The 55,956-nt window shown below is 62.1% G+C and carries 52 protein-coding genes and 1 riboswitch (2 of these 53 cut by a window edge); of the genes, 22 read left to right on the forward strand and 30 right to left on the reverse strand.

Annotated features, from left to right (window positions below; genetic code table 11):
- The 6 genes from OS035_RS23630 to OS035_RS23655 all read left to right on the forward strand — a co-directional run.
- Positions 1-611 carry the 3' portion of a sugar phosphate isomerase/epimerase family protein gene (locus OS035_RS23630; protein ID WP_131711321.1) on the forward strand. 292 nt of this gene lie to the left of the window's left edge, so 611 of the gene's 903 nt are visible here — the last part of the coding sequence; its start codon lies beyond the left edge, outside the window; it ends in the stop codon at positions 609-611.
- 62 nt (positions 612-673) lie between these two features.
- Positions 674-1,906: an ABC transporter substrate-binding protein gene (locus OS035_RS23635; protein ID WP_097627904.1), complete on the forward strand. Its 1,233-nt coding sequence runs from the start codon at positions 674-676 to the stop codon at positions 1,904-1,906.
- A 284-nt stretch (positions 1,907-2,190) separates the two neighbouring features.
- On the forward strand, positions 2,191-3,093 hold the full coding sequence (locus OS035_RS23640; RefSeq protein ID WP_003595640.1) for a carbohydrate ABC transporter permease: 903 nt from the start codon (positions 2,191-2,193) through the stop codon (positions 3,091-3,093).
- Positions 3,090-3,920: a carbohydrate ABC transporter permease gene (locus tag OS035_RS23645; RefSeq protein WP_331814114.1), complete on the forward strand. Its 831-nt coding sequence runs from the start codon at positions 3,090-3,092 to the stop codon at positions 3,918-3,920. The genes OS035_RS23640 and OS035_RS23645 overlap by 4 nt, the downstream gene beginning before the upstream one ends.
- Positions 3,917-4,987, forward strand: coding sequence for an ABC transporter ATP-binding protein (locus OS035_RS23650; protein WP_331814115.1), 1,071 nt, complete (start codon positions 3,917-3,919; stop codon positions 4,985-4,987). The genes OS035_RS23645 and OS035_RS23650 overlap by 4 nt, the downstream gene beginning before the upstream one ends.
- A 111-nt stretch (positions 4,988-5,098) precedes the next feature.
- A complete protein-coding gene (locus OS035_RS23655) occupies positions 5,099-5,932 on the forward strand; it encodes an inositol monophosphatase family protein (RefSeq protein ID WP_183781266.1) in 834 nt (277 codons plus the stop codon).
- Positions 5,933-5,937: 5 nt separating this feature from the next.
- On the opposite strand, the gene OS035_RS23660 is transcribed toward OS035_RS23655, so the two are convergent.
- The 4 genes from OS035_RS23660 to OS035_RS23675 are packed head-to-tail and all read right to left on the reverse strand — an operon-like array spanning position 5,938 to position 9,906.
- Positions 5,938-7,017 carry an ABC transporter ATP-binding protein gene (locus tag OS035_RS23660; RefSeq protein WP_097627907.1) on the reverse strand — a complete coding sequence of 360 codons (1,080 nt, stop codon included), beginning with the start codon at positions 7,015-7,017 and terminating at the stop codon, positions 5,938-5,940.
- Between the two features lie 29 nt (positions 7,018-7,046).
- Complete coding sequence (locus OS035_RS23665) at positions 7,047-7,874, reverse strand: ABC transporter permease (protein WP_097627908.1); 828 nt, start codon at positions 7,872-7,874, stop codon at positions 7,047-7,049.
- Positions 7,871-8,761, reverse strand: coding sequence for an ABC transporter permease (locus tag OS035_RS23670; RefSeq protein ID WP_097627909.1), 891 nt, complete (start codon positions 8,759-8,761; stop codon positions 7,871-7,873). Before OS035_RS23670 ends, OS035_RS23665 begins: the two co-directional genes overlap by 4 nt.
- Positions 8,761-9,906: an extracellular solute-binding protein gene (locus OS035_RS23675; protein WP_097627910.1), complete on the reverse strand. Its 1,146-nt coding sequence runs from the start codon at positions 9,904-9,906 to the stop codon at positions 8,761-8,763. Before OS035_RS23675 ends, OS035_RS23670 begins: the two co-directional genes overlap by 1 nt.
- A gap of 189 nt (positions 9,907-10,095) precedes the next feature.
- Here OS035_RS23675 and msrA point away from each other — a divergent pair, with 189 nt between their 5' ends.
- Together msrA and OS035_RS23685 are read left to right on the forward strand one after the other, a co-directional pair.
- On the forward strand, positions 10,096-10,605 hold the full coding sequence (msrA, locus tag OS035_RS23680) for a peptide-methionine (S)-S-oxide reductase MsrA (protein WP_097627911.1): 510 nt from the start codon (positions 10,096-10,098) through the stop codon (positions 10,603-10,605).
- Between the two features lie 243 nt (positions 10,606-10,848).
- The gene (locus OS035_RS23685) at positions 10,849-11,628 is read left to right on the forward strand and encodes a class I SAM-dependent methyltransferase (RefSeq protein WP_097627912.1); all 780 of its coding nucleotides are present in this window, start codon (positions 10,849-10,851) and stop codon (positions 11,626-11,628) included.
- A gap of 51 nt (positions 11,629-11,679) precedes the next feature.
- Here OS035_RS23685 and OS035_RS23690 read toward each other — a convergent pair whose 3' ends face one another.
- From OS035_RS23690 to OS035_RS23715, 6 genes are read right to left on the reverse strand one after another with little or no spacing between them, the layout of a single operon-like run.
- A complete protein-coding gene (locus OS035_RS23690; RefSeq protein ID WP_097627913.1) occupies positions 11,680-12,969 on the reverse strand; it encodes an amidohydrolase family protein in 1,290 nt (429 codons plus the stop codon).
- 26 nt (positions 12,970-12,995) lie between these two features.
- On the reverse strand, positions 12,996-13,940 hold the full coding sequence (locus OS035_RS23695) for an ABC transporter permease (RefSeq protein WP_097627914.1): 945 nt from the start codon (positions 13,938-13,940) through the stop codon (positions 12,996-12,998).
- Positions 13,937-14,986 (reverse strand): ABC transporter permease, encoded by a 1,050-nt coding sequence (locus OS035_RS23700; protein WP_097627915.1) that lies wholly within the window; start codon positions 14,984-14,986, stop codon positions 13,937-13,939. Before OS035_RS23700 ends, OS035_RS23695 begins: the two co-directional genes overlap by 4 nt.
- Positions 14,976-16,508 carry an ABC transporter ATP-binding protein gene (locus OS035_RS23705; RefSeq protein WP_097627916.1) on the reverse strand — a complete coding sequence of 511 codons (1,533 nt, stop codon included), beginning with the start codon at positions 16,506-16,508 and terminating at the stop codon, positions 14,976-14,978. The genes OS035_RS23700 and OS035_RS23705 overlap by 11 nt, the downstream gene beginning before the upstream one ends.
- Positions 16,505-17,917, reverse strand: coding sequence for an amidase (locus tag OS035_RS23710; protein WP_183781271.1), 1,413 nt, complete (start codon positions 17,915-17,917; stop codon positions 16,505-16,507). The genes OS035_RS23705 and OS035_RS23710 overlap by 4 nt, the downstream gene beginning before the upstream one ends.
- 7 nt (positions 17,918-17,924) lie before the next feature.
- Positions 17,925-18,911, reverse strand: coding sequence for a BMP family protein (locus tag OS035_RS23715; RefSeq protein WP_097627918.1), 987 nt, complete (start codon positions 18,909-18,911; stop codon positions 17,925-17,927).
- Positions 18,912-19,180: 269 nt separating this feature from the next.
- On the opposite strand from OS035_RS23715, the gene OS035_RS23720 reads away from it, so the two are divergent.
- Genes OS035_RS23720 through OS035_RS23730 form a run of 3 tightly spaced genes read left to right on the forward strand, consistent with a single transcriptional unit; the run spans position 19,181 to position 21,353 of the window.
- The gene (locus OS035_RS23720) at positions 19,181-19,810 is read left to right on the forward strand and encodes a CDP-alcohol phosphatidyltransferase family protein (protein ID WP_097627919.1); all 630 of its coding nucleotides are present in this window, start codon (positions 19,181-19,183) and stop codon (positions 19,808-19,810) included.
- A complete protein-coding gene (locus tag OS035_RS23725) occupies positions 19,807-20,427 on the forward strand; it encodes a lysophospholipid acyltransferase family protein (protein WP_097627920.1) in 621 nt (206 codons plus the stop codon). The genes OS035_RS23720 and OS035_RS23725 overlap by 4 nt, the downstream gene beginning before the upstream one ends.
- The gene (locus tag OS035_RS23730) at positions 20,424-21,353 is read left to right on the forward strand and encodes a phosphatidate cytidylyltransferase (protein ID WP_097627921.1); all 930 of its coding nucleotides are present in this window, start codon (positions 20,424-20,426) and stop codon (positions 21,351-21,353) included. The genes OS035_RS23725 and OS035_RS23730 overlap by 4 nt, the downstream gene beginning before the upstream one ends.
- 13 nt (positions 21,354-21,366) lie before the next feature.
- Here the strand turns inward: OS035_RS23730 and OS035_RS23735 are convergent, their stop codons facing one another.
- From OS035_RS23735 to OS035_RS23745, 3 genes are all read right to left on the reverse strand, one after another.
- Positions 21,367-21,690 (reverse strand): chaperone modulator CbpM, encoded by a 324-nt coding sequence (locus OS035_RS23735; protein ID WP_097627922.1) that lies wholly within the window; start codon positions 21,688-21,690, stop codon positions 21,367-21,369.
- Positions 21,691-21,692: 2 nt separating this feature from the next.
- Positions 21,693-22,607 carry a DnaJ C-terminal domain-containing protein gene (locus tag OS035_RS23740; protein WP_097627923.1) on the reverse strand — a complete coding sequence of 305 codons (915 nt, stop codon included), beginning with the start codon at positions 22,605-22,607 and terminating at the stop codon, positions 21,693-21,695.
- Positions 22,608-22,727: 120 nt separating this feature from the next.
- Positions 22,728-23,195, reverse strand: coding sequence for a universal stress protein (locus tag OS035_RS23745; RefSeq protein ID WP_097627924.1), 468 nt, complete (start codon positions 23,193-23,195; stop codon positions 22,728-22,730).
- 211 nt (positions 23,196-23,406) lie between these two features.
- Here OS035_RS23745 and OS035_RS23750 point away from each other — a divergent pair, with 211 nt between their 5' ends.
- Positions 23,407-24,258 (forward strand): NAD(P)-dependent oxidoreductase, encoded by an 852-nt coding sequence (locus tag OS035_RS23750; RefSeq protein ID WP_183781277.1) that lies wholly within the window; start codon positions 23,407-23,409, stop codon positions 24,256-24,258.
- 192 nt (positions 24,259-24,450) lie between these two features.
- Complete coding sequence (yghU, locus tag OS035_RS23755; RefSeq protein ID WP_097627926.1) at positions 24,451-25,326, forward strand: glutathione-dependent disulfide-bond oxidoreductase; 876 nt, start codon at positions 24,451-24,453, stop codon at positions 25,324-25,326.
- Between the two features lie 84 nt (positions 25,327-25,410).
- Here the strand turns inward: yghU and OS035_RS23760 are convergent, their stop codons facing one another.
- From OS035_RS23760 to OS035_RS23780, 5 genes are read right to left on the reverse strand one after another with little or no spacing between them, the layout of a single operon-like run.
- Positions 25,411-26,925: an ABC transporter substrate-binding protein gene (locus tag OS035_RS23760; protein WP_097627927.1), complete on the reverse strand. Its 1,515-nt coding sequence runs from the start codon at positions 26,923-26,925 to the stop codon at positions 25,411-25,413.
- A 19-nt stretch (positions 26,926-26,944) separates the two neighbouring features.
- Positions 26,945-28,654 carry a dipeptide ABC transporter ATP-binding protein gene (locus tag OS035_RS23765; protein WP_097627928.1) on the reverse strand — a complete coding sequence of 570 codons (1,710 nt, stop codon included), beginning with the start codon at positions 28,652-28,654 and terminating at the stop codon, positions 26,945-26,947.
- Positions 28,651-29,502 (reverse strand): ABC transporter permease, encoded by an 852-nt coding sequence (locus OS035_RS23770; protein WP_097627929.1) that lies wholly within the window; start codon positions 29,500-29,502, stop codon positions 28,651-28,653. Before OS035_RS23770 ends, OS035_RS23765 begins: the two co-directional genes overlap by 4 nt.
- Complete coding sequence (locus tag OS035_RS23775; RefSeq protein ID WP_097627930.1) at positions 29,499-30,437, reverse strand: ABC transporter permease; 939 nt, start codon at positions 30,435-30,437, stop codon at positions 29,499-29,501. The genes OS035_RS23770 and OS035_RS23775 overlap by 4 nt, the downstream gene beginning before the upstream one ends.
- A 51-nt stretch (positions 30,438-30,488) precedes the next feature.
- Positions 30,489-31,379, reverse strand: a complete 891-nt coding sequence (locus OS035_RS23780) for a proline iminopeptidase-family hydrolase (protein WP_097627931.1) — start codon at positions 31,377-31,379, stop codon at positions 30,489-30,491.
- A gap of 142 nt (positions 31,380-31,521) precedes the next feature.
- On the opposite strand from OS035_RS23780, the gene OS035_RS23785 reads away from it, so the two are divergent.
- Both OS035_RS23785 and OS035_RS23790 read left to right on the forward strand, forming a co-directional pair.
- Positions 31,522-32,298, forward strand: a complete 777-nt coding sequence (locus OS035_RS23785; RefSeq protein WP_097627966.1) for a helix-turn-helix transcriptional regulator — start codon at positions 31,522-31,524, stop codon at positions 32,296-32,298.
- Between the two features lie 83 nt (positions 32,299-32,381).
- Positions 32,382-33,284, forward strand: a complete 903-nt coding sequence (locus tag OS035_RS23790; RefSeq protein ID WP_097627932.1) for a proline iminopeptidase-family hydrolase — start codon at positions 32,382-32,384, stop codon at positions 33,282-33,284.
- A gap of 43 nt (positions 33,285-33,327) precedes the next feature.
- Here OS035_RS23790 and OS035_RS23795 read toward each other — a convergent pair whose 3' ends face one another.
- The 3 genes from OS035_RS23795 to OS035_RS23805 form a co-directional block, all read right to left on the reverse strand.
- Complete coding sequence (locus OS035_RS23795) at positions 33,328-34,239, reverse strand: acetamidase/formamidase family protein (RefSeq protein ID WP_097627967.1); 912 nt, start codon at positions 34,237-34,239, stop codon at positions 33,328-33,330.
- A 300-nt stretch (positions 34,240-34,539) separates the two neighbouring features.
- Complete coding sequence (locus OS035_RS23800; RefSeq protein WP_331814116.1) at positions 34,540-38,013, reverse strand: ATP-binding protein; 3,474 nt, start codon at positions 38,011-38,013, stop codon at positions 34,540-34,542.
- Complete coding sequence (locus OS035_RS23805) at positions 38,013-39,281, reverse strand: metallophosphoesterase family protein (RefSeq protein WP_097627934.1); 1,269 nt, start codon at positions 39,279-39,281, stop codon at positions 38,013-38,015. The genes OS035_RS23800 and OS035_RS23805 overlap by 1 nt, the downstream gene beginning before the upstream one ends.
- A 405-nt stretch (positions 39,282-39,686) precedes the next feature.
- On the opposite strand from OS035_RS23805, the gene OS035_RS23810 reads away from it, so the two are divergent.
- On the forward strand, positions 39,687-40,391 hold the full coding sequence (locus OS035_RS23810) for a GntR family transcriptional regulator (RefSeq protein WP_097627935.1): 705 nt from the start codon (positions 39,687-39,689) through the stop codon (positions 40,389-40,391).
- A gap of 112 nt (positions 40,392-40,503) precedes the next feature.
- Positions 40,504-41,472 (forward strand): dihydrodipicolinate synthase family protein, encoded by a 969-nt coding sequence (locus tag OS035_RS23815; protein ID WP_097627968.1) that lies wholly within the window; start codon positions 40,504-40,506, stop codon positions 41,470-41,472.
- A 122-nt stretch (positions 41,473-41,594) separates the two neighbouring features.
- Here the strand turns inward: OS035_RS23815 and OS035_RS23820 are convergent, their stop codons facing one another.
- The 7 genes from OS035_RS23820 to OS035_RS23850 form a co-directional block, all read right to left on the reverse strand.
- Positions 41,595-42,629: an Ldh family oxidoreductase gene (locus OS035_RS23820; RefSeq protein WP_097627936.1), complete on the reverse strand. Its 1,035-nt coding sequence runs from the start codon at positions 42,627-42,629 to the stop codon at positions 41,595-41,597.
- Between the two features lie 150 nt (positions 42,630-42,779).
- On the reverse strand, positions 42,780-43,709 hold the full coding sequence (gene rbsK, locus OS035_RS23825) for a ribokinase (RefSeq protein WP_097627937.1): 930 nt from the start codon (positions 43,707-43,709) through the stop codon (positions 42,780-42,782).
- Positions 43,706-44,167 carry an RbsD/FucU family protein gene (locus OS035_RS23830; protein ID WP_097627938.1) on the reverse strand — a complete coding sequence of 154 codons (462 nt, stop codon included), beginning with the start codon at positions 44,165-44,167 and terminating at the stop codon, positions 43,706-43,708. The genes rbsK and OS035_RS23830 overlap by 4 nt, the downstream gene beginning before the upstream one ends.
- A gap of 39 nt (positions 44,168-44,206) precedes the next feature.
- Positions 44,207-45,235 carry a LacI family DNA-binding transcriptional regulator gene (locus OS035_RS23835; protein WP_097627939.1) on the reverse strand — a complete coding sequence of 343 codons (1,029 nt, stop codon included), beginning with the start codon at positions 45,233-45,235 and terminating at the stop codon, positions 44,207-44,209.
- A gap of 16 nt (positions 45,236-45,251) precedes the next feature.
- Positions 45,252-46,163, reverse strand: a complete 912-nt coding sequence (locus OS035_RS23840; protein ID WP_088936811.1) for a carbohydrate ABC transporter permease — start codon at positions 46,161-46,163, stop codon at positions 45,252-45,254.
- Complete coding sequence (locus OS035_RS23845) at positions 46,163-47,281, reverse strand: carbohydrate ABC transporter permease (protein ID WP_183781280.1); 1,119 nt, start codon at positions 47,279-47,281, stop codon at positions 46,163-46,165. The genes OS035_RS23840 and OS035_RS23845 overlap by 1 nt, the downstream gene beginning before the upstream one ends.
- Before the next feature lie 72 nt (positions 47,282-47,353).
- Positions 47,354-48,997 (reverse strand): extracellular solute-binding protein, encoded by a 1,644-nt coding sequence (locus OS035_RS23850; protein WP_183781283.1) that lies wholly within the window; start codon positions 48,995-48,997, stop codon positions 47,354-47,356.
- 336 nt (positions 48,998-49,333) lie between these two features.
- Between OS035_RS23850 and OS035_RS23855 the strand changes: the two genes are divergently transcribed.
- Positions 49,334-50,401: an ABC transporter ATP-binding protein gene (locus OS035_RS23855; protein WP_097627942.1), complete on the forward strand. Its 1,068-nt coding sequence runs from the start codon at positions 49,334-49,336 to the stop codon at positions 50,399-50,401.
- 111 nt (positions 50,402-50,512) lie between these two features.
- Here the strand turns inward: OS035_RS23855 and OS035_RS23860 are convergent, their stop codons facing one another.
- A complete protein-coding gene (locus tag OS035_RS23860; RefSeq protein ID WP_097627943.1) occupies positions 50,513-50,959 on the reverse strand; it encodes a GNAT family N-acetyltransferase in 447 nt (148 codons plus the stop codon).
- Positions 50,960-51,094: 135 nt separating this feature from the next.
- Positions 51,095-51,225: riboswitch (TPP riboswitch) on the forward strand.
- 93 nt (positions 51,226-51,318) lie between these two features.
- Between OS035_RS23860 and thiC the strand changes: the two genes are divergently transcribed.
- Genes thiC through OS035_RS23880 form a run of 4 tightly spaced genes read left to right on the forward strand, consistent with a single transcriptional unit; the run spans position 51,319 to position 55,091 of the window.
- Positions 51,319-53,145: a phosphomethylpyrimidine synthase ThiC gene (gene thiC, locus OS035_RS23865; RefSeq protein WP_183781286.1), complete on the forward strand. Its 1,827-nt coding sequence runs from the start codon at positions 51,319-51,321 to the stop codon at positions 53,143-53,145.
- A gap of 1 nt (position 53,146) precedes the next feature.
- Positions 53,147-54,127 carry a glycine oxidase ThiO gene (gene thiO, locus OS035_RS23870; RefSeq protein ID WP_183781289.1) on the forward strand — a complete coding sequence of 327 codons (981 nt, stop codon included), beginning with the start codon at positions 53,147-53,149 and terminating at the stop codon, positions 54,125-54,127.
- Complete coding sequence (gene thiS, locus OS035_RS23875) at positions 54,118-54,315, forward strand: sulfur carrier protein ThiS (RefSeq protein ID WP_183781291.1); 198 nt, start codon at positions 54,118-54,120, stop codon at positions 54,313-54,315. Before thiO ends, thiS begins: the two co-directional genes overlap by 10 nt.
- A 2-nt stretch (positions 54,316-54,317) precedes the next feature.
- Complete coding sequence (locus OS035_RS23880; protein WP_183781294.1) at positions 54,318-55,091, forward strand: thiazole synthase; 774 nt, start codon at positions 54,318-54,320, stop codon at positions 55,089-55,091.
- Between the two features lie 124 nt (positions 55,092-55,215).
- On the opposite strand, the gene OS035_RS23885 is transcribed toward OS035_RS23880, so the two are convergent.
- Positions 55,216-55,956, reverse strand: the 3' portion of a protein-coding gene (locus tag OS035_RS23885; RefSeq protein WP_183781297.1) for a GGDEF domain-containing protein. Its footprint extends 156 nt past the window's final position; only the last 741 of its 897 coding nucleotides appear in the window; its start codon lies beyond the right edge, outside the window — the gene reads right to left on this strand; the stop codon is at positions 55,216-55,218.

The raw sequence follows: 55,956 nt of genomic DNA on the forward strand, positions 1-55,956 counted from the left end.
ATCACTTCGGCGCATCTTGCGTCGCCGGCTTCACTGGCCGCGTCCGCGGCAAACCGCTGACCGACAGTTTACCCCGCTACAAGCAGATCTGGAGCGAGCTCGCCAAGCGCGCCGCCGATAAGGGCATCAAGATCGCCTTCGAGAACTGCGCCATGGACGGCAACTGGGCGACCGGCGACTGGAACATCGCCCATAATCCGGATGCCTGGGAGCTAATCTTCAACGAGACGCCGGACGACCATATCGGGCTGGAATGGGAACCGTGCCATCAGATGGTCTATCTGATCGACCCCATGCCGCAGATCCGCAAATGGGCGCACAAGTTCTTTCACGTCCACGGCAAGGACGCGACCATCCGCTGGGAGATCATCAAGGAACACGGCATCTTCGGCAAGGAGAAATTCGTCTTCATGCGTACGCCGGGCTTCGGCGACAGCAACTGGACCGACATCATTTCCGAGCTGCGCCTTGCCGGCTGGTCCGGCTCGATCGACATCGAAGGCTGGCACGACCCGGTCTATCGCGACGAACTCGAAATGACCGGCCAGGTCTATGCGCTCAACCACCTCAAGCATGCCCGGGGCGGCGAATTCGTCGTCGATCCGGTCTGATGATATCGTTTCCGGCAAGGAGGAATTGCCGGACACGGGGATAACCACAAAGGAGGAGAACCATGGCTATCCGCAAATATGCAATTCTCGGCGCTCTGGCGCTTGCAGGCGTTTCACTCTTCGGCCTTTCGGCCAAGGCCGAGGACGTCACGCTGACGCTCTGGTCGCTGGATAAGGACACCCAGCCGGCGCCGAACCTCGTCAAGGAGTTCAACGCCCAGAACAACGGCATCAAGATCGAATATCGGCTGATCCAGTTCGACGACGTCGTCACCGAGGCCATGCGCGCCTACGCCACCGGCCAGGCGCCCGATATCATTGCCGTCGACAATCCGGAGCATGCGATGTTCTCGTCGCGCGGCGCCTTCCTCGACCTCACCGACATGATCGCCAAGTCGAGCGTAATCAAGCCGGATAATTATTTCCCCGGGCCGCTGAAATCGGTCGAATGGGACGGCAAATATTACGGCGTGCCGAAAGCGACGAACACGATCGCGCTCTACTACAACAAGGACATGTTCAAGGCCAAGGGCCTCGATCCGGCGAAGCCGCCGCAGACCTGGGATGAGCTGGTCGAGGATGCGCGCAAGCTGACCGACCCTGCCAAGAACGTCTACGGCCTCGCTTTCTCGGCCAAGGCCAATGAGGAGGGCACCTTCCAGTTCCTTCCCTGGGCGCAGATGGGCGGCGGCAGCTATGAGCATGTCAATGCCGACGGCGCGGTGAAGGCACTCGGGATCTGGAAGACGATCATGGACGAGAAGCTCGCGTCTCCGGATACGCTGACGCGCGGCCAGTGGGATTCCACCGGCACATTCAACTCCGGCAATGCGGCCATGGCGATTTCCGGTCCCTGGGAGCTCGACCGCATGACCCAGGAAGCGAAGTTCGACTGGGGCGTCACCCTGCTTCCGGTTCCCAAGGAAGGGGCCGAACGCTCGTCGGCCATGGGCGACTTCAACTGGGCGATTTTCGCCAGCAGCAAACATCCGGCCGAAGCCTTCAAGGCGCTCGAATATTTCGCCTCGCAGGACGACAAGATGTTCAAGAATTTCGGCCAGCTTCCGGCCCGTTCCGATATCACCATTCCCGAGACCGGCCAGCCGCTGAAGGACGCCGCCCTCAAAGTCTTCCTCGAACAGCTGAAATACGCCAAGCCGCGTGGGCCCCATCCGCAATGGCCGAAGATCTCCAAGGCGATCCAGGACGCCATCCAGGCGGCGCTGACCGGCCAGATGAGCCCGAAGGACGCACTCGACCAGGCCGCGGATAAGATTAAGGCTGTTTTAGGCTAGCCAGCGTCGAGCCGGCCGTTCGCTCCCTCTTCTCCCCAACGGGGAGAAGATGCCCGAAGGGCAGATGAGGGGGGTGAGGAGCGCAAGCGACGAGCATTCTGAACGCAAGTGAAGAATAGCAAGCGCCGAACTCGGCGCCCCCTCATCCGGCTGCCGCCACCTTCTCCCCGCGGGGGAGAAGGGGACTACCCACCGATGGCGAAGGCCATCAACCATTTCCTCCCGGCAGGGGCCGTCTTCCGCATCATGCGCCAGGCGGCCCCGATCGGAGCATCGGAGGACGCATGAAGAGGATCCTGATGAGCGTCAGGGACGGCCGTGGTTTCGATATCGTGCTCGTCGCTTTCCCGCTCGGCTTTCTGTTCCTGATGGCGGGTCTGCCGCTCATCTACAATGTGGTGATGAGTTTCCAGGAGGTCGACATGTTCAGCCTCGGAACCTTCTCGCGTCCTTTCGTCGGCTTCAAGAATTATACCGACCTCTTCGCGCAGCCGGAAACGCTGCCGATCCTCTACAATACCGTCATCTTCGTCACCGGCTCGATCGCCGGCCAGTTCCTGATCGGCTTCGGGCTGGCGCTGTTCTTCTGGGTCAATTTTCCCGGCGCCTCATGGATGCGCGGCCTGTTCCTCGTCTCCTGGGTGATGCCCGGCCTTGTCGTCGGCGCCATCTGGAACTGGATTCTCTCGGGCGATTTCGGCGTCCTGAATTTCATCCTCAGGGAAAGCGGCATCATCTCCGGCAATATCTTCTGGCGCTCCGATCCGCATTATTCGCTCTATGCCGTGATCATCGCCAATATCTGGCTCGGCACCTCGTTCAACATGATCCTGCTGTCCGTTGGCCTTGCCGGCATTCCCGCCGATCTCTATGAAGCCGCCGAACTCGACGGCGCCAATGTCTGGCAGCGCTTCTGGACGATCACGCTGCCGATGATGCGCTCGACCATCGGCGCCATCATCGCGCTCGGCCTGATCTTCACCCTGCAGCAGTTCGATCTTTTCGCCGCGATCACCTCGGGCGGGCCGAACAATTCGTCGAACGTCACCCAATATTGGGCCTGGGATCTTTCCTTCCGGCAGTATGATTTCGCCAAGGGCGCGACGATCTCCGTCATCATGATCGTCTTCGTCATGTTCGCCTCCGTCGTCTATGTCCGGTCCACACGCCATGAGGTGCGCGGATGAGCACGACGACCAATCGCGACCGCTTGATGCTGGCAATCTCGATCGTCATGGCGGCGATCTATCTCTTCCCACTCTACTGGATGTACATCACCGCGCTGAAAAGCGGCTCGGAGATGTTCGCCACGCCGCCGAGCTTCTGGCCGGCAGCACCCCAATGGGGCACCTACACCTATGTCTGGGAAAGCCGCGACATGGGCCGCTACCTCTGGAATTCGCTGGTTATCGCTCTCGGCTCCATGGCGCTGATCACCGTGCTCGGCGTCGGCTGCGCCTATGTGCTCGCCAGATACCGCAACGTCTGGGTGGATATCGGCCTGTTCCTGATCCTGATGCTGCAGGTCCTGCCGGCATCGCTGATGATCACGCCAATCTTCGTCGGCTTCTCGCAGATCGGCATGCTCTCCACGCCGCGGCTCGCCGTCATCATTGCGGTCGCCGCCAAGAGCATGCCCTTCTTCGTCATCCTGGTGCGCGCCACCTTCATGAGCGTGCCCCAGGAGCTGGAGGAGGCGGCCCTCGTCGACGGCAATTCGCGCGTCGGCGCCTTCTTCAACATCGTGCTGCCGCTCGCCCGCAACGGCATCCTCGTCAGCGCCATCCTGATCTTCATGCAGGCCTTCGGCGAATTCGTCTATTCGAAATCGATGATCCACGCGGTCGACCTTCAGCCGGCAAGCGTCGGTCTCAACTCCTTCATGGGACCGAACACCAACGAGTGGAACAACATCATGGCCTACGCCACGATGTATGTGACACCCATCCTTGCCATCTTCGTTCTCTTGCAGCGCCGCATCGTATCCGGCCTCACCTCTGGAGCCCTCAAATGACCACACAGATCGAGCTCAGAGGCGTCAATAAATATTACGGCGCCTTCCACGCCCTGAAGAACATCGACCTGTCGATCGCCAAGGGTACTTTCGTCGCGCTCGTCGGCCCGTCTGGCTGCGGCAAGTCCACGCTGCTGCGCTCGCTTGCCGGCCTCGAAAGCATCTCGACCGGCGATCTGCGGATCGCCGGCGAGCTGATGAACGGCGTGCCTCCGCGCAAGCGCGACGTCGCCATGGTGTTTCAGTCCTATGCGCTCTATCCGCATATGACGGTCGAGGAGAACCTGACCTACAGCCTGCGCATTCGCGGCATCGCCAAGGCGGAAGCCAAGAAGGCGGCCGAAGAGGTGGCGGCGACGACCGGTCTTTCGCATCTCCTCAAGCGCTACCCGCGCGAACTGTCCGGCGGCCAGCGCCAGCGCGTCGCCATGAGCCGCGCCATCATCCGCCATCCCAAGGCCTTCCTGTTCGACGAGCCGCTGTCCAACCTCGACGCGGCGCTGCGCGTCCATATGCGCAAGGAAATCCGGTCGCTGCACGACCGGCTGAACGCAACCTTCGTCTACGTCACCCACGATCAGGTCGAAGCGATGACGATGGCCGACCATGTGGTGGTGATGCGCGACGGCGTCATCGAACAGCAGGGGGCGCCACTCGATCTTTACGACCGGCCGGCAAACCGCTTCGTCGCCGGTTTCATCGGCTCGCCGGCGATGAATTTCATTCCCGCGATTGCCGCCGAAGACGGCAGGAGCCTGATCCTGGATTTCGGCGCGGTGAAACAGTCGCTTGCGCTCACCCGCACCGTCGAGCCAGGGCGCAAGCTCGTCGCCGGCATCCGGCCGGAACATATCGGCGTCGTCGAGCCCGGGCATGGCAGTTTCGACGTCCCGATCGCATTCGTCGAATCGACCGGCTCGTCGACCTTCATCGTCGCGGAGACCCAACCGGAATTGACGATCGTCGAGACGCGCCGCGACAGGGTCAAGACGGGAGACAGGATCGGACTTTCGGTCGATCCGGGGCAGATCCATCTGTTCGACGCATCGACGGACCGTGTGATATAACATCGCCGGCGCAGAGACGCTGACGGTTTCATAAAACCATCATCAGCCTCTGCGAAGGGATTGCTCCCGCACGAGTCACTCCGTCACATCTGCAGCATCCGGATCTTCATCATGACATCCTCCCTGATTTCAGCGCGCCTTTCCCCCACGGCGTCGTCCCGCCTCCTCGTGCTTGCCGAAGCGGTGGTGAAGGCGGGCGAAATCGCCCGCCGCTCGCTGCGGCGGCGAACCTCTCAGGAAATGCTCGCCAAGGCGCCGCGAGACTATCAGACCGAGATCGATGTCGCCGTCGAGCGGATCATCGTCGACGAAATGACCAAGGCCTTCCCGGACTACGCCATCCAGGGCGAGGAAGCCGTCGGCAACCGCACGGCGGGGCCGGAAACGCCGATCATCTACATCGACCCGATCGACGGCACCACCAATTACGCCTGGGGCCTCCCGCATTTCGGCATGACGATCGCGATCGCCGAGGGTGGTCGGCTGGTCGCCGGCGTCGTCTATGACGCCATGCAGGACGAGCTGTTCAGTGCCGAGCGCGGCGGCGGCGCCTATCTTAACGGCGAGCGCATCCGCTGCGCCGATGTCGGCGATATCGAGAACGTGCTCGTCGGCGCCGGCCTGCCGATTCCGGGCCAGGTCAAGGCGGTTACGGAAGAGGTCTATTTCGACGCCATCAAACGGCTGATGGCCAATACGGCAGGCGTGCGCCGCCTCGGTTCGGCGGCGTTGTCGATCGCCTATGTCGCCTGCGGCCGGCTGGACGGTTTCTTCGAGGACGGGCTCGCGATCCATGATTTCGGCGCCTCGGCGCTGCTGGTCGAAGAGGCAGGCGGCATCGTCACCCGTTTTTCCGGCGCCGCCGTCGACGGGAAGGGTGATATCCTTGCCGCCAGCAAGGTGCTGCACCCCTGGCTTAGGGAAGGCTTCCTGGCGAAGGCGTAATTGCTTCAGACCGGCAGCAACCGTCCGAGCTGCGCACCGGTCGTTGCCGGGGCTCCCTGGTGAACGAGTGTATTGTCGCGGAAGACGAAGAAACTCGTAAAATTCGGCTCGACCTTCATCCCGGCCTCCATCCGATCGTCGGGCGCCACCATTGCCTTCAGGCGGCTGCCGTCCGCAAGATCGATATCGACGATCTTGTGCGTGCCGAAATCGACGATGCGATGGACGCTGGCCGCGTCTGCTCGATACGAAGGACGGATCGTCAGCGCTTCCGGGCGGGTGGCCAGCGTCACCGGCCCGTCCTCGACGGGAACGGCAAGCGGGAAGAGCGGATGGTCGCAGACGCCGTTTCGGGTGCGGCTCTGGACGAAGTTCATCGAGCCGATGAAACCGGCGACGAAGGCCGTCTGCGGCTGCCGATAGATGGTGCTCGGTGGCGCGATCTGCTCGGTGCGCCCATCACGCATGACGACGATGCGGTCGGCAAGCGCCAAGGCCTCGTCCTGGCCATGGGTAACAAAGAGCGTGGTAATGCCGAGGCGCTGCTGGATATCGCGCACTTCCTCCCGCAGCCTCTCGCGCAGATGCTGGTCGAGGCTGGCGAAGGGTTCGTCGAGCAACAGGATCTTGGGCTCGAGCACCAGCGAACGCGCAAGCGCGACGCGCTGCTGCTGTCCGCCCGACAGTTGCGTCGTCATCCGCCGCCCGTAATCGGCAAGGCCGACCATATCGAGCGCGTTCTCGACGCGCTCACGGATTTCGGATTTCGGCAGGCGCCGCAGCTTCAGGCCGAATGCGATATTGTTGAAGACATCCATATGCGTCCAGAGCGCGTGGCTCTGAAACACCATGCCGGTCGGGCGCCGCTCGGGTGGCAGGTTCGTCACATCACTGGCATCGATGCGGATCGTGCCGCCGCTCGGCCGCTCGAAGCCGCCGATCATTCTGAGAAGCGTCGACTTACCGGAGCCGGAGGGGCCGAGCAGACAGACAAGCTCGCCGTCGCCGACTTCGAGCGAAAAGTCGTTGACGGCAAAGGTGGTTCCGAACAGTTTCGAAACGCTCTCGATTGCCAGATGTGCCATTCTCAAACCCTTTCCTCGATTGAGGCTTCTCAGGCGCCAAAACCTCTGGCAAAGGCGCCGGTGCCGATAACGCGGCGGGCAAACATCAGCGCGATGAAGGACGGCACCCACAGCATGACGGAAAGCACGGCGCCGTATTGCACGACGATTTGATTGTTGATGAAGCTGATCATCAGCACCGGCATAGTGCGGATCCCAGGCGCCCCGATCAGCCAGGCGCCTTCGGTCTCGTAGAAGGTGCCGACGAAGGTCAAGAGCAGGGCGGCTGATATCGTCGGTGCGGCCTGCGGCAGGGTGATCGACCAGAAGACGCGCAGCGGCGCAGCACCGGCATCGCGGGCCGCCTCTTCCATGCGCCGGTCGACATTCTGGAAGGCTGCGACCGGAATCCAGATCATCAGCATCAGCGTGCCGACGAGCTGGATCAGCACCACGCCCCAGAAGGTACTGATCAGGCCGAGCTGCAGGAAGATGCCGGCAATGGCGACCAGCAGGCCGAATTTCGGAAAGGCATGCGATGCGAGAAACGACAGGAACAGGATGTTTCTTCCGGGAAAACGCAGGCGCGCGAAGGCGTAGGCCGCGGGAAGGCAGATGACGGCGGATAGGAACGTTACGGTCGTCGTCAACCGCAGGCTGAGAAACAGGGCATCCCAGACATCCGGCCGCGCCAGCGTCTGGCCCCAGAAACGCAGGCCGAACTGCTGCGGGATCACCGATGGATAACGCCAGATCTCGGTGAAGGCCCAGGTGCCGACGACGATCAGCGGCAGGGCGATCAACAGCGTCAGCAGACAGGCGAAGACGAGGCCGACCCAGTCGAAGCGAAGGGTGATGCGCGATCCGCCGGCACTCATGGCCGGGCCTCACGGTTGCGGGCGATCGACCGGATGTAGAAGATGCCGAAGACCAGGCAGAAGCCGAATGTGATGACGGCCTGGGTCATGGCATCAAGCGGATCGTTCATGTCGGCGAAGGTGCGCTGCATGAACGGCCCCATCATTTCAGGCGATGCCGGGCCGAGCACATAGGGAAGGGTGAAGGCGGAGAAGATGCCGAGCACGGCAAAGGATGCAGTAACCAGCATGGAATTGCCCATGCGCGGCAGGATGATCGAGACGAAGACCCGAAGCGGCCTTGCGCCGACGTCGCGGGCCGCCTCGACGGCGCTGTTCGAAACGGAGGAGAGGCCGGCCGTCAGCATCAGTACCGTCAGCGGAAGATTGTCCCAGACGAGGCCGATGACCGGTCCCCATGGCGTCAGATAGGGCGTGCGCAGCTTGGGCAGGCCGACGGCGTTCAGCAGCAGGTCGACGGTGCCGTTCGGCCCGACGGTCCTGATCAGCGCATAGGCGAGGATAATCGACGGCACGAACATCGGGAAGATCGCCAGCGCCTGCACATAGGCGGCAAGGCGCCCTTGCGAGAAGCGAAGATAAAGCGCGATCGGAAAGCCGATCGCCAGCAGCAGGGTGCCGCAGACGGCAGTGGTCCAGAGCGTCATCCACAGGTTGGCGAGGCTGTAGCCGTCGGTGAAGAAGAAGCGGTAGGAGGCGAACGTCAGGTCCGTCGCGCCATCGGGGCCTCGAACGAAGATGGTGCCGACGACCGCCGAAAAGATCGGATAGACGATCAGCCATGCCAGCAGCAAAACCGGCAGGGCGACGAGGAGGAGCCCGATCGAGCTCCCCCTGTCAATGGGTTGGTGGCGGCGCGGTGCCGCCAGCGCGGTATCGGCGGACATCAGGTGCGGCTGATACCGGGAGCGACGCTGCGGTACCAGCCGTCGTTGATCGCCTTTTCCCAATCGCCGCTCGGGAAGGTCGGAATGGTCGACGGAATGACGTCGGCGTATTTCTTGCGCAGATCGTCGGAGATGTGATCCCAGGAGATGGCGGGGAAGCCGCCGATCTGGGTGATGATCGCTTCCTGCATCTCCTTCGTCAGCATGAAGGCGGCAAGCTTCAGCGCCGCATCCTTGTTGGCGCCGTTCGAGAAGACGGTAATGCTGGAGAAGCCGCCGCAAAGGGCGAGATCGCCAAGCTGCACTAGGCCGGTCGTCTCCGGCAGCACGCCCTGCGCGATCGCCTGCAGCACCTGGTCCGACCAGACCGGCACCATGGTGACGACACCCTGGGCAAGCAGCTGGATCGACTGGGTGTTGCCTGATGTATAGGCGCCCTTATCGTAGAGCGAAGGGGCGAGATCGTTAAGGATCTTCCAGGCCGGCGTCAGTGCCTCGGTACCGTAGTCCGCCGTGTAATTGTCGACCTTGAATTTCTTCGGATCGCGGCCGTTCACCTCATGAATGGCGCGGCGGACGAAATTGCTGCCCGAACCGCCCTTGTCGGGTCTGTTATAGATGAACTGGCCCGGATTGGCCTTGATCCAGGTGGTGAGCTGCTCCCAGCTCTTCGGCGCGTCCTTCGGGTCGAGCTTGGTCGTGTCGTAGGCCAGCAGGACCTGCGAGCCGCGATAGGGAAGGGAGTAGGGAGTATCGAGGGCGAGCGGATTGATATGGTCATAGCCTTCGACGTTTTCGGCTGACAGTTTCAGCCAGAGGCCGGCATCGATGCCGCCCGCCGGCAGGCGCGGATCGAATTGCTCGAAAAGATCGGCCTGCGGATCGGTTTTGGTCTTCAGCGCTGCGAGCGCGCGATCAGCGATGGCGCGCAGGCCGTTATTGTCGCCGGCATCGGTCACCTTCAGGGCGACTTCAGGATGGGCTTTTTGAAAGGCGGGGCGGATGATGTTGTTCCAGAGGTCGATGATATTGGCATCCGAACCGCTGTAGAGGTCGATCGTGCCGGCCGCGGCCGATGCGAAACGCGGAAGAGCCAGAAGACCGGCCGCAGCCGACGATGTGATCAGAAATTCACGCCTGTTCATAACCCATCTCCATCAGGTATCGAGGCTCCGCCTCCGCAGGATTGTTCAGGACTTTGCTAGCGCCGGCGCGTAACATCGACATGACAGGAACGGCGCTATTCGGAGAGAATTGCACAGCTGTGCTTATTTCCGCCCATATGGAAATCGGCGGCTGCAGACACTATCTCTGGGCAAACAAGGAGACACCCAATGACCGAAGAACGTGCAGTGCTCGCCGGTGGCTGCTTCTGGGGCATGCAGGACCTCATCCGCCGCTACAAAGGCGTGATCTCGACCCGCGTCGGCTATACCGGCGGCGACGTGCCGAACGCCACCTACCGCAACCACGGAACCCATGCAGAGGCAATCGAGATCATCTTCGATCCAGCCAAGATCAGCTATCGCGAAATCCTCGAATTCTTCTTCCAGATCCATGACCCGAGCACGCGCAACCGCCAGGGCAATGACGTCGGCGCGAGCTACCGCTCGGCGATCTTCTACACCAGCCCCGAGCAGGAGAGCGTTGCAAAGGATACGATCGCCGATGTCGACGCATCCGGCCTCTGGCCCGGCAAGGTCGTCACCGAAGTCGTGCCGGTGAGCGATTTCTGGGAAGCAGAACCCGAGCACCAGGACTATCTGGAGCGGATCCCGAACGGCTATACCTGCCACTTCGTCCGGCCCGGCTGGAAGCTGCCGGCCCGCCAGAAGATCGCCTGACGCAACCATGCGTGCATGCCGGAAGCGACGCCGGCATGCACGGCACGTCCCGCCGGGTCAGAACCCAGTATGATCGGCCAATGACGCACCAACTGGTCGATGTCGTGAGCGTGAATTTCATGCCCCTCCGCCGGCAATCGCAGATTGCGGTCGGTCTTCATCTTGCCAAACTGATCCTAATATGCAACCTGTTTGCGTGACGGCTCCTCGGACTGCCCTATCGAACAACGCAGAGTGAGTGTTATGGCGTTGGATCGTGCCGACTTTTACGATGCGGAATTGGCAAGACACAATCGGCACCTGCGGAATGCCGCCGGCGTGCGCTCGGATGATCGGGTGCTCGATATCGGCTGCGGCGCTGGGCAAACGACGCGTGAGGCCGCCCGCGCCGCAGCGCAAGGAGAAGCGGTCGGTGTGGACGTTTCGGCTGAAATGCTCGAGGTCGCAAGGCGGCGGAGTGCTTCGGAGGGTTTGCGAAATGTGGCTTTCGAGCAGGCAGACGCGCAGTCCCACATGTTCCCGCCGGCCAGTTTTGACCTCTGCATCAGCCGGTTCGGGGTGATGTTTTTTGCCAATCCGGCGGCGGCCTTTGCCAATATCGGCCGAGCGATGCGGCCGGGCGCGCGCCTTGTGTGGATGGTGTGGCAGAGCCGGGAGCGCAACGCATGGTCCGGCGCCATCCGGCAGGCCCTCGGGACCGAAACTGCCGTTTCCGCAGGTGCTCCCGATCCGTATTCGCTCGGCGATCCCGGCGTTGCCACGGAGCTACTGAGCACGGCCGGCTTTACCTCGATCGACTTTATCGACGTTCGGGAGCCGGTTTTCTATGGACCGGACGCCGATGCCGCATCCAATGCACTTGCCGGCCTCTATCTTGTGACGGACGCGCTCGCCCGCACGAACGAACAGCCTGACAGGCCATTGCAGCGGCTGCGCGATTTAATGGAGGCGCATATGACCCCGGAGGGCGTGCTGTTCGACTCGCGGGCGTGGATCATCACCGCTCGCCGGGCGCCGGAGTAATGGAGAGGCGGACAGCGCGCGAATCTCACCGACGGCCAGCGCCATCCCCTCTCAATAGCGGGGGATATAGTCCAGGCCGCCATCGATCCGGGCGGGGCGCCCGTCCAGGAAAAGCTCGCCGATGCGCGGCGCCGAGCGGGCGACGACCTTGCCGCGCCGGATCACCGCCAGCCGGTTCGGCTTCAGCCGCAGCGCCTCCAGCGTATCGTTCGCCTGGAGGATGACGAGGTCGGCATTGCATCCCTTCTTCAGGCCGTAGCCTGCAATCCCCATCGTCCTCGCCGAATTGACGGTCAGCGCGTCGAAGATCCTCTTCTTGTCGTCGATGCCGGCCATCTGGGCGACATGGATCGCCATATGGCCGACCTCCAGCATGTCGCCCGATCCCATCGAATACCAGGGGTCCATGACGCAGTCGTGCCCGAAGGAAACATTGAGCCCAGCATCCATCAGCTCCCGCACGCGAGTCATGCCGCGGCGTTTCGGATAGGTGTCGTGCCGGCCCTGCAGCATGATGTTGATCAGCGGATTGGGGATGACGTTGATCTCGGCCTCCGCCATCAGCGGAATGAGCTTGGAGACATAATAATTGTCCATCGAATGCATCGAGGTCAGATGCGACCCGGCGACCCGCCCTTTCAGCCCGAAACGAATGGTTTCAGCAGCCAGCGTCTCGATATGGCGCGAGTGGGGATCATCGGTTTCGTCGCAATGCATGTCGACCGGCAGGCCGCGATCGGCAGCGATGCGGCAGAGCGCCTCGACCGACGCCGTGCCTTCGCCCATCGTTCGTTCGAAGTGGGGAATGCCGCCAACGATGTCGACGCCCATGTCGAGAGCGCGGTTTAGGGTGTCGATCGCGCCGGGCGAGCGGTAATAGCCATCCTGAGGAAAAGCGACCAATTGCAGGTCGATATAGGGAGCGATCTTTTCGCGAACCTCGATCATCGCCTCGACGGTCACCAGCCTGGGATCGCTGGTGTCGACGTGGCTGCGAATGAAGAGCAGCCCGTGGGTGACAGCCAAGTCGCAATAGCGCAACGCACGATCGACCAGCTCTTCTTTTGTCACGATCGGGCGCAGCTCGCCCCAGAGCGCGATCCCTTCAAGCAGCGTGCCCGAGATATTCATGCGCGGTAAGCCGAGGGACAGGGTGGCATCCATATGGAAATGCGGATCGACGAAGGGCGGACTGACCAGCCGACCGGTCGCGTCGATCTCTTCACCCGCCTGCGCCTGGAGATTGCGCTCAAGAGCGATGATCTTGCCGCCCTGGATGCCGATATCGATACTCTCTGAGCCATCGGGGAGATTTGCATTTTTGACGATCAGATCGAACATCGGAACCTCGTTGGATGTGAGCGGTTTCAGCGTTCGCCGCGTCGATAGGGCCGCATCAGCGCCTGCGGAACGCGGGCGCGGCGGGCCATGACGGCAAGGGCGGCGATGGACAGGATATAGGGGGTCATCAGAAAGAGCTGATAGGGTACAAGCCCGCTCAGCGCGGTTTGCAGACGAAGTTGAAAGGCGTCGAAAAAGGCAAAGAGCAGGGCGCCGAAAAGCGCGCGGCCGGGGCGCCAGGAGGCGAACACGACGAGTGCGATGCAGATCCAGCCGCGTCCCTGCACCATGGTCGGGAAGAAACTGTTGAACGCCGACAATGTCAGGAATGACCCGCCCATTCCCATCAACGCGCTTCCAGCGATCACCGTGCAGTAGCGCACCTTCATCGGATCGACGCCCTGGGCTTCCGCCGCGTGCGGATTTTCGCCGGTCATGCGGATCGCAAGCCCCACTGGTGTGCGGAAGATAATGTAGGCCATCAGCAGCGCGATGGCGATCGCAAGATAGGTCGGCGCCGTCTGGGTGAAGAAGGCCGGCCCGATGAAAGGCAAGGTCGAAAGACCGGGAAGGGCGATCGGCTGGAAGGGCACAATGGTGGGTGGGGTATTGGCAAGCGGCACGATCAGCCGGAAGACATAATAGCTGAAGCTGGAGGCAAAGAGCGTCACGCCGAGACCGGAGACATGCTGGGAGAGGCCGAGCGTCACCGTCAGGCCCGCATGCAGCAGGCCGAAGACGCCGCCGGCGATGGCGGCGATCAGCAGGCCGGTCCAGAGATCGGCGCCGTGATAGACGGAAAGCCAGCCGATCATGGCGCCGAAGGTCATGATGCCCTCGATGCCGAGATTGAGCACGCCGGCCCGTTCGCAGAGCAAGGCGCCGAGCGTGCCGAAAATGAGCGGCGTGGCGATCCGCAGGATTGCAGCCCAGAGCCCTGATGAAGCGATGATGTCGAAGAGCTGCATCATCGCCGGATCCTGTATTGGGTGATGAACAAGGCAATCAGCATCGTCAAAAGCGACAGCGCCACCGTGACGTCGGCGATATAGGTGGGGATGCCGAGGCCGCGGCTCATACCATCCGCGCCCACGAACATGGTGGCGGTGAAAATGGCGGCGAAGACGACGCCGAGCGGATTGAGGTTGGCGAGCATGGCGACAACAATACCCGCATAGCCGAAGCCGGGCGACAGATCGGTCGTCACATAACCCTTGACGCCCATGACCTCGATCGCCCCCGCCAACCCTGCAAGCCCGCCCGAAAGGCAGGCGACCTTCACCAGCGTTCTGCCGAGTGGAACGCCGGCGAAGATCGCGCCGCCGGGATTGAGGCCCGCGGCGCGTGACTGCATGCCGAACACGGTGCGGGACTGGATGAAATGAACGATGATGGCCAGCGCGATCGCGATCGCAAAACCGATATGCAGGCGCGAGCGGGCGATCAGCTTCGGCAGCATGGCGTGATCGCTAACGGATTGCGACTGCGGCCAGCCGAAGGCGAGCGGGTCCTTGAGAACGCCGTCGATCAGCATCGAGACGAACAGCACGGCGATGAAATTCAGGAGCAGGCTGGTGACGACCTCATCGACCGAGAAGCGCAGTCGGAGCCAGAGCGGGATCAGGATCAGCACCATGCCGGCAATGGCGCCGATCAGCAGCAGCAGCGGAATGAGAATGGGGCCGGGAAGGTTGCCGAGCAGCTTCGAACTCGCCGCCGCAACAGCGATGGCGCCGAGATAAAACTGGCCTTCGGCGCCGATATTCCAGAGCCGCGCCCGGAAGGCGACGGCGGCGGCAAGCCCCGTCAGCATCAGCGGCGTTGCCCGCGTCAGCGTTTCGGTAGCCGAAAGCCGGGATCCGAAAGCGCCGATCAGGATGCGCCAATAGGCATCGAGAACCGGCGCGCCGGCAATTGATATCAGGATACCCGCCAGCGCCAGCGCTGCGATGACCGCGACGACAGGCGTGACGATCAGCAGGTAAAGCGGGCGGTGTTCGCGGCGCTCAAATCGCATGATCGGCCTCTGGGCTTTCCTGCCATTCGCCAGCCATCATCAGTCCCAGCCTGCGGGCATCCGCACCGTCGGCTTCGACGGGCGGTGACAGGCGGCCACCGACGATTGCCTGTATGCGATCGGCAAGCGCGATCACCTCGTCGAGATCCTCCGAGATCAGCAGCACGGCGGTACCCTGCCGGCGGGCTTCGAGCAGGCGTGCGTGCACGGCTGCCACGGCCCCTTCATCGAGACCGCGCGCCGGCTGCGACGCGATCAGGATGCGCGGCCGCCGATGCAGGTTGCGGCCGAGAATGAGTTTTTGCATATTGCCGCCTGAGAGCAGCCGGGTACGGATGGCCGGGCCGCCGCCGCGGACATCGAAGCCGTCGATAATCTCCTTCGCGAACGCCATGCCCGCCTTGCGGTTGACGAGGCCACGGCGAGAAAAGGCCGGTGAGATGATGCGTTCCAGCACGACGTTTTCCCAGATCGCCATTTCGCCGATCACGCCCTCCTCGTTGCGATCCTCGGGAATGCGGCCGATGCCGGCTTCGACGACATCGGCAACGCCGAGATTGCCGATGGCTTCCCCGAACAGCAGAAGGTCGCCGGCACTCCGCGAGAGCGTGCCGGAGAGAAGATGCGCCAATGCCGCCTGGCCATTGCCGGAAACGCCGATAATGCCGAGGATCTCGCCCTGGTACAGGCGGAAGCTGATCGATTTCAGCCGATCGACGCCGCCGATGCGCACCGTCACATCGGCCGCTTCGAGGGCAACGGCACCAGGTGTCGACGGCTCGCGCACGGGCCGCGTCACACGGCGCCCGACCATCAGTTCAGCGAGTTCCGCCTTGCTGGTTTCCGACACCTTGCGTTCGGCGACCATCTTGCCGCCGCGCAGGACGACGATGCGATCGGCGGCCGCCATGACCTCGTCGAGCTTGTGGGAGATGAAGATCAGCGACAGGCCCTGGCGAGCCATTTCCTTCAGCGTCGTGAACAGCCGTTCGGCCTCGATATTGGTCAAAACCGCCGTCGGCTCGTCGAGGATGAGGATCCGGGCATCGTTATAGAGCGCCTTGAGGATTTCGACCCGCTGCTGCTCACCAACCGACAAGTCGCCAAGGCGGGCATCCGGATCGACCTTAAGGCCGAAGCGCTCGGAAATTGCCAAGAGCTTTGTCCGCGCCGCTGATGTCCTTGAGCGCCAGGACCACAGTCTTTCCGTGCCGGTCATGACATTTTCAAGGACGGTCAGATTGGGCGCCAGCGAAAAATGCTGATGTACCATGCCGACGCCGGCGCGGATCGCCGCGCGCGGCTTGCCCTGCGGCACCTCCGTGCCCTCGATCAGGATTCGGCCGGCATCCGGCATGTAGTGGCCGAAAAGGATGCTCATCAGCGTGGTCTTGCCCGCACCGTTCTCGCCGAGAAGGGCGACGACCTCACCCCCGGCAAGCGTCATGGAAATATCGTCATTGGCAAGATTGGCGCCGAAGCGCTTGCTGACGCCGATAATCTCCAGCACGGGCCCGGTCATGACGGCAGCCCTGCAACGGGAAAGCGGTGGCGCCACCGCCCCTCGGTCTCCAGACGTGCGGCAAGTGACAGGAGCCGCGGCTCGTGGCCCATCGGCGCCATGATCTGCACCGGCAGCGGCATGCCGTGCTCATCCTGTCCGAAAGGCAGTGTCAAAGCAGGAAAACCCGAAATATTGGCGAGGCAGGCAAGCGGCGCAAATGCCGTCATCCGCTCGAGATGCAGATCCGTGTCGGCATGATCGGACGGAAAGGAGCCGATCGCAAGAGGCGCAGACGAAAGCATCGGCATGAGGATGCAATCGACCCTGTCGAATAGCGCCCAGAGCTTATGGCTCACGAGGACGGCATCGTTCAGCGTGTTCCAGAGCGATGTCGCCGACAGCGCCCGTCCGCGCGCCGCGAAAGCCTGCGTCAGTCGCTCGGCTCTGCTTTCATCAAGCGCCGCCGCCTCGATGAGCGCCGCAAGGTTGACGGAGACGATATCGGCGAAGGCGCGGCCGCTTGAAGTGACACTCCATGCGAACTCGGTCCAGCTCAGCGGAACGATGACGTGCCCGTCGCTCTCAAGGGCACGAGCCGCAGCCTCGACAGTTGCAAGCCGATCACCCTCGGTCGGATAGGCCGCTCCGGTATCGGTCAACAGGCCGATCCGCAAACGCTCGTTGTCGATATCGACAGGGGCGGGATCCGCAAAGGGACCTCGTGAATTGCCGCTCAGCTCGTCGAAAATCAGCGCCGTATCCCGCACCGAACGGCAAACCGCGAGTTCGCTCGCAATGCCGGCGAGGTGATTGCCGAAAGATGGCCCGCCCGGGATGGCGCCGCGCGTCGGCTTCATTCCAACAAGGCCACAGCAGGCAGCGGGCACACGAATCGAACCGCCGGCATCGGTGGCATGCGCAATCGCGACGATCCCGGCGGCAACCGCTGCCGCCGCACCGCCCGAGGAACCGCCCGCGGTGCGGGCCGGATCGAGCGGATTGCGGCAGATCGGCCCGACTGCTGGTTCGCTCGCAAGCGACAGTCCGAATTCCGGGCTGGTCGTCAGGCCGAACAGACAGAAGCCGGCCTCGCGGAAAAGGGAAGCGAGATCGGAATCCGCTTCGCCGCCCCTTCTTTCGAAGAGACGGGAGCCGGCCGTCACCGGCAACCCAGCGAAGGGGCCGCCAAGATCCTTCGCCAAGATCGGCACGCCGGCAAACGGCCTGTTGGAAAAGCGTTCGGGCTCGCTCCGCCGCTCCCGGTCGCGACCGTTTGCCGAGGCGAGACCCATGGCGGCATCGAGATAGGCAATCGCGCCGAGAGGCTCCTGCCGCTGAGCTTCGGCAAGAGAAGCATGCATCGCCTCTGTAGCGCTCAGGCTGACATGCCTGAGCGCTGCCGCCAGATCCGTCGCATCACCCTGCATGAGCCGATTACTTCGGCTCGTCCACCATCTTCGGAACTTCGAAGGTGCCGGCCTTGATCTCCGCCCGTTTGGCCTCCATCGCAGCCTCTGCGTCGGCGGGCGCCACACCCTTGACGAAGACGATATCGCTGCCGCCTTCCTTCATCAGGCCGTAAGACGTGTAGTTTCTGCCGACCGGCTTTCCGGCAGCGACATCGGCAATCGCGGCATTCAGGATCGGGCGGAAGTACCACATGGCGTTGGCGAATACTGTATCCGGGTAGCGCGGCGTATAGTCGATCAGCGAGCCGACCGACTTGATGCCGCGCTCCCTGGCGGCATCGGCAGTGCCGATGCGCTCGCCGAACAGGATGTCGGCGCCGGCGTCGATCTGGGCAAGACCAGCTTCCCGCGCCTTCGGCGGATCGAAGAAGGTGCCGATGAACGAGACCAGGTGCTTGGCGTCCGGATTGACGGCCTTGACGCCGGCCGCAAACGCATTGATCAGCATGTTGACCTCGGGGATCGGAATGGCGCCGACGGAACCGACGACATTGGACTTGGTCATTTTGCCCGCGAGCATGCCGGCAAGATAGGCGCCGTCATGGTTCCAGGTGCCGAAGACGCCGAAATTGTCGCCAGCCTGCTCGCCGCTCGACCCGAGCACGAAGGCTGTATCGGGATAATCGGCCGCGACCTGCCGAGCTTCTTTCTCCACCGCATAGGCCTCGCCGATAATCAGCTTGTTGCCCTGTTCGGCATATTCGCGCATGGCGCGGGGATAATCGGTGCCGGAGACGCCTTCGGAGAAGACATATTCGATGACGCCTTCCTTGGCCGCGTCCTGCAGGGCCTTGTGCAAACAGGAGTTCCAGGCATTTTCGACCGGCGATGCATGGATGCCCGCAACCTTCAGCGGCGCGGCAGCTCTCGCCAGCGGGACAAAGCCGCTGACGCCAAGCGCAATGCCTGACGCGATCACTGTCCGGCGTGAAATAAGGATGTCTTTGGTCATTGACTGCTCCCCTTTTTTTACCGTTTGGTTCAAAAATCATAGGTAGCGCCCAAAAATGTGTCAAGCGCCAAATGGGCTTAAAAATCAGGCTGTTCGATCCATCGCCCCGGATCCTTCAGCCGTTTTTCCGAACTCGTATCGCGTCGGGATTCGGCCGAATGAACGCGGCCTGGCGCGAGCGGGACCTCGCGCGGAATTTAGAGTGCGGGACGGCTTGGCGCGACGACATCGGCAGGATATGCAAGGAGATCGGGTTTGGGGAAATGAAAATGGGGGAAGAAGAGGCCGCCTCACGGCGACCGATTGCGAGCCGGTCGTCGCGCTGGGCGATCGGCATGAGCGCATGGCTCGCGCGCACCGGCGTCACGCCGAACGGTATTTCGCTGCTGTCGATCCTCTTTGCCGGCATCGGCGCGGCGCTGATCCTGCTCACAACGCACCCAATCGCTATGATCGGCGCCGCGATCTCTGTGCAGCTGCGGCTCGTCTGCAACCTGCTCGACGGCATGGTCGCAATCGAAGGCGGCAAGAAAACCAGGAGCGGGCCGATCTATAACGAATTCCCCGACCGGATCGCCGACAGTCTGCTGCTCGTCGCCGCCGGTTATGCCTGCGGTTTTGCCTGGCTTGGCTGGCTTGCTGCGCTGCTCGCCGCACTCACCGCCTATATCAGGGTCTTCGGAGGATCGGTCGGCCTTGCCCAGGACTTCAGCGGCATCATGGCCAAGCAGCGCCGCATGGCGGTGCTGACGGCCGGCCTCGTTGCCCAGAGTGTGGAGACACTGGTCTTCGCCAGCCATCGATCGCTGATCCTAACCTCCGCCATCATCGCGGCCGGCAGCCTCGTCACCTGCGTCACGCGCACGATAACGCTTGCCCGTTCGCTGGAGAGACCATGATTCCTCTTATTCGTCGTCTTCTGGTGCTGTTCGTCCGTATCGTGGTCGGCGCCCGAAGCGAGTGGCGGGGCTGTGCGCCCGACACGCGCCGCCGCATCTATTTCGCCAATCACAACAGCCATGTCGATACCGTCGCCGTCATGGCCGCCCTGCCGTATCCGGTGCGGCGGCTGACCCATCCGGTGGCGGCGCGCGACTATTGGGGAACCAGCGCCTTTCGCCGTTTTATCGCCGAGAAAGGCCTGCGCGCCGTCCTGATCGACCGCAAGCCTCTGCCGGACAGCAACCCGCTGGAGCCCCTCGAGCGCCTGCTCGAAGAGGGGCGTTCGATCCTGATTTTTCCCGAAGGCACGAGAAGCGCCACTGAAGAGATCGCCCCGTTCCGCAGCGGCATCTATCGCCTGGCCTGCCGCTTTCCCGATGTCGACCTCATACCGATCCATCTCGACAATCTGCAGCGCATCCTGCCGAAAGGAAGCATGCTGATCGTCCCGATCACCTGCACCGCGCGTTTCGGCAAGCCGCTGCGCGTCGAACCCGGCGAGGAAAAGAATGCCTTCCTGGCCCGCGCCCGGGCCGCGGTCATCGAGCTCGCAGACGGGGGGCCTGTCAGATGACCAGCCTGTTTTCCCTGGTACTTGCCGCCATCCTCGCCCTGCTTGCCGCCGCCTCGGCCATCGGCTTCATCCTGCAACGGCGCGCGACCGAGCCCGGCTCCGTCGCCACCGTCCACAACCTCAACGCCCGTATCCGCTCCTGGTGGATCATGGTCGCCATATTCGGCGGCGCGATCCTGCTCGGCGATACGGCGGTGGTCATCCTGTTCGCGTTCCTCTCCTTCATGGCGCTTCGTGAATTCTGGACGTTGACGCCGTCGCGGCGCGGCGACCACCTGGCATTGTTCCTCTCCTTCTTCGTCGTCCTGCCGGTGCACTATGTGCTGCTCGGAACGCTATGGTACGGCCTCTTTGCGATCTTCATCCCCGTATATGCCTTCCTGATCCTGCCGGCGGTGGCGACCCTGACGGGCGATGTCAACGAATTCCTGGCGCGCAGCGCCAGGGTGCAATGGGGCCTGATGCTGACGGTCTATTCGATCAGCCACGCGCCGGCGCTGCTGATGCTGCAGACCGACACACCGTCGGCACTTCTTCTCGTCTATCTTGTCATCGTCGTGCAGCTCAGTGACGTCTTCCAGTATGTCTGGGGCAAGCTTCTCGGAAAGCACCGCTTCTCGCCGAACATCAGCCCGTCGAAAACGCTGGAAGGCCTGATCGGCGGCGGCGCCTCGGCGATCCTTGTCGGAACGCTGCTCTATCGCCTGACGCCGTTCTCGCCGCTGCAGGCCGCGGCCGTCAGCACCGTCATCGTCGTCGCCGGCTTCTTCGGCGGCTTCGTGCTCTCGGCCATCAAGCGCGATCTCAATGCCAAGGACTGGGGCTATGTGATCGAGGGCCATGGCGGCGTGCTCGACCGCTTGGATTCCATCACCTTCGCAGCGCCGCTGTTCTTCCACATCGTCCGCTATTGGTTCACCACCTGAGAATTCGGCCGATCTAAAACCGGTCGATCTCCTCGAGGCTCTCGAGCAGCCGGCGCTGAACATCCCGCTCCTGCTTGCCGATGGCCGCCATCAGCTTGCCCATCGTTCCCCGCAGGCCGTGCAATTCGTCGACCAGCTCCATGACGATATCGACGCCGGCTTCGTTGACACCCATGTTTCCCATGAGGTCCAGGATCAGCCTGGCGCGTGCAACGTCGGCGTCGCGAAATTGCCTCCGGCCGTCTGATGTCTCCGGGATCAGCCAACCCTGTTCGATCCAGAGGTCAAGCTGGATGACGTCGATTTTCAAGTAAAGACGGAATTCGAGATCATCCATGATCAAGCCTCCATGTTCTTTCTCGGATCGTAGGAGTTTGCCGTTGCCCATTCCTTCATCAAGGCCGTCAGCCGTTCATCCGGGGCGTCGGGCAGCACAATCTTCAGCGAAATGTAGACGTCGCCGTGTTCGCCGCCACGTTTTGCAACACCTTTGCCCTTGAGACGCAGGACCTTGCCGCTGTTCGAATAAGGCGGGAGCGTCAAATTGACTGGTCCGGAAGGGGTCGGCACACGGACTTTGCCGCCGAGCACGGCCTCGCTGAGGGAGATCGGTAGTTCCAGGCGGATATCGTCGCCGTCTCGCGTGAAGAAACGGTGTGGGGTCACACGGATTTCGATCAGGGCATCACCTGTCGGCCCGCCTCCAATGCCCGGCTCGCCCTTGCCGCGCAGCCGCAAGGTCTGGCCGTCGCGCGTCCCCGGCGGGATCTGTACGTCCAGCGCCGGACCGTTCGGCATCTTGACCTCCGTCCTGGTGCCGTTGACCGCCTCGAGAAAGTCGACCTCCATGGAGAATTGCCGGTCACGGCCACGACCACGGGTCTGGCCGCCGCCGGCACGACGTGAAAAGAAGCTGGCGAAAATATCGTCGGCATCGCTGAAATCCGCAAAGCCGGCGCTGTTGTGGTAGGGATCGCCCGGCCCGCTCTTTGAGGCATAGTCGCGGTAATAATTGCGCTGCGCCCGCTCGGCGCCTGTTATATCGATCTCGCCGCGATCGAAGCGTCCGCGTTTTTCCTCGTCGCTCAAGATCTCGTAGGCGGTTGAAATTTCCTTGAACCGTTCCTCGGCCTTTTTGTCGCCGGGGTTGAGGTCGGGGTGAAGTTTCTTGGCGAGCTTGCGGAACGCGCTTTGAATATCCTTTTGCGTCGCATCCCGTTTTACGCCCAGAAGCTCATATGGATCCTGGCTCATGCATATCTCCGGTCAGGCAGCGAATACTGCTGGTTGGCTTGGGGATGATATAGGTTGTCGGGCCGCCGCCGGGGAGGGGAGGCCGGTCGCTCCGATCGACTTCGTCAATCCGCAGCGGAACTAAAACAACGTCGCGTCTTCCACTTGAGGCGCCGAGCCTTCATGCGCGGGATCGGGTCGCCGGTCGATGAGAACCGAGCACCCGGCGTGGCGCACGACCTTGTCGACGATCGAGGAGAAGACGTAGTCGGTGATATCCGTCACATGGGATGAAAGCAGGATGAGATCGGCCGACTTCTCCCTTGCAACGGAAACGAGCACGGAGGCGGCGACGCCGATACGAACCTCGATCGTTGCCGGAACTCCCATCTCTTTACAAAGCGATGCAAGCTTCTTTTCGGCGTCGACGATCGCGGTCGTTTCGAATTCTTCGGGAAGCTCCGTCAGGTGACGGTGGGGGATACCCTCGATGACGTGCACGACGACGAGGCTCCCGCCTTTATCCACCAGCGCAGCAGCCCGACGCAAAAGGCGGCTTGCCGTTTCCCTGGAACCCATGCCGATGCCGCAGATGATCGTCCGATACATTGAAATCCATATCCTCGAATGCGAATGATAACACCGATCATACCGGTGTCGACCATTCCGACATTGACGAATATCAAGAAAAAGTGCCGCAACGGCAGCGCGCATGAAACGGCCAACTGCTTGTGAACGAACCTCCGGCTGTATCGTCGCAGTTGACGGCACGGTCTCCAGCAACATTTCTAACCCGGTGTCGTCACTGATTGAGGTTCACATGCCGAATTTTGCGATTATCGGATCGGGTGCGATGGGAAGTGCCGTCGCCAAACGGCTGATCGACCACGGCGCTACGGTGCTGACCTATCTCGAGGGGAGGAGCGAGCAGACGATTGTGCGGGCAAAGGCAGCCGGCATGGTGCCGGTCGGCCACCAGGAGCTGACGAAGGCTGAGTTGATCCTGTCGATCGTCCCGCCGGCGCAGGCGATCAAGGTCGCCGGACTCGTCGCGGACATAGCGTCGGAGATGCAGGCGCCGCCTCCCTTCATCGACCTCAACGCGATTGCGCCGAAAACGATGCAGGCTTTGGCGGCACGCTTCGAAGGCAGCGGCATCGAGGTGCTTGACGGAGCGATCATCGGCGGGCCGCCGGTCCCCGGCAAATCAGGTCCGACCATCTATATCAGCGGCGATACCGCGGAGCGGAGCCGGCTGCTCGAGGATTGCGGCCTCAGGATCCGCAGGCTCGACGGACCGCTCGGCGCCGCCTCGGCCCTGAAAATGTGTTATGCCGGCATCAACAAGGGATTTACCGGCCTCGGCACCGCCATGCTGCTTGCCGCATCGCGCTCGGGTGCTGCCGAAAGCCTGAAAGCCGAACTCTCCGACAGCCTTCCGGACGTCGATCGCAAGCTGTCGAGATCCATTCCCGACATGTACCCGAAGGCCTATCGATGGGTCGCCGAAATGCAGGAGATTGCCGATTTCCTTGGAGACGATGATCCGGCGGCGACCATCTTCCGCGGCATGGCGGACCTCTTTGCCAGGATGGCTGGCGACGTGAAGGGCAGCCGCGTGCTCGTCGGACGGCTGGACGAGATCATCGCTTCCTCGGGAACCGAAAACTGATCGCAATGGTCAAGCAATAGTCGCAGCAACCGAATATGAGAGATGGAGCCATGGGCTTTCCAACACTCTGACGATTGTGTGAACCTTCTCCGACACCTCTGACAAAACCTCATCGCCTCTGCTATGTCAGGAAAAATGCGGCGGCCCCAACCGGCGCCGCGCTCTGTCCGATCAATGCCAGGAGTTTGAAAGATGAGCGGTTCTCCCGATTATACACCCCCGAAGGTCTGGACCTGGAACAAGGCGAATGGCGGCCAATTCGCCAGTATCAACCGCCCGATCGCAGGGCCGACGCATGACAAGGAGCTTCCGGTCGGCCGCCATCCGCTGCAGCTCTATTCGCTCGGCACCCCGAACGGCCAGAAGGTCACTATCATGCTCGAGGAGCTGCTGGCGCTTGGCCATGAAGGTGCGGAGTATGACGCCTGGCTGATCAAGATCGGCGATGGCGACCAGTTCGGCAGCGGCTTCGTCGCGGTCAATCCCAATTCCAAGATACCGGCGCTGATGGACCGTAGCGGGCCAAAGCCGATCCGTGTCTTCGAATCGGGCGCCATCTTGACCTATCTCGCGGAAAAGTTCGGCGCCTTCCTGCCGACTGAACCGGCCGCCCGCGCCGAATGCCTGTCATGGCTGTTCTGGCAGATGGGAAGCGCCCCCTATCTCGGCGGCGGCTTTGGCCATTTCTACGCCTATGCGCCGACGAAGATCGAATATGCGATCGACCGATTTGCAATGGAGGTGAAGCGTCAGCTCGACGTGCTCGATCGTCGCCTTGCCGAAAGCGAGTATCTGGCAGGCAGCGATTATACGATCGCCGATATTGCCGTCTGGCCCTGGTATGGCGGGTTGGTGAAGGGCTGGACCTACGGTGCAGCCGAGTTTCTGCAGGTGGAAGAGTATAAGAACGTGCTGCGCTGGGCAGACAGCATCTACAGCAGGCCGGCCGTGCAACGCGGCCGGATGGTCAACCGCCTCTCCGGTGAGCCCTCGAGCCAGTTGCACGAGCGCCACGACGCCAGCGACTTCGACACCAGGACGCAGGACAAGCTCGCTGCCGCCGAGTAAGCAAGCGGCCCCAGCCACGTGTCGCAGCAACAAATTATGTTCCGCCGCCTTTACGGCGGCGGAACATCTGCATGCTGTCAGAACTCAGTTCTTGACCGTATCTTCCAGGAAGAACCGGCCGAGCGGGTTCTGGTAGAAGTTCTCGATATTCTTGCGTGAGACGTTGATATAGGGGCTGTAATAGAGGTCGATCCAGTTGACGTCGTCCTTGGCCATCTTCTGCAGATCGACATACATCTGTTCGCGCTTCTTCGGATCGAGCTCGAGACGCGCCTTGGCAACCAGTTCCTTCACCGCCTCGCTCTTGTAATTGGTCGAGTAGTTGTTGTTGGAATCGTGGCCGAGGACGAAGGTGGTCTTCTGGTCCGGATCGAGAATGTCGTTGGTCCAGTAGTTGACCGAGATATCGTAGTCGCCGGCAACCGTCATGTCCCATTCCTGGCTCGGATCGACTTTCTGCAGGTTGGCGGTGATGCCCGCCTTCTGCAGTTGCTGCTGGACCAGCACGGCCGTCTGCTCATCGACTTCGTCGCCGGCGCGCACCAAATAATTCAGCGTCAGGTCCGAGGCGCCGGCAGCCGCCAACAGCTCCTTTGCCTTTTCTGGATCATAAGGTCGCTGCAGATTGTCGGCATAATAATAGAGTGCGCCCTTCGGAATGTAGGAGTTGGCGACCGTGCCCTGGCCGAAGGTAACGGTATCGACGATCGCCTTCTTGTCGATCGCGAGATCAAGCGCCTGGCGGACTTCCTTCTTGCCGAGCGCGCCATGCGCATGGTTGATCAGCAGATGATCCTCGCGGGTCGAAGCGTCGATATCGACGTTGAGGTTGGGGTCCTTCTTCAACTCCTCGACGCGGGAGAAGGGCACGAAGATCGCCGTATCCAGCTCACCGGCCTGGACGTTCAGCATGCGGGTATTGTCGTCAGGCACCGAGATCCACTCGACACCGTCGAGCTTCACCCGGTCCGCCTGCCAGAAATTCGGGTTCTTCTTGAGAATGACGCGGTCGCCGCGCCGCCATTCCTCGACCACGAAGGCGCCGGATGCGATCGGCTTTTCGCCATAGGCGTCGGGACCAAGCGATTCCATGCCCTTCTTGGAGATGACGGAGGCATTCGGCAGTGCCAGAGTCGAAAGGAACGGCGCGGACGGGTTCTTGAGCTTGATCGTCAGCGTATGGGCGTCGGTTGCGACCGCCGTGTCGATCACCTTGTAGGAATCGCTCCAGAGCGAGGCCGCGTCATCGCGGATGCGCAGCAGGCTGTAGGCCGCGTCCTCCGCCGTCAGCGGCGAACCGTCGGAAAATTTCGCGTCGCGGATCTTGAACGTGTAGGTCAGCCCGTCATCCGAGGTGGTCCAGCTTTCGGCAAGGCCCGGCTCCAGTTTCGTGCCTGTCTTGTCGACGCGGATCAGCACGTCGTAGACGTTGGAGAACACCCAGTTGTCGATGTTCTGCGCTGTTTTGATCGGATCGAATGTCGTCGAATCCTCGCGGCGGCCGATGGTGAGTACACCGGCGGCCTCGGCATAGCTTGCGCTGAGCGTCAGACCGGCGAGCAAGGCTGCAAGCCCGATTGATTTCCACCTGTTTGTCATGAGTTCGTTCCCTTCGTTGTTATGGCATGCGTTTGATTGATTGAATCGGCATCGAATGGGGATCGTCCTTGCCGTCGGCGTCTTGAAGCAGCCGCTTGTCAGGATCGATGTCGGGAATGGCGGCGATCAGCGCCGCCGTATAGGGGTGTTTCGGCCGCGCGAAGACTTCTTCTGAGCGACCTTCCTCGACGATCTCGCCGCGATACATCACGACGACGCGTTCGCAGAGATTGCGGACGATTGCGAGATCATGGGCAATGAAGATCAGCGTGAGGTTCATCTTCGCCGTGAGCTCGCGGAAGAGCTCGATGATCTGCGCCTGGATGGTGACGTCGAGGGCCGCCACGCATTCGTCGGCGATGATCAGCTTCGGATCGACGGCGAGGGCTCGGGCAATGCCGGCACGCTGGCACTGGCCGCCGCTCATGCTGCGCGGTTTGCGGCCGGCGAATTCGCGTTCGAGGCCGACGAGATCGAGCAGTTCGCCGATCCGCGCCTGGATATCGCTCCTGGCGACCTTGCCCTGCACCTTCAGCACTTCGGCCAGCATCTGCCCGATCGTCAGCCTCGGATTGAGCGCATTGTATGGGTCCTGGAACACCATCGCCGTCTCGCGCCTGAGTTTTGCCAGGCCAGCACTTTTCTGCTGGGCCAGATCGACGCCGTCGAAGGTGACGTGACCGGACGAAATCCGTGTGAGACCGAGCACAGCACGGGCAAGCGTGCTCTTGCCGCTGCCGGATTCACCGACAATGCCGACCGTCTCGCCGGGCATGATCTGCAGGCTGACGCCGGCAACGGCGCTGACATTTCTGGCACCGCCCTTGAACAGGCTGCCGCCGGTTTTGAAGCGCACGTGGAGATCGTCGATTTCAAGCAATGGCCTCACCGGCTGGCCGGCTTCGGCAATGTCCGGCCGCGGCGCTGATATCTCGCCCGGCAGGGAAGGGTGGCTGTTGATCAGGTTGATCGTATAGGGGTGCTGCGGCAGCGCCAGGATCGCCCGCTTCGGCCCCTCCTCGATGAGCTTGCCGCCGCGCAGCACGGCGATGCGGTCGCAGGTCTGGGCGACGATGCCGAGATCGTGGGTGATCAGAATGATCGACAGCCCGCGCCGGTCGCGAATCTCCATCAGCAGCCGCAGGATCTGCGCCTGGATGGTCACGTCGAGCGCCGTGGTCGGCTCGTCGGCGATCAGGATCTTCGGATTGCAGGACAGCGCCACGCCGATCATCGCCCGCTGCCGCATGCCACCGGAAAATTCGTGCGGGTAGCTGTCATATTGGCGCACGGGATCGGGAAAACCGACCTGCGCCAGGATTTCCGTCGCTGCGGTGCGGGCCTCGCGGGCACCGAGGCCCTGGTGATAGCGGATGCCCTCCGCGATCTGATCGCCGATCCGCATCACCGGGTCGAGATGGCTGGTCGGGTTCTGGAAGATCATGCCGATCTCGCCGCCGCGCACTTTCAGCATCTCGCCATCGTCGATCCGCATGAGGTCGCGCCCTTCGAGCAGGACGCTACCGCTTTCGATCTTCAGCAGCAAGGAGGGCAGCAGGCGCACCAGGGAACGGCAGAACAGGCTCTTGCCCGAGCCGCTTTCGCCGACGAGGCCGAGAATCTCACCCTTGCCGAGGTCGAGCGAGACCGCATCGAGCAGCGTGCGCGGGCCGGAATCTACATGCGCCCTGACTGTGAGATCGCGAACGGATAGCACCGAGCCGCTCATTCATGCACCCCCAGCAGTTCGCCGAGGGCATCGCCCAGCATGCTGAAGCCGAAGGCGAGGCAGACGATGGAGAGGCCAGGAAACAAAGTGATCCACCATGCCGTGGTGATGAAGCTCTGTCCTTCGGCGACCATGACGCCCCATTCGGCAATCGGCGGCTGGACGCCGAGGCCGAGATAGCTGACGGCAGCGCCGCTGAGCAGCACCAGCGTCGCATCGGACATCGAAAATACGATCGAGCCGGCGATCGCGTTCGGCAGCAGGTGGCGGAACATGATCCGTGGGCGGCTGAAGCCGAGGCTGACAGCGGCAACGGCATAGTCGCTGCCCTTCAGCACCAGCATCTGCGCCCGGATCAGCCGCGCATAGGAGACCCAGCCGACCAGCGCCATGGCGATATAGAAACTGCCAAGACCCGGGCCGAGGATGGCGATGATCGACAGCATCAGCACGAGGAAGGGGAAGGCGAGGATGATATCGACAAGACGCATGAACAGCGCATCGACGATGCCGCCGAAGAAGCCGGCGATCGTGCCCACGATCGTGCCGATCAGGAACGGGAAGATGACGCCGATCAGCGCCATCTGCAGGTCGAGGCGCGCGCCCCAGATAACGCGGGAGAGAATATCGCGGCCAAAATTGTCGGTGCCGAAGGGATGCAACAATGAAGGCGCCTGCAGGCGCACCTCGGCATTCTGCATGATCGGGTCGTAAGGCGCGACGAGGGGCGCACCGATCGCCAGCAGGACGAAGAACAGCAGCAGGCCGGCACTGAGCACAAGCATCGGCCGCCGGCCGAAGAACCGGCGCCAGCCGAGGGAGGCGGGGGCGACCGCCTCGATGCTCATAGCTTCACCCTCGGATCGACGGCGACAGTGACGATGTCGGCGATGAAATTGATAAGCACAGTGGCGCAGGCAAAGACCATGGCGACGCCTTGAACCACCATGTAGTCGCGTGAGAAGATCGCCCTGACGAGCAGCTGTCCCATGCCGGGCAGCGCAAAGACGCTCTCGACTACCACAGTGCCGCCGATCAGCCAGCCGATGTTGACGGCAAGCAGATTAATCGTCGGCACCAGCGAATTCGGCAGCACATGCCGCCAGAAGACGATGCCTTCGGGCATGCCGCGGGCGCGCGCCGCGGTCGCCACATCCGATTTCAGCTGCTCGATCATTGCCGCCCGCAGGCTGCGCGTCAGCACGGTCGAGAGCGACAGCGCAACCGTCAGGCTCGGCAGCACCAGATGCGACAGCTTTTCGCCGATCGTCGCGCCATAGCCCGAGACCGGCAGGATACCGAGATCAACGCTGAACAGGATGATCAGCATCAGCCCCAGCCAGAAGGGCGGAAATCCGATGCCGAAGGTCGAGATGATGCGCACCGCATGATCCGGAGCCCGGCCGGCATTGCGTGCGGCGATTGCCGACATCGGCACTGCGATCAGGACCGAAAGCACGACGCTGGAGACGACGAGCGCGAGCGTCGGCTCGACGCGGGTGACGATCAGCTTCAGCACGTCGATCTTGTAGAGGATCGACTTGCCCATTTCGCCATTGGCAAGATTCTTGAGGAAATAGACATATTGCAGCCACATCGGCTGGTCGAGACCGTACTGGGCGCGGATGCTGGCGAGAGCCGCCGGCGTCGCGCGCGTGCCAAGAATGTTGCGCGCCGGATCGCCGGGAATCAGCCGAACCAGAATGAAAGTGATGACGCTAATGCCGAAGATGACGGGCAGAAACTGCAGCGGTCGCGTCAGAACGAATTTATAGCGATGCATGACGGCGATCGCCCCTTTGTCTTCGTCGGGTTCGGTCCGCTTCCTGTTGCATCAGCCTGCCTCGTGCCGGGCGAGAAAATCGAGAAGTGCTGGATAATAATCCTGCGGATTCTCATAGAACGGCATGTGGCTGGCATTGGCAAACACCTTGAGCTCGGCATTTGGCAGGGCAAGCTTCATCCTCAGCGCACAGGCCGGCGTCAGCTCGTCATGCTCTCCCGTCGTGATCAGCACCGGCAGCATCAGGCGCGGCAGATCGGGGATGCGGTTCCAGTCCTTGAGGTTGCCGGTATAGAGAAACTCGTTCGGCCCTTGCATGGTCTCATAGGGCGCCATGTTCCAATCGTCGAGCGAGCGGCGCACCGGCGCCGGCCATTCCGCCAGGCGGCAGACGTGGCGATAGTTGAGAATGGTGACGGCTGCGAGATATTCCGGGTGATTGTAGGTGCCCTGCGCCTCGTGCTTCTGCATCATCGAGACCGTTTCGGGACCGAGTGCCGCCCGCAGCCGTTCCAGTTCCGAAATCAGATGCGGCATGTCGGCAACGGTATCCTCGAGGATCAGCGTCTTCAAATTTTCGGGGTAGGTCAGCGCGTAGTCGATCGCCAGCCACCCGCCCCAGGAATGGCCGAGCAGATGGACTTTGCCGAGCCCCAGCGCCTTGCGCACGGTCTCCGTTTCCTCGACATAGCGGCCGATCGTCCAGAGCGAGAGATCGTCGGGCCGATCGGATGCGCCGGTGCCGAGCTGGTCGAAGGCGATGACGCGGTAGCCCTTGTCGATCAGGCAGGAATGCGCCTCGCGCAGGTAATCGCAGGGCAGGCCGGGTCCGCCATTCAGGCAGAAAACCGTCTCGCTGCCGGCCCCGAAGCTATAGGCAACGACGCGATAGCCATCGACATCGATCTCGAACCGCTGGTCCGGCCGTATTTCACGCCACATTGATCGCTCCGGCAGAAGATTTCGCTTGCTCAATATTTGGGCATGGTTAATTTTTTATCGCAAATCTCGCTCCGTGCCAGCTATAAGAAGTGATAGGGTGGGGTGCATGCCGAACCGGGAGCCGCCCATGCTTGACGAGGCCATGATTGACGACATCGGAACGATCAGACGGCAGTTTACGGCGCACGAAACGCTGGAGGGCCGGATCGACCAGGCCTTCGAGGCGATGAAGCAGATCGGCTTCGAGGCGCTGATCTACGACTATACGCCGGTGCCCTACGATCTCGACGGCGCGATCATGATACCATCGCTGCTGAAGCTCCGGAATATTTCCGACGACATGCACGACTATTGGTTCGACCGCGGTTATTTCCGCATCGATCCTGTCCAGAAGGTGGCGCTGCGCAGCACGGCGCCCTTCTTCTGGAACTACGACACCGATGCCGACACACTGATCAATCGCTTCATCAGCGACGACACCGCGCCGGTAGCGCGCTACCTGTACGAACGCGACATGTCGACCGGCGTCACCGTGCCGGTCCATATGCCGGGCGGCGACTATGCGACGGTTACCGGCATCCGCTTCGGTGGGAACAGTGAGTTCGAACGGCATGCGCTGCGTTATATCGCCGACTTCAACCTGCTGGCCCATGTCTTCCACGAGACGGCGTATTCGCTTTTCGACAAGAAGGCGTTGAGCGTCGGCACGGTCCGATTGACCGAGCGGGAACGCGAGTGTCTGCGCCATTCCGCGGAAGGTTTTTCCGCCAAGGAAATCTCCCGCATCATCGGCCGTTCGGTGCCGACCGTCGTGATGCATCTCAATGCCGCGGCAAAGAAGCTCGGTGCGCGCAACCGCACCCAGGCCGTGGTGCGCGCCACCCATTACCGCCTACTCGAGGACCGGCCGGCCGATTAATGGTCACCCTATAAGTTGTGATAGCTGCCTTGGCCGCTGCCGCCGCGTTATGGTTTCCGACATGCCAAGAGATGGAGACACCGGTGGCCGAAACCGTGACGAATGAAGCCTATTTGCCTTTTCACGACTATCGCACCTGGTATCGTGTCACCGGATCGCTGGAAAGCGACAAGCTGCCGCTCGTCGTCGCCCATGGAGGACCCGGCTGCACCCATGACTACGTCGATTCCTTCAAGGACATCGCCGCGCTCGACGACCGCCCGGTCATTCATTACGACCAGCTCGGCAATGGCAACTCTACCCGCCTTCCCGACAAAGGGCCGGATTTCTGGACGGTCGGCCTGTTTCTCGAAGAGCTGGACGCGTTGCTTGCCCATCTCGGCATCCAGCATCGTTATGCCTTTCTCGGCCAGTCCTGGGGCGGCATGCTCGGCGCCGAACATGCGGTGCGCCGGCCGCCAGGCCTGAAGGCGCTCGTCATCGCCAACTCGCCGGCCAACATGCACACCTGGGTTTCGGAAGCGAACCGGCTGAGGCGGGAATTGCCGAAGGAGGTGCAGGACACGCTGCTGAAGCATGAGCTGGCGGGAAGCCTGACCGATCCGGATTATATCGCCGCCTCCCGCGTCTTTTATGACCGCCATGTCTGCCGCGTGGTGCCGTGGCCACCCGAAGTGGCGCGGACATTCGAAATCATGGACGAGGACAGCACTGTCTACCGCAACATGAATGGCCCGACCGAATTTCATGTCATCGGCACGATGAAGGACTGGACGATCGAAAACAGGCTCGACCGCATCGAAGCCCCAACGCTGCTGATCTCCGGCCAATACGACGAGGCGACACCCCTGGTGGTAAGGCCCTATCTCGACCGTGTTCCCGGCTGCGAATGGGTGCTCTTCGAAAATTCCAGCCACATGCCGCATGTCGAGGAAAAGCAGCTTTGCCTAGCGACCGTTTCCGCTTTCCTGTCACGGCACGATTGAGGAAGTGCCGCCGGCCAATCATTGATCGCCAGCTGGCGATCGCCTATCGACGAACCAGCCATTTCTTGGCAACACGGCAGGCCATCGTATAGGCCGGATCGAAGACGTTGCCGACGTCGTAACGCACGACTTGGCCGAGCAGATGACTGGCTGCCGTTCTGTCCAGGCCATAATCCGACGCCAGCCAGGTCAGCATTTCGCTGGTGGCATGCTGGAGCGCCTGGTCGAGCGGTCGGGCGTTGCCGATGGTGAAGATGTCTTCGGCAGTTTCCCCGCGCGGCCAGACCAACCCGGCCTTTTTTTCCACCGTCAGGCGAACGGTGACTTCGAAGGTGGTCTCGATGCCGGTTCCGACAATCTCACCATCCCCCTGCACGGCATGGCAATCGCCGAGAAAGAACAAGGCGCCGGGAGCCGACACGGGAAAGCGAACCGTGGTGCCGGGACCGAACAGCCGATAATCCATGTTGCCGCCATATTCGCCGCTGGTCGCGGTCGATATCGCCTGGCCGAGGCTGGGCGCCACGCCGAAACAGCCAATCATCGGGGCGAGCGGCAGAACGAAATTTTCCAGGCCTGCGACCGGCTCGGAAAGCCGGACGGTCAAGGCCTCGCGGTCGATGGCCCAGATGGCGATATCGCGTGGCGGCAGGTCACGCACCGTCTCGGGATCGACCACACTGGCGGCGACGACGCTTCGGGTAAACCCCGTGTCTCTGGTCGGGATCATGCTGACGATCTCGACCTTCAGCGCATCCCCGGGCTCGGCGCCTTCCACGAAGATCGGGCCGTTCATCGGATTGCCGCCGGTTGCCTGCTTGACGCCATCCTTGTCATGTCCGGCGGCGTCGAGAGTCTCGGTCACGACGGTGTCGCCATCGGCGATGCGCAGGGCTGGCGGAAGGGAGCCGATGACATTGTGAAAGCTCGTCGGAATGAAGCGGTGAGTGGTCATGAGAATACAGCTCTCGCTCGTTTCGAATGCCATGAGGCCTGCGGCTGGACGCCGGGTAGACTAGACCAGAGATCGCCAGCAATGCCAATATCCGCAGCATCACTCGGGGTTTTCTTCGATCTCGATGATCGGTTCGGGTAGCCAAGGGCCGATATAGGTCTCGCGTCGCGCTTTAAGATCCCTCAGCCGATCGAGCGAAGCAACGGGTAGGACGGCTGCTGATGTCTGATCTCGCCTACATTCTCCGGACAGCAGATGTAAGTAAGCACCTATGCGGCGGGCGACATATCTTGCGGCCAATCATGGCAGTTGGTGGATGGTCACGTTCGGAACGACATCCCGTGCGATCTCGCAGAGATGCCAGTGATGCGTGAGGTAGATGACCTGTCCTACCTTTGCCATGTCGCCGAGTAGGCGGAAAACCTCTTCGGAGCGAGGATTGTCGAAGCTCTCCATAATATCGTCGGCGACGAAGGGCACGGGTCGGCGAAGCGCTGCGAATTCCTCATAACCCGCCAGCCGCAGCGCCAGGTAGAGCTGGAACTGCGTGCCCGTCGACATCGCGTCTGCAAGTTTCGAGCCGCCATCACGTGATACGCCGATCAGTATTTCCCTGTCCCGGTCGGGCTGCGTCGTCAGGCCGGAATAGTTGCCGCCGGTGATCAGGTGAAAGGCTTCCGATGCGCGGTTCATCATCGAGCTGCGATGTTTTTCGCGATAGATGTGCAGCGCCTGTTCGGCCGCGAGCGTGCCGGCGCGCAGCGTCAGATGCCGCACGGCCAGTTCCTCGATCTCGAGGAAGATGGTTCGGCGTTTGGCCTCGATACGGGCCACCGCGTCGTCCCCGCCGACGGCCTCGAGCTTCTGCCATGCCAGCGACACGTCGGAATAGAGAAGCTTCGCCCGTTCGGTGAGATCTTCGATCCGGGCGGCAAGCTCCATTGCATCGCGCTCGACGGCATCGGAGTCGACATCGGCAAGGCGCCGTTCGGCCTCGGAAAAACTCGTCGCGCGCAATGCTTCGGTGATCTGACCGCGCAAGGTGGCAGCCCGCTGCTCCAGCCGGTCGCGCTCTCGGGCCTGGCTCAGGAATGCGTCGACTGAGGCAAGCGAGTCCGTGCCGAAATAGCTGGTCAATTCGTTCCTGCGGGCATTGTGAACGGCCAGTTCTTCCTCCAACGCCCGTTGTTTCTCCAAGTGTTTTTCGAGATCCGCCTGCCGGTCTGCCCGAAGTTGCGCTGCATGCCGCGCCGCCTCGTGGCGTTCGACGAGCGCATTGGCGGAGGCGAGCGTATCCGCCGCCAACCGGCTGAGGCCGCAGTCTGCGAAAAGACCGGCAATATCCCCGCGGAATTGCTCCTGGTCGCGTTCCATCGCGGCAACGCGGCTGGCGAGGTCATCCCGTTCCTTCAGGATGGCGGGCAGTGTGCCAAGCGCGTTCAGCATGGCGCGGACGGCGGCTATCGAGCCGGCCTTGTCGGCAAACCAGCTTCGTGACAGCGCGCCCGCCCATTCCCGATCCCAGGCCGCTATAGTGGCTTCCGCCTCCTGCCGGTCGCGCTCCCGTTCCCTGAGATCGTGGCTGAGATCGTCGATGGCCTTCTCATGCGCCTGCCGCGCCGCCCACTCGGCTTTGCCGGCGGCAAGCATCTCATTTGCTGTCTGCATCAGCTCGGTGACCGGCAGATGGTTTGCGTCACCAAGACCAGCATCCGCAAGACTGGCCGAAAGCGTCGCGGTATGCCCGTCCAGTTCGCCGCGAAGCGCGTCCACCGTCTCTTCGGCTCGCTGGAGATCGCCCCAGGCGGCCAGCGCCGCGGCCCGCTTGGTGCTCCAGGTCTCGAGTGTCGCAATAAGCGCTGAAGCTTCGGCGTCATATTCGATGGTGCCAGGCAGCAGACCACGTATGCGTTCGGCAAGCGCCTCATGTTCGGCGCGCGCCTCGGCGAGCAGTTCCCGTTGCCGTTCGATCGCCGCTGCCGTTGCCGCTTCCGTCTGGCGGAGCTGGCGCAGCTCCGCCAGCTCCTGCGCCCGCGACAGCCGGCCGGCGGACACCACGTCGTCCTTCCGCATCCGCTCCTCGAATGCCCGGGCAGTGGCGGCATTCAGGCTGGTGAGATGGACCTGCCAGGCGGCATCGCGTTCGTCGCGCAGCCTCACGGCCTCGGCATCGTCTATCGAACCGCCGGCGACGAAGGCGGCGATCCGGGCTCTGGTCAGCGCCTGTTCGGTGCCGAGATCGCGCCGTCGCGCCTCGTGATCCCCGATCCGCTTGTCGATAGCGGTCGCCTGGCCACGCCAGGTTTCGATCTGCCGAGGCTCCGCCGCGCTCGTCAATTGCAAGGCCGCGGCGTCGCCGGTCCAGGGCGCGAGCTGGGCAAACTGGCTTGCCTGCATTCGCTTCGCCTGGACAAGGGAACGTTCTTCCATGGTGAGCCGCACTGCGAGATCGGACCCGGTTAGCCGGCTGAGAGCGGCCTCGATGCGGCCAAGCCGCGCCGGATCGAGCACCGCGGCTCCGTTATGCGAGCCGTCTTCCTTGCTCAGCCTTTCGAGATTTTCGCGCGCCCGCACCAGCTCGCGCCCCGCGGCAGCCAGTTTCGCCTCGACGCCGGAACGCCGTTCGATGAGGTCGCGGATGGTGCCGATCAGCGAGGCGGGCAGCAGCAGTGCCTCGGGCGTCGCATTGCCCGGCTGCTCGAGATCGGCAAGCAGCCGTACCAGCACACCTTCCTGTTCGGCCAGCGCCAGCCGGCGTTTCGGCAGGTCGCTCTCAGCCGCGAGATAACGCGCCCGGCCCTGATCCAGCAGGTCCATATGGGCGGCGACCGCCAGCGCCTTGTCGTCGATCGCGATCGCCTCGATCTCGTCGGCAAGCTGGCGCAGCGTGCGGTCAACGGTTTCGACAAGCGCCTGCAGCCGCGTCTCATCGCGGGATAGCTGCGGCAGCAGCGCGAACCATTCGGATGGCGGCCGCGGCAGATCGCCCATGCCGGCTGCATCGGTGTCCAGCCGCCTGAGCTCTAGCGCCGCGGGCAGGGCACCGAGAAGGCGTGTGAGTTCCTGATGCCGGGCCTTGGCCTCGGCCAGTTCCCGCGTGGTCCCGGCATAGGCGGCCTCGGCCTGCTCGTGGGTCGATTTCAGGGCAGAATAGGTGGAGGCAAGCGTGTCGATGGCGTTGCGCTCGGCCTTCAGCGCTTCGAGCGCGCGTTTAAGTTCGGCGAGCTTCGTGCTGGACGACCGCCTCTTGTAGATCCCATTGGCTTCGTCGGCGGCCGTTACCAGCGAACGGCTGAGGCCTGCGAGGCCGGAGCTTGCCGAGAACAGCAACTCGCCGAGCTCGCCCTTGCTTTGAATGATGGCATTGCCGCCGTCCTTGAGCGACTGGTCGTCGAGCGAGAACATGGTACGGTAGGCCTCGCGGCCGATGCCGCCGAGCGCGCCGGCGAGCAGCGCCTCGTTCACGGCTTGCCCCCGATCGTCTACGAGGCTGCCGGTCCGAAGCTTGAGCCGCGCCAGCTCGTATTCCGCATCATCGAATTCCAGCCGCGCGCCAACCTTCATCGTGTTGTAAGGATGCAGGAAATTGTAGGTGCTGCGCTCGCCTATGCCGTAAAGCAGATCGAGATAGGCGGCAAAGGTGGTCGACTTGCCCGCTTCGTTGAGGCCGTAGACGATGTGCAGGTCGGGCGAGCCCGGAAGGGCCGGACCGAAATCGATCGAGTGGTCGGTGAATTTGCCATAGCGGGTGAGGTCGAGGCGGCGCAGGCGCATCAGCTTTCTCCCCGGTCCGCGGCCTTCATTCGGGCGGCGATGTCGTCGGCGCCGTTGGCGAGAATGTTGTCGATGAAGCATTCGAAGCCCGCCTCGTCATGGCCGGCGAATACTCGGCTCTCGGCCGGCAGGTCGGCGAGCAGGTCCCGAACCATCTCCCTGATATCGTCGCGAAACCCGCTACGGGAGATGACCTCGTCCCGCATCAGCGCAGCCAGCCCCACGATGGGATCGGCAGCGGAGGCGTCTGCAAGGGTCGAGGGCGCTTCGAAGGCGAGCTCCAGCTTCTCGATCCAGGTCCGGCCGATCAGATCGCCGCGCTGCTCGGCTTCCGCCTGCATGAGGTCGACATCGCGGCGAAGCTGCCAGGAGAGCGGCGTGCGGCCGGAAAGCCTGAGGCGGGCGACGAGATGCGGCGAGGCCGTGCGGTCGCGTTGTGCCGTCAGTGCCGCTTCGACCGCCATGGCCGCATCGCGCCAATCATCGACACCCGTGAGGTCGACATCGACGCGCTCGAACTGCGCGACGCTGGTGCGCCGCTCCTCGACCGTCACGGTCCGGTCGTCCGCCACGGTCACCAGCGATACGGTCTTGACGCCCGACTCATTGATGTCGCGGCCCTGCGGCATGCCGGGCATGATGATCGTCGCCGCGCCGGGATGCTGGCTGCGCTGGTGGAGATGGCCGAGCGCCCAGTAGTCGAACCCCGAGGCGTGAAGGTCGAGCACGTTGCAGGGCGCATAGACGTCATGGCCGGCCGATCCGGCGAGGCTCGTGTGCATAATACCGATGTTAACCGCACCCGCCACCGCCGGCTTGAATTTCGGCAGAAGGGGGTCCGGCGCGTGCGGCTTGGCGAAGCTCATGCCGTGGATCGCAACGGACAGGCTGCCTTTCGTCACCTCCACGATCTCGGCATGGCCGCCGAAGATCTTCACCGTATCGGGCATTACCAGTTCCCTGGCGATCTTCGACATTGCATCGTGATTGCCGCGAATCTTGAAGACATGAATCCCCGCTCGGTGCAGCCGTTCCAGCTGGCTTGCCAGGAAGCGCGCCGTCTTCATCGACGTCTGCTCGCCGTCATAGAGATCGCCGGCGATGACGAGCGCATCGACCTGTTCCTCAAGGCACAGGTCAACGATCGCCACCAGCGCCTGCCGGCTGGCGTCGCTCACGAGATCGGCCAGATCGGCGTTGCGAAGCGCCAGCGACCGCAGGGGAGAATCGAGATGGAGATCGGCCGTGTGGACGAAACGATAAGCCATGAATGCAGAATCGTGTTGCGATAAGATCGTGTAACAGGTGCGGGCTGACCGATAATCGTGCGGTCGTTGTCACCTGGCCGTAAGCAATAGAATATGGAGCACGCGTCCAAGGGGCGCGAGCGAAATGGGCTCTTCAAACCGGCCCATCCACAATCAATGTTGCGGGCAGCGCCGATACCGCAGCCGATGGCCCTGCTGTCTCAGCCGATTGGCGACCAACATGGAGAGGCATGGCAGGCAAAAGCTCCTGTTCCATAACAGAACTTATGCAATTTTGTTATGTTATAACATTGTAAATTAAGCTTATCGCACGCTTATCGAAGGTCGCCCTTTCCCTGGCATCTCCCCGCGGTTTGCTGCAGCTTGAAACCCATTGTATTTGTCGTGTCGACAAGAGGAGTTTTTATGCGCGACATCGACCCCGGTTCTCATCCCGAACGCAAACGCGGCTCCGGCGTGAAAATGGTCTACGACCTGCTGCGCGATGAGATACTCGACCTCAAGCTCGCCCCCGGCAGCCCGATCGACGAAGTGCAGTTGGCGGAGCGGTTCAAGATGTCGCGGACACCGATCCGCGAAGCGCTGGTGCGCCTCGCCGGTGACGGGTTGATAGAAACGCTGCCGAACCGCTCGACCATGGTGTCGAACATCGACTTTCTCAATCTCAGCACCTTCTTCGACGCCCTCGTCCTCATGTACCGGGTGACGACGCGCCTTGCGGCACAGAACCATCGCCCCGAGGACCTGCCCTCTATCCGTCGCTTCCACGAGGACTATTCGGCGGCAATCGAAGCGCGCGACACGCTGGCGATGATCGCGACCAACGCCGCCTTCCACGCCGCCATCGCCGAGGCCGGGCGCAACCCCTATTTCACCGGCCTTTTTCGCCGGCTGCTCGATGAAGGCCGGCGGATTCTCCGGCTTTATTACCAGTCCTACGATGAACTTTTCCCCCGGCAGTTCGTCGATGAACATGCTGAGATCATTGCCGCGATCGAGGCACGCGATGTCGAGGAGGCCGATCGCCTGGGCAAGGTTCACGCCGAACAGATCGTCGCCCAGGTGCAGAAGCTTTTCAGCCGCAACGGCAAGCTCGACATAGCACTATAACAGATCTTGTATTTTTCTTGTCGACAAAAAGAACACAGGATGTTATTTCCATCCGTGAACAGGTCGGCGACCTTTGCCGATCAAGCCTCGCCCAGCGCTGAAGGAGATCGACATGAAGGCCACAATTTTTTCCGGCGTCATTCCCGCCCTGATGACGCCCTGCACGGACGACCGCACGCCAGACTTCGACGCACTGGTGCGCAAGGGCAAGGAATTGATCGAAAAAGGCATGTCCGCCGTCGTCTATTGCGGCTCGATGGGTGACTGGCCGCTGCTGACGGATGGGCAGCGCATGCAGGGCGTGGAGCGTCTGGTGCAGGCTGGCATTCCGGTCATCGTCGGCACCGGCGCCGTCAACACCGCCTCTGCCGTCGCGCACGCCGCGCACGCCCAAAAGGTCGGTGCCCAGGGCCTTATGGTGATCCCACGCGTCCTGTCGCGCGGCACAGTCGTTGCCGCCCAGAAGAACCACTTCAAGGCGATCCTTTCGGCTGCCTCGAACCTGCCGGCCGTCATCTACAACAGCCCCTATTACGGCTTTGCCACCCGCGCCGATCTGTTCTTCGCGCTGCGCCAGGAACACAAGAACCTCGTCGGCTTCAAGGAATTCGGCGGCGCGGCCGACATGCGCTACGCGGCCGAAAACATCACCAGCCGCGACGATGACGTCTCGCTGATGATCGGCGTCGACACCTGCGTCTTCCACGGCTTTGTCAACTGCGGCGCCGTCGGCGCGATCACCGGCATCGGCTGCGTGTTGCCGAAGGAAGTCATCCACATGTGCAACCTCGCACAGGGCGCGGCCGCCGGCGATCCGGATGCCCGCCAGCGCGCCCTGGAACTGGAATCGGCGCTTGCCGTTCTCTCCTCCTTCGACGAGGGCCCGGACCTAGTTCTCTACTTCAAGCACATGATGGTGCTGAAGGGCGACAAGGAATACACGCTGCACTTCAACGAGACGGATGTGCTCTCCGAGAGCCAGCGCGGCTATGTCGAAGCCCAGTTGAAGCTGTTTGACACCTGGTACGCCGAGTGGAGCAAGCTGCCGGGCGCCGTGCAGACATATAAAGCCTCTGCATAATCCATCGGTTTGAGTTGACGGCCCTCCTCTCTGAACTGATCCCCGACGGTTGATGTCCAACTTTCGGGTTCAGTTCATTCGGAGGGCTTGTCATTTGTAAACCAGCGAGAAAGATGCAGTCGTCACGAGAACGCGTCGAGACTTTTGTCGAAAAGGCGATCAAGCAGTTCCAACTCGACTGCCGTCAGTACGATACCTTCCATCTCGGACTTCCGGCGGGCGGCAAAGCGGCGTTGCGACGGCAGGCGGGCGCCGCTGCCGACGATCGCTTCGAAGAGCAGCTCGGCACGGGCGAAGGGATCGCCGGGGCGGCCGGCGGCAAAGGCTTGCGGCGACATCGCAATGATGAGTTCGCCATGGAACGGGGCGAGTGTCGTCGTGCCGAGATAGTCGAGCACCTCAGGGCTGGTGAGGTCGCCGATCATGATACCGGCGAGAAGTTCGATCATCGTGCCGATGGCCGATCCCTTGTGTCCGCCGAAGGGCAGCATGGCGCCTGCAAGGGCGGCTTCCGGATCGGTCGTCGGATTACCGTCGGCATCGATCGCCCAGCCCTCGGGAAGCTGCTTGCCGGCGCGGCGGTGCAACTCGATTTCTCCTCGGGCAGCGACGGAGGTCGCAAAGTCGAAGACGTAGGGCGAAGTGTCGTTGCGCGGCCAGCCGAAGGCGAAGGGGTTTGTACCGAGCAGCGGCTTGTTGCCGCCGGCAGGCGCGACGGTCGCATAGCTCGGGCACATAACGAGGCCCGCAAGACCCTCTTTGGTCACCGCCTCCACCTCCGGCCAGAGCGCTGAGAAGTGGCTGCAATCGTTGATGACGAGGGCGGCAATGCCGAGCCTGCGGGTGCGTTCGGCCAGCGCCGGCAGACCGAGTTCGAAGGCCGCATTGGCAAAGCCGCCTTTTGCATTGACCTTGACGATGGCGGAACCTTCGTTGAGATCCAGTTCCGGCACGGCGTCCGGCTTCACCTTGCCTGATTTGACTGTGCGCAGCGCGCCCTCGATACGGTAGATGCCGTGCGATTTGCAGGCGTCGCGCTCACCGGCAACGATGACGCGGGCAAGCGCACCGGCCTGCAAGGTGTTGAGGCCGGCCTTGCGGAAGATGGCTTCAATACGGCTATGCAAGTCGACAATCGTCAAGGTGGTCATCGTCATGCTGCGCTTCTCCTCGGCCGACTTTACGGGGCCCTTTCTGCATACATAAAGTATGCAGGATTTCAACTTCTGCAGTTCACCGATTGGCAAATTTCGCAGGCAACTCTGGTTTTTCGCCGCCGACCATCAAGCGCACCTTGCGGTGTTCAATCATGAGGAGGCCATCAAGGCGTTGATCTCGGCGCGCGACGGCATGGCGGGGGCGGTGCCCGGCCGGGTTACGGCGATTGCAGCGGTCGCAGAGCCGAAACGGACGGCCTCGATCGGTGTTTGTCCTTCGGAAATCGCCGTCGCGAAACCGCCGAGAAAGGCGTCCCCCGCCCCGGTGGTGTCGATGACATTTCCTGCCGAGAATGCAGGGACGAATTGGCTCTGATCAACGGTGTGATAATACGCGCCGCGTCCGCCAAGGGTGATGACCGCCGCCCGCGCTCCTCGATCCAGCAGGGTGCGGCCCGCCGCACGGACCTGCTCATCGGTTGTGATTGCATGCCCCACCAATTCGGCGGCTTCCACCTCATTGGGTACGATGAAATCGCACAGGCCGTAGATCTCATCCGGGATGGCGCGCGCCGGCGCGGGGTTGAAGACCGTCGTGACCCCTGCCCTTTTCGCCATCGAGAGACCGTGCAAGGCGGCCTCGAGCGGCTGTTCGAGCTGCGTCATGAAAATCTGAGCGCTTTCGATCGCCGCCCGGTTCGCATCGACATCTTCGATGCCGATAAGGCCCGCGGCGCCCGGCACGACAATGATGGCATTGTCGCCGCTCACTTCGTCGACGAAGATGAAGGCAGCACCACTGGAAACGCCGTCCATTTTCATCACATTGGCTTTGACACCCGCCGCCGCATAGGCCGCAAGAGCCATCTCGCCGAACGGGTCGTTGCCTACCCGTGAAATGAAGGTCACCTTGCCGCCGGCCTTTGCCGCGGCGATCGCCTGGTTGGAACCCTTGCCTCCCGGCCCGAGCGTGAAACCCGATCCCATCAACGTCTCGGCAATATGGGGCAGGCGTTTTGCTTTATAGGCGGTGTCGGCTGCAAAAATGCCGAGGATGACAATCCCGCTTTTCTTGCTCATCTCAGAGCCTCATCCGCCGGAATGACGCCCTTGGTCAGAAGGAAGCATCCGTAGAAGCGCAATTCCCCCGTTGCGATGACGCAATAGGCCTTTTTGGCGATTTCGTAGAAGGCCATGCGTTCGACGGGATACATCGGCGATGGCTTGCCCTCGGCACGATCGACGATCGCCTGGACTTCCTGCTGAATCGGGGGAATTTCATCCGGCTTGCCGATCACTTCCATGCGACCCACCGATGGCTGGATCGGCGTGTCCAGCGGCAAGACCGAAAGGATCGCATCGATTGCCTGCGGCGCGGGAATGTTTTCCATGGTCAGCAGCGTCCCCAGGCGAGTCTGCCGGGCAATCGAATCCGACGGAAAATTCATGTCTGAGATGACGAGATAGTCGCCGTGTCCCATATTGCAAAGTGCTTGAAGAATGTCGCCGTTGAGTTCGGCCCGAATTCCCTTGAGCATCGATCTTCCATCCTTTCGTTGCCGGAGCACCGGCCTGCTTCAATTCGTATGGCCGGCGCTTTCCGCCTTGGACTGCGGGCTTGGGCCGCTCGAACCGCGCACGATCAGCGATCCGTCGACCATTTCGTCCTCCGCGACCGGCGGTTCCGCCAAGAGAAGGCCGACCGCACGCCGGGCCAGCATGTCGGCCGGCTGGCGTATGGTCGTCAGCCTGGGAACGACAAGATTGGCGAGCGATATATCGTCAAACCCTGTCACCGACAGTTTGCGCGGCACGTCGATCTTCAGGTCGCGCGCTGTGCGCAGCGCGCCGATGGCCTGCTGATCGCTGGCAGCCGCAATCGCCGTCGGCCGGTCCTGTGGCGGGCGCGAAAGCAGGTCACGGGCAATTCTTTCCCCGGACTCGTAGTCGAACCTGCCATAGGCAATTTCCAGTTCAACGGGTTCGCCGGTCTTGCCGAACTCCTCCAAGCGGCCGACGAAGCCTTCCTTGCGCATGCGCCCCGCCTCGGTATCGGCCGGTCCGGCAATATAGGCGATGCGTCGGTGCCCCAGTCCGTAGAGATGGTCGGCAATCAGCGCGGCTGCCTGCGCATGGTTGGTCGACACCAGAGGAAATGTGCCGAAGCGCCGGTCCAGCGAGATGATCGGCACCGATGCCGGCAGCTGGAGGCCCGAACCGTCGCTCGAAGCCACGACGATGATGCCGCGCACCGACCGATGGAGGAAGGCTGAAACGTGGCTCTGCTCCGCCTCGCGGTCGTCATGCGAGCTTGCCAGCATAAGGCTATGCGCACGCTCCAGCGCCGCACGCTCGACGCTTGCCGCAAGTTGGGCGAAGAACGGATTGGTGATGTCGGGAACGATGAGGCCGATGACGTCGGTTCTGCTGGTGCGCAGCGCTCTCGCGGTGACGTTCGGGCGGTAACCGAGCGCTGAAATAGCGTCGTTGACCTTTTCCCGCAGCATGGGTTTGACCGCGGTTTCGCCCGACAGCACACGCGAAACGGTGCCGACAGAGACGCCTGCATATTCGGCAACATCCTTGACTGTCGGCATCTTTGACATTTTTGACATCCCGCAGCTACTTGACGGCGCCCGCGGTCATCCCGGCGATGATGTGCTTTTCCAGGACGACGCCGACGACGACAAGCGGCAGGATGCCGGCGGTGGAAAGGGCAGCCATCGACCACCAGTTGATGCCCTGGCTGCCTGTCTGGCTGGCAATCATCACCGGCAGCGTGTTGGTATTGGTGGAGGTCAGCAGTGCGGCGAAGAAATATTCGTTCCAGCACAGGATCAGCGCCAACAGGAAGGCGGCCACCATGCCCGGCAGAACGAGCGGCACGATGATGCGGGCAAAGGCGCCCCAGATCGACAGGCCATCGACCAGGGCTGCCTCCTCGAGTTCTACCGGGATCGTGGCGAACTGGTCGCGCATGATCCAGACGACGATCGGCAGCACCATCAGCGTATAGACGGCGATCATGCCGGCATAAGTGTCGAGCAGCGCCAGCTCCTTATAGAGAACCAGGAACGGCAGGGCGAGGACGACCGGCGGCATGATCAGCTGCGACAGGAAGAAAAAGGAAATGTCGGAATTGCGCATATGGCCGAACTTGTAGGAAAAGCGGCTGAGGCCGTAGGCGGCCAGCGATCCGAGCACGACCGCAAGCGCGGATGCGGTCACGGAGATGATGACGCTGTTCCAGAGCCGGCGCATAAATTCATCGCGCACCGTCGATACCTGGGAGATCGTATCGGGAGAGAGCCCGAGCGAGCGCCAGCCGAGCCAATTGGGCGTAAAATTGAACCAGGGGACCAGATTGCCGCGCATGACATCGGCAGCCGTTTTGAACGAGGTCGAAACCGTCCAGAACAGCGGGAAGATGCAGACACACGCCCAGGTGACGAGCAGCCCGTAGACGGCCAGGCGCATCGCCCACCAGCGAATGCGCTGAGCTCGCCCGTATTTTTCGAAATCGATGCGAACCATCAGAGCCTTCCTGTCATCCGCTTCACGATACGGTCTGCGATCTTCATCAGCATTGTCATCCCGAAGACGATGATCACCAGATAGACGAGCGCGAGCAAGGTACCGTACCCGACATTCGACCGGTCGCGGTATTCACGATAGATGAAACTGGTAACGGAGTCGGTCGCGCCGCCCGGGCCTCCCGACGTCACCGTGATGATGATGTCGGCGAGCTTGAGCTTGAAGATCACGCGGATCATCACCGCCGTCACCGAAACCGGCAGCATGAGCGGGAAAGTGACCTTCCAGAAGCGCTGCCATTTGGTAGCCCCATCGACTTCGGCCGCCTCCAGCACCTCCCTGGACAAGCCCTGCAATCCGGCAAGCAGCATGATCATCATGAAGGGAATGAAGGTCCAGGCATCCATGATCATGATCGACAGCTTCGCCGTCAGCGGATCGCCGAAGAAGGACGGGTTTTCCCAGCCGAGCCAGCGGGCGAAGCGCGCGATCGGGCCGAAACGGGTCTCCAGCATCGATTTGCCGACCATCCAGCTCACCGCGACCGGCGACAGCATCAAAGGGATGAGGAAGGTGACCCGCCAGAATTTTCGGGCGATAATTTCCTGGTTGAGGAGCAGCGCCAACCCGAACGCGATTGCATATTCGACCACGATCGCCAGGCAGTAAAGGACCATGTTCAGCAGGGCATTAGCATAGAACGGATCGGCGATCATCCGGCGCACATTGTCGAGCCCATTGAAGCGCCGACCGGTCGAGGAGGCGAGGTTCCAGTCGGAAAAGCCGATCCAGAGCGCGAAGAGCAGCGGGAAGACCACCATCGACACGACGAAAAGCGCGGCAGGCAGAACAAAAAGCGCCTTCTTGCCCGGCTCGCCGTAGATGACGACGCGCGTGACGCAAAGAACGGCGGCCCAGAGAAAATAGGCATAAAGAACCGGCCGCCAGTTCGCAAAACCCCAATCGGTCCAGCCGAGTTCATGCGCCCCCTGCAAGACAAAGGATGTTATGAACCATATGGCGCTCAGCCATAGAGCCGTGCGGCCCCAGAAACGACGGCTCGCGGAAATGGAGCCGGCTTCGACCGTGTGGAGCAGGTCGCCTTCGACTGTCGACATGATTTTCCTCGCCCGGACAGAATGGGCGCCGGCGAACCGCTTCCGGTCCGCCGGCGTATTGGTGTCAAACGATCAGAGCCCGAGGCTCGCCCGATAGAGTTTCAGCTGGCTGTCGCGGCCGATCTGGTCGGTGATCTTTTCCCAGGCGGCCGCAATCGCATCCGCGGTCTCCTGCGCCGACTTGTACTGTCCGGCAAAGCCCTTAGCCAATTCGTCCTCGGCGACGGAATAATATTGGAAGATACCGGGAATGCGCGGTTCGATGGCGGCGTTCGGGTGGTTGTAGCTGTCCGCGTTCGAACCCAGGTAGTCCTCGATATAGGCGCGGTCGTAACCTGCCTTTTCCCATTCGTCGTAGTTGAAGTTGGACTGGCGGTAAGGCTGGAAACCGGAGGGATAGGCCGACGTCCACAAGGACAGATCCTTGCCGCCAAGATGGGCGGCGGCGGACCAGGCCGCCTTTCGCTTCTTCTCGTCGCCGGAGACCTGCTTGGTGACATAGATGCCCCAGCCGAGATAGGCCATATTGGGCGCTTCGTTATACTTGTCTTCCCACTGCCCGGTCTTACGGTTGTAAACCCGGTTGGAGCCGCGGTTGATGCCGAAGCCGACCACATCGCCGACGACCGACGAGTCCGAAGTGCGCGCGCCGGACCCGACGTCGCCCCACCACATCAGCATGGCGCCGGTGCCCGCCAGGAACTGCGAGAAGGCCGTGGTGCCGGGGTCGGCATTGATCTGATCGGCCGGATAGGCCTTGGCCGCGATCAGATCCAGGACGTCCTGGATCGCCTGGACCCATGCGGGGTTATTGACCAGCGGCTTCATGTTTTCGGGATCGAACAGCCAGGCCGGATCGCCGGGATATTTGGCATAGGCCGTCGCGCGGTTCTCGATGAAATAGAAGCCGAAACCACCCCAGCCCTTCAGCGGGTCGAGATAGCCATAGGCCGGCTGGCCGGTCAGAGGATCGGTCTTGCCGATCAGCGCCTTGGAGGCCGCGTTGACCTCCTGCCAGGTCTTCGGCGGCTCGGCCATCCCGCTGATGGAGCCCTCTCCGAAGTAATCCTTGCGATAGGCGAAGGTGTGGCAGTCGCCGTCGATCGTGACGCGATAGGTCTTGCCGCCCCAGGTGCCGACCGGCGGCTTCAGGTAACTCACCAGGTCGTCGGCCTCGATCTGCTTTGCAGCCCAGTCCGGCATCTCGTCCAGCAGTCCGCGTCCGGCAGTATCGCCTTCGAACGGAGCGCCCATTTCCAGAATGTCGAAATCGACCGTGCCGGTCGCGATCGACTGCTGAAGGCGGGCATTGTAGTCGGCTTGCGCAAGGTCGATCCAGTTGATCTTGGCGCCGGTATAAGCCTCCCAGGGCTTCAGGAAGCCGCGGAACAGGAAGTTGTGCAGGTTTTGATTGTTGAGCCCCATGAAGGTCAGCTCGACACCGGCAAATTCGCCCTGCTTGACGTTGGCCTTGGTCGGACCGAGGCAGAGTTCGCCGACCTTCTGCCAGTCCGCATCCGTCGGCGAGCCCTTGCCGACGCCCGGGATCTGCAGGATCTGGGCGCGCAGATCGTCGGCGGCGGCAATCGCCATGCCGGGAATTCCGCCCATCGCGCCCGATAGACCGAGCAGAGCCGCAGCACTCGCAGTTCCGCGCAGGACGTCGCGGCGACTTGCCTGACGGCGCATCAATGCATCGTATATTTCGACTTTCATACTTTCCTCCTCCACGTTTTTGCGCTGCCGCCAGCCCGTCTTTCCGGATTGGCTCCGGTCCGATTTTCGCACTGGTCTCGTGCAGAACTATCTGGTAAACAAAAAAATGAAACGTTTCATATTGATGTTCGAAACCGCTCCTCTCGGCCTCGCCAGCGAGAATTAGACGGCAAGCGGCAAAAGTCAACATGAAATGAAACGTTTCATGGAGGAGGTCTGACAGCATGTACGAGCAGCGGCAGGGTGCGTTTCGCCAAGCCTCATGCCTTGGATTTTGTCGAGAGATGCATATCTCCCGGAACCGCCGGGGGAGCTGGAAAGCGAGTGGGGAGGCACATGGCTGAGGTCAATATTTCGGAGGCGCGCAAGGCCTATGGCGCCGTAAATATCCTGCATGGCGTTGATATCGACATTCGCGACGGCGAATTTGTGGTGCTCGTCGGCCCGTCCGGTTGCGGCAAATCGACATTGCTGCGCATGGTCGCGGGGCTCGAAAGCATCACCGGCGGCACCATCTCGATCGGCGGAAAGGTCGTCAACAATCTGCCGCCGAAGGATCGCGACATCGCCATGGTCTTTCAGAGCTATGCGCTCTATCCGCACAAAACCGTTGCCGAAAACATGGTCTTTGCGCTCCGTCTGCAGAAACAGCCTGCCGATATCATCAAGCAGCGGCTGCAGGCGGCGGCCGAAACGCTTGACCTCGTGCCCTATCTCGACCGCTATCCGCGCCAGCTTTCGGGCGGCCAGCGCCAGCGCGTGGCGATGGGACGCGCCATTGTCCGGTCACCGCAGGTTTTCCTGTTCGACGAGCCCTTGTCGAACCTCGACGCCAAGCTGCGCGTGCAGATGCGCAAGGAGATCAAGGAACTGCACCAGCGATTGAGAACCACGACGATCTATGTCACCCACGATCAGGTCGAAGCGATGACCATGGCCGACAAGATCGTGGTCATGCAGGGCGGCAAGGTCGAACAGATTGGCACGCCGCTGGAACTCTACGATCGTCCCCGCAATACATTCGTTGCGGCCTTTATCGGCTCACCGTCGATGAATCTGCTGAAAGGCCGCTACAAGGCCGATGGTGCGATCTTCGTCACCGAGACCGGCGACGAGATCGCGCTCGGTTTTAACCCGCAGGCGTCCGAAGGGCAGGCCGTGCTTCTCGGCGTGCGGCCCGAGCACCTGTCGCTCAGCCCAAGCGGCCTCGACACGACCGTCAGCGTCACCGAACCTACCGGCCATGAGACGATGGTTTTCCTGCGCTACGGGACCGGCGAGCTTGTCGCGGTGCTGTCCGACCGTCACGAGTTTAAACCGGGGCAGGTCGCGACGATCGCTGCTCGGCCAGGAAAGCTTCATCTTTTCGATGCGGCATCCGGCAAGACATTACGACCGGATTGAGCGGTATCGCTTCAAAAGCCGCCGAGATAGGTTCAAAGTGAATATCGGGCTGACGGACCTCGAATTCTTCCGCTCGGCCTCGGCTATGGCTGGCCACCGCAGACGCGGCCGCTACGCACTCGATTTGGAGTAGAGACCAAGGTTGTTGCCGAGGGCGAACCCGCAACCCTGATAAAATTTCGACAACGCCCCTTCTCGCTGTGAGACCAACCAGACGCTGCTGCATCCCTCGGCCTTTGCTGTTTCGAAAACTGCTGATAGCAGCGCAGTCCCTATTCCCGCACCTTGGGCTTCAGGCAGCACCGACAACTCGTCAAGATAAACGACCGGACCGGCATGGCGCCGCTGTCGTATGCCCAACGCGATCCCCAGCACCTTGCCTCCGTCAAAGGCCGCAAGCGCAATGGATTTCGGCGTTCCAAGCACGGTGTTTACATTTTCAGCCGCCGCTTCAAGCGACCAATTCTCGTTCCACGGAGGTCCCGAATAGGCGCTGACCAGCACAGTGGCGGCGTCATTGAGATGTTCTAGCGTAAGACGTTTAATCCGAAACGACATAAATCCACCTGACGTTGAGTGAATTGACATTTGCCGCAGTTCGATCCGTAACGCAACAGGCTCCGAGCCGGACGATCTACGGAAACGACAAAGCTGTAAGCTTGACACAACCAGCGACCGCGCTTTACGACTGTCGGTATTCACCAGGGGGGTCCCGCAAGGGGCTGAGATACTGCTGGACAATGAGGCTTTGCCTGTTGTGGCGCAGTGACCCGTTGAACCTGATCCAGTTCATACTGGCGTAGGGACGGTGCAAGCGCTCGAAGGCTTTGGATTCACGCGTGGAATCCGTGCCGGTGTCTTTCCATCATTCCGGCTGATTGACTGGGTCTCCAACTTACAACTTGGAGCCTCAAACCATGACCATTGCCGCAAAGAACCTCACCCTGACCGTCACCACCGGCCCGCTGCCGGCATCGCGGAAGATCCATATTCCAGGAGATATTCATGGCGATATCCGCGTGCCGATGCGCGAAATCAGTGTCCATCCGACTGCCGGCGAGCCGCCTGTCATCGTCTATGATTCCTCCGGCCCCTACACGATCGAAGGTGCGGAGATCCGCATCGAGCAGGGCCTGTCTCCACTGCGCCGCGACTGGGTGCTGGCCCGCGGCGACGTCGAAGCCTATGACGGCCGCCATGTCCGCCCCGAGGACAACGGCTTTGTCAGCGGCGACCGGCTGACGCCGGAATTTCCGGGGCGGCGCCGGCCGCTGCGCGCCAAGGACGGCAAAGCCGTCACCCAGCTCGCCTACGCACGGGCCGGCATCATTACGCCGGAGATGGAGTTCGTCGCCATTCGCGAGAATCTCGGCCGCAAGGCCAAGGCTGAAGTGCTGGTGCGTGACGGCGAGAGCTTCGGCGCCGATATTCCCGATCATGTGACGCCGGAATTCGTCCGCCGGGAAGTCGCCGCCGGCCGGGCGATCATCCCCGCCAACATCAACCACCCCGAAAGCGAACCGATGATCATCGGCCGCAATTTTCTGGTGAAGATCAACGCCAATATCGGCAACTCCGCCGTCACCTCGTCGATGGCTGAAGAAGTCGAGAAGATGGTCTGGGCCGCCCGCTGGGGCGCCGATACGGTCATGGATCTGTCGACCGGGCGCAACATCCACAATATCCGCGAATGGATCATCCGCAATTCGCCGCTGCCGATCGGCACGGTGCCGCTTTATCAGGCGCTGGAGAAGGTCGGCGGCATCGCCGAGGATCTTAGCTGGGAAATCTATCGCGATACGCTGATCGAGCAGGCCGAACAGGGCGTTGACTATTTCACCATCCATGCCGGCGTGCGGCTGCGTTACATTCCGCTCACCGTCAACCGCGTCACCGGCATCGTCTCGCGTGGTGGCTCGATCATGGCCAAGTGGTGTCTGCATCATCACCGCGAAAACTTCCTCTACGAGCATTTCGAGGAGATCTGCGAAATTTGCCGGGCCTATGACGTCTCCTTCTCGCTCGGCGACGGCCTTCGCCCCGGCTCGATCGCCGATGCCAATGATGCGGCCCAATTTGCCGAACTCGAAACGCTCGGCGAACTGACGAAGATCGCCTGGGCCAGGGATTGCCAGGTGATGATCGAGGGGCCCGGCCATGTGCCGATGCAAAAGATCAAGGAAAACATGGACAAGCAACTCGCCGTCTGCGGCGAGGCGCCCTTCTACACGCTGGGGCCGCTGACCACCGATATCGCCCCCGGCTACGACCACATCACCTCCGGCATCGGCGCGGCGATGATCGGCTGGTTCGGCACGGCCATGCTCTGCTACGTCACCCCGAAGGAGCATCTCGGCCTGCCCGACCGCAGCGACGTCAAGACCGGCGTCATCGCCTATAAGATCGCCGCCCATGCGGCGGACCTTGCCAAGGGCCATCCCGCGGCGCGCCTTCGCGACGATGCGCTGTCGCGGGCACGTTTCGAATTCCGCTGGGAAGACCAGTTCAACCTCTCCCTCGACCCGGAGACGGCCCGCTCCTTCCACGATGAGACGCTTCCGAAGGAAGCCCACAAGGTGGCGCATTTCTGTTCGATGTGCGGCCCGAAATTCTGCTCGATGCGCATATCGCATGACATCCGCGCTGAAGCGCAGAAGGAGGGGCTGGACGCGATGGCCGCGAAATACCGGGAGGGCGGCGATCTCTATATGCCGATCGAGACCTCCGCGCACGGGGCGGACTGACATGCGCGTGCTTGTCAAAGGCGCCGGCGTCGCCGGCCTCACCGTCGCCCGCGAGCTGCATGCCCGCGGTGCCGATGTCACGGTCTTCGACCCGCATCCGAATTTCGCCCATGCCGCGTCCTGGCTCGCCGGCGGCATGCTGGCGCCCTGGTGCGAGCGGGAAAGCGCCGATGAGGCAGTGCTGACGCGCGGCCTCGATGCCGCCGATCGCTGGGAAGCGATCCTGCCCGGCAAAGTCGTCCGCAACGGCACGCTGGTCGTTGCCTCGACGCGCGACCATGGCGAGCTGAAGCGATTTGCCAGCCGCACGACCGGTTATCAATGGGTTGAAGAGGACGATATCGCCGCGCTGGAGCCCATGCTCGCCGCCCGTTTCAGGCACGGTCTGTTCTTCCCCGGTGAGGCGCATCTGGACCCTCGCCAGGCGCTGCACGCGCTGAAAGAGCAACTGACGGCAAACGGCGTCACCTTTACCGGCGTAGATGTGAGCGATGACGATTTCTCCGATATCGTCGACTGCACAGGTGCCGCCCGCATCGGGCAAGAGCGCGATCTGCGCGGCGTGCGGGGTGAAATGCTCTATCTCCATACCGAAGAGGTCACCCTTGCCCGGCCCGTCCGCCTGCTGCATCCGCGCTTCCCCGTCTATATCGTGCCGCGCAGCAACGGGTTGTTCATGATCGGCGCAACGATGATCGAGACCGATTCCGACGGCCCGATCACCGCACGTTCGCTCATGGAATTGCTGAACACGGCCTATGCGCTGCACCCGGCCTTTGCCGACGCCGCCGTCGTCGAGACCGGCGCCGGCATTCGCCCTGCCCTGCCCGACAATCTTCCACGCGTCCTGCGGGAGGGGAAGGCCGTCGTTTTCAATGGCCTCTATCGCCACGGCTTTCTGCTGGCGCCGACCATGGCGGCCGAGGCTGCCGATCTCGTTTTTTCCCAACAGCCGAAGCAAAGGAACACCCAATGCAACTGATCATCAATGGCGAAGCCCAGACAACCGCCGCCACAACGCTTTTGCAGCTTCTGGCCGCGCTCGACTACGAAGGCGACTGGCTGGCGACCGCCATCAATGGCGAACTGGTCCATCGCGAGGATCGCGGCGAGCATATGCTGAACGATTATGACCGGATCGAAATCCTGACCCCGATGCAGGGAGGCTGAGCATGCTTAATCTTTACGGACGTCAAATCGCATCACGCCTTCTTCTCGGCACCGCCCGTTACCCCTCACCCGCCATCCTCGCCGAAGCCATCACGCGCTCTAAAACGGAGATCGTCACCGTATCGCTGCGCCGCGAAATGGCCGGAGGGCGCAATGGCGGCGCTTTCTTCGACATGATCCGTGCACTCGGCGTTCACGTTCTCCCCAACACGGCCGGCTGCCACGGCGTGTCCGAGGCGGTGCTGACGGCGAAGATGGCCCGCGAAGTGTTTCGCACCGATTGGATCAAGCTGGAGGTGATCGGCAATCACGACACGCTGCAGCCGGATGTTTTCGCGCTCGTGGAAGCGGCCGGCATTCTGACCGGCGAAGGCTTTCAGGTCTTTCCGTATACGACGGACGACCTGGTCGTTGCCGAGCGTCTGATCGACGCCGGATGCCGGGTGCTGATGCCCTGGTGCGCGCCGATCGGATCTGCGGCGGGACCACAAAACCTTTCAGCCCTTCGATCGATGCGGGCGCATTTTCCCGACGTACCGCTCATCGTGGATGCCGGCATCGGCCGGCCTTCACATGCTGCTATCGTCATGGAGCTCGGCTTCGATGGCGTGCTGCTGAACACCGCGGTTGCCGGCGCCGGCGACCCCGCCGCAATGGCGGAGGCCTTTGCCAAGGCAATCGATGCCGGCAGGCAGGCATTCGGCGTCGGCATGCTGGAGCCGCGCGACATGGCCGTTCCTTCGACGCCCGTGATCGGAAAGGCGGTGTTTGCATGAAGTCGACGGTTTCTGCTTGATCTTCGCACAGCCGACGCTCATCGGTTGGGTCTGCGATATACTTCGAACGGATTACGGGCCAGACCACGCGTGGCGACCGGTGTGCTTGGATGCAGCGACAGTTTCAAGCGGCGCGGACCCGATCGCGGCCGCCAAGTTTGGCGGCGTAAAGTGCTTGATCGGCGCGTCTATAGAGTTCAGCCGCAGTATCCTCACTGAGGGAGGCTGCAACGCCTGCCGAACAGGTGTAGGCAAAATCGGGGGATTCCGTCAGCGGGCGGGAAAACCGGATCATCGTCAACATGTTTTCGATGATCTCGACGGCGTCCTCCAAAGCCGTGTCCGGCATCGCCAAAACAAACTCTTCTCCTCCGACGCGACCGAAACAGTCGTTGCGCCGGACATGCTGGTGGATTCGTTGCGCAAAGTCCTTCAGCACGAGATCACCGGCGTGATGGCCGAGCCTGTCGTTGATGTGCTTGAAGTTGTCGATGTCGAGCACGGCAAGGCATCCCTCGCTACCGTCTTTGGCGGCAACAAGCATGTCCTCTATCCGCGCCATGACGAATCTCCGGTTTGCAACCCCGGTCAGCTCATCGGTCTGCGAAGCCTTGACCGCAAAGTCGCGGTCCTGCCGGACACTTCTCTCCTCGGCACGCAGGGTTGTGATATCGCTTGCAACGCACAGCATCCAGCCGTTTTTCTGGACAGACTCGGTCATCCAGAGCCAGCGGCCGTCCATCAGGTCTGTTTCGAACGCCCGGTAGCCGATTTTCCCCCGGCGGGACTGCGTCGAGCGCAGCCACTCGTCGAAATTTTTTGCGTGAATGACAGTGCCCTGGCCGCGTTCGAAATTGCGTCGCAT

This window comes from Rhizobium sp. 268, from assembly GCF_036571585.1.
GTDB lineage: Bacteria > Pseudomonadota > Alphaproteobacteria > Rhizobiales > Rhizobiaceae > Rhizobium > Rhizobium redzepovicii.

What these genes read in the sequence shown, in the direction of transcription:
- OS035_RS23765 (WP_097627928.1), bottom strand. Translation starts at nt 28,654, where the DNA reads ATGAGCGGCTCGGTGCTATCCGTTCGCGATCTCACAGTCAGGGCGCAT.
- OS035_RS23750 (WP_183781277.1), top strand. Translation starts at nt 23,407, where the DNA reads ATGCCGAATTTTGCGATTATCGGATCGGGTGCGATGGGAAGTGCCGTC.
- OS035_RS23770 (WP_097627929.1), bottom strand. Translation starts at nt 29,502, where the DNA reads ATGAGCATCGAGGCGGTCGCCCCCGCCTCCCTCGGCTGGCGCCGGTTC.
- thiO (WP_183781289.1), top strand. Translation starts at nt 53,147, where the DNA reads ATGCGCGTGCTTGTCAAAGGCGCCGGCGTCGCCGGCCTCACCGTCGCC.
- OS035_RS23655 (WP_183781266.1), top strand. Translation starts at nt 5,099, where the DNA reads ATGACATCCTCCCTGATTTCAGCGCGCCTTTCCCCCACGGCGTCGTCC.
- OS035_RS23735 (WP_097627922.1), bottom strand. Translation starts at nt 21,690, where the DNA reads ATGGATGATCTCGAATTCCGTCTTTACTTGAAAATCGACGTCATCCAG.
- thiS (WP_183781291.1), top strand. Translation starts at nt 54,118, where the DNA reads ATGCAACTGATCATCAATGGCGAAGCCCAGACAACCGCCGCCACAACG.
- OS035_RS23855 (WP_097627942.1), top strand. Translation starts at nt 49,334, where the DNA reads ATGGCTGAGGTCAATATTTCGGAGGCGCGCAAGGCCTATGGCGCCGTA.
- OS035_RS23660 (WP_097627907.1), bottom strand. Translation starts at nt 7,017, where the DNA reads ATGGCACATCTGGCAATCGAGAGCGTTTCGAAACTGTTCGGAACCACC.
- yghU (WP_097627926.1), top strand. Translation starts at nt 24,451, where the DNA reads ATGAGCGGTTCTCCCGATTATACACCCCCGAAGGTCTGGACCTGGAAC.
- OS035_RS23690 (WP_097627913.1), bottom strand. Translation starts at nt 12,969, where the DNA reads ATGTTCGATCTGATCGTCAAAAATGCAAATCTCCCCGATGGCTCAGAG.
- OS035_RS23730 (WP_097627921.1), top strand. Translation starts at nt 20,424, where the DNA reads ATGACCAGCCTGTTTTCCCTGGTACTTGCCGCCATCCTCGCCCTGCTT.
- OS035_RS23845 (WP_183781280.1), bottom strand. Translation starts at nt 47,281, where the DNA reads ATGTCGACAGTCGAAGGCGACCTGCTCCACACGGTCGAAGCCGGCTCC.
- OS035_RS23635 (WP_097627904.1), top strand. Translation starts at nt 674, where the DNA reads ATGGCTATCCGCAAATATGCAATTCTCGGCGCTCTGGCGCTTGCAGGC.
- OS035_RS23705 (WP_097627916.1), bottom strand. Translation starts at nt 16,508, where the DNA reads ATGACCGGGCCCGTGCTGGAGATTATCGGCGTCAGCAAGCGCTTCGGC.
- OS035_RS23810 (WP_097627935.1), top strand. Translation starts at nt 39,687, where the DNA reads ATGCGCGACATCGACCCCGGTTCTCATCCCGAACGCAAACGCGGCTCC.
- OS035_RS23710 (WP_183781271.1), bottom strand. Translation starts at nt 17,917, where the DNA reads ATGCAGGGTGATGCGACGGATCTGGCGGCAGCGCTCAGGCATGTCAGC.
- OS035_RS23670 (WP_097627909.1), bottom strand. Translation starts at nt 8,761, where the DNA reads ATGTCCGCCGATACCGCGCTGGCGGCACCGCGCCGCCACCAACCCATT.
- OS035_RS23780 (WP_097627931.1), bottom strand. Translation starts at nt 31,379, where the DNA reads ATGTGGCGTGAAATACGGCCGGACCAGCGGTTCGAGATCGATGTCGAT.
- msrA (WP_097627911.1), top strand. Translation starts at nt 10,096, where the DNA reads ATGACCGAAGAACGTGCAGTGCTCGCCGGTGGCTGCTTCTGGGGCATG.
- OS035_RS23720 (WP_097627919.1), top strand. Translation starts at nt 19,181, where the DNA reads ATGGGGGAAGAAGAGGCCGCCTCACGGCGACCGATTGCGAGCCGGTCG.
- OS035_RS23740 (WP_097627923.1), bottom strand. Translation starts at nt 22,607, where the DNA reads ATGAGCCAGGATCCATATGAGCTTCTGGGCGTAAAACGGGATGCGACG.
- OS035_RS23725 (WP_097627920.1), top strand. Translation starts at nt 19,807, where the DNA reads ATGATTCCTCTTATTCGTCGTCTTCTGGTGCTGTTCGTCCGTATCGTG.
- OS035_RS23665 (WP_097627908.1), bottom strand. Translation starts at nt 7,874, where the DNA reads ATGAGTGCCGGCGGATCGCGCATCACCCTTCGCTTCGACTGGGTCGGC.
- OS035_RS23700 (WP_097627915.1), bottom strand. Translation starts at nt 14,986, where the DNA reads ATGCGATTTGAGCGCCGCGAACACCGCCCGCTTTACCTGCTGATCGTC.
- OS035_RS23880 (WP_183781294.1), top strand. Translation starts at nt 54,318, where the DNA reads ATGCTTAATCTTTACGGACGTCAAATCGCATCACGCCTTCTTCTCGGC.
- OS035_RS23715 (WP_097627918.1), bottom strand. Translation starts at nt 18,911, where the DNA reads ATGACCAAAGACATCCTTATTTCACGCCGGACAGTGATCGCGTCAGGC.
- OS035_RS23860 (WP_097627943.1), bottom strand. Translation starts at nt 50,959, where the DNA reads ATGTCGTTTCGGATTAAACGTCTTACGCTAGAACATCTCAATGACGCC.
- rbsK (WP_097627937.1), bottom strand. Translation starts at nt 43,709, where the DNA reads ATGAGCAAGAAAAGCGGGATTGTCATCCTCGGCATTTTTGCAGCCGAC.
- OS035_RS23800 (WP_331814116.1), bottom strand. Translation starts at nt 38,013, where the DNA reads ATGCGCCTGCGCCGCCTCGACCTCACCCGCTATGGCAAATTCACCGAC.
- OS035_RS23775 (WP_097627930.1), bottom strand. Translation starts at nt 30,437, where the DNA reads ATGCATCGCTATAAATTCGTTCTGACGCGACCGCTGCAGTTTCTGCCC.
- OS035_RS23695 (WP_097627914.1), bottom strand. Translation starts at nt 13,940, where the DNA reads ATGATGCAGCTCTTCGACATCATCGCTTCATCAGGGCTCTGGGCTGCA.
- OS035_RS23640 (WP_003595640.1), top strand. Translation starts at nt 2,191, where the DNA reads ATGAAGAGGATCCTGATGAGCGTCAGGGACGGCCGTGGTTTCGATATC.
- OS035_RS23815 (WP_097627968.1), top strand. Translation starts at nt 40,504, where the DNA reads ATGAAGGCCACAATTTTTTCCGGCGTCATTCCCGCCCTGATGACGCCC.
- OS035_RS23650 (WP_331814115.1), top strand. Translation starts at nt 3,917, where the DNA reads ATGACCACACAGATCGAGCTCAGAGGCGTCAATAAATATTACGGCGCC.
- OS035_RS23835 (WP_097627939.1), bottom strand. Translation starts at nt 45,235, where the DNA reads ATGTCAAAGATGCCGACAGTCAAGGATGTTGCCGAATATGCAGGCGTC.
- OS035_RS23685 (WP_097627912.1), top strand. Translation starts at nt 10,849, where the DNA reads ATGGCGTTGGATCGTGCCGACTTTTACGATGCGGAATTGGCAAGACAC.
- OS035_RS23760 (WP_097627927.1), bottom strand. Translation starts at nt 26,925, where the DNA reads ATGACAAACAGGTGGAAATCAATCGGGCTTGCAGCCTTGCTCGCCGGT.
- OS035_RS23830 (WP_097627938.1), bottom strand. Translation starts at nt 44,167, where the DNA reads ATGCTCAAGGGAATTCGGGCCGAACTCAACGGCGACATTCTTCAAGCA.
- OS035_RS23805 (WP_097627934.1), bottom strand. Translation starts at nt 39,281, where the DNA reads ATGGCTTATCGTTTCGTCCACACGGCCGATCTCCATCTCGATTCTCCC.
- OS035_RS23850 (WP_183781283.1), bottom strand. Translation starts at nt 48,997, where the DNA reads ATGAAAGTCGAAATATACGATGCATTGATGCGCCGTCAGGCAAGTCGC.
- OS035_RS23645 (WP_331814114.1), top strand. Translation starts at nt 3,090, where the DNA reads ATGAGCACGACGACCAATCGCGACCGCTTGATGCTGGCAATCTCGATC.
- OS035_RS23795 (WP_097627967.1), bottom strand. Translation starts at nt 34,239, where the DNA reads ATGACCACTCACCGCTTCATTCCGACGAGCTTTCACAATGTCATCGGC.
- OS035_RS23840 (WP_088936811.1), bottom strand. Translation starts at nt 46,163, where the DNA reads ATGGTTCGCATCGATTTCGAAAAATACGGGCGAGCTCAGCGCATTCGC.
- OS035_RS23820 (WP_097627936.1), bottom strand. Translation starts at nt 42,629, where the DNA reads ATGACGATGACCACCTTGACGATTGTCGACTTGCATAGCCGTATTGAA.
- OS035_RS23745 (WP_097627924.1), bottom strand. Translation starts at nt 23,195, where the DNA reads ATGTATCGGACGATCATCTGCGGCATCGGCATGGGTTCCAGGGAAACG.
- OS035_RS23785 (WP_097627966.1), top strand. Translation starts at nt 31,522, where the DNA reads ATGATTGACGACATCGGAACGATCAGACGGCAGTTTACGGCGCACGAA.
- OS035_RS23675 (WP_097627910.1), bottom strand. Translation starts at nt 9,906, where the DNA reads ATGAACAGGCGTGAATTTCTGATCACATCGTCGGCTGCGGCCGGTCTT.
- thiC (WP_183781286.1), top strand. Translation starts at nt 51,319, where the DNA reads ATGACCATTGCCGCAAAGAACCTCACCCTGACCGTCACCACCGGCCCG.